Annotated in this window: 33 protein-coding genes and 1 pseudogene (2 of these 34 cut by a window edge); 10 read left to right on the forward strand and 24 right to left on the reverse strand. The window is 66.0% G+C overall.

Annotated elements, in window-relative coordinates; translation table 11 throughout:
* The 4 genes and pseudogenes from ACZ60G_RS14775 to ACZ60G_RS14790 all read right to left on the reverse strand — a co-directional run.
* Nucleotides 1-1,928 (reverse strand): annotated as a pseudogene (locus ACZ60G_RS14775) (type I polyketide synthase); its annotated part reaches 2,089 nt to the left of the window's first position; the annotation flags it as partial.
* A 50-nt stretch (nucleotides 1,929-1,978) separates the two neighbouring features.
* Entirely contained in the window at nucleotides 1,979-10,471 is an 8,493-nt protein-coding gene (locus tag ACZ60G_RS14780; RefSeq protein ID WP_465810651.1) for a type I polyketide synthase, read from the reverse strand.
* A gap of 52 nt (nucleotides 10,472-10,523) precedes the next feature.
* Nucleotides 10,524-15,410, reverse strand: a complete 4,887-nt coding sequence (locus tag ACZ60G_RS14785) for a type I polyketide synthase (protein WP_465810652.1) — start codon at nucleotides 15,408-15,410, stop codon at nucleotides 10,524-10,526.
* Complete coding sequence (locus tag ACZ60G_RS14790; RefSeq protein ID WP_465810653.1) at nucleotides 15,407-23,653, reverse strand: type I polyketide synthase; 8,247 nt, start codon at nucleotides 23,651-23,653, stop codon at nucleotides 15,407-15,409. The genes ACZ60G_RS14785 and ACZ60G_RS14790 overlap by 4 nt, the downstream gene beginning before the upstream one ends.
* A gap of 220 nt (nucleotides 23,654-23,873) precedes the next feature.
* On the opposite strand from ACZ60G_RS14790, the gene ccrA reads away from it, so the two are divergent.
* Nucleotides 23,874-25,253, forward strand: coding sequence for a crotonyl-CoA carboxylase/reductase (ccrA, locus tag ACZ60G_RS14795; protein WP_465810654.1), 1,380 nt, complete (start codon nucleotides 23,874-23,876; stop codon nucleotides 25,251-25,253).
* Between the two features lie 193 nt (nucleotides 25,254-25,446).
* Complete coding sequence (locus tag ACZ60G_RS14800) at nucleotides 25,447-26,148, forward strand: DUF8020 domain-containing protein (protein ID WP_465810655.1); 702 nt, start codon at nucleotides 25,447-25,449, stop codon at nucleotides 26,146-26,148.
* A gap of 74 nt (nucleotides 26,149-26,222) precedes the next feature.
* Here the strand turns inward: ACZ60G_RS14800 and ACZ60G_RS14805 are convergent, their stop codons facing one another.
* The 9 genes from ACZ60G_RS14805 to ACZ60G_RS14845 form a co-directional block, all read right to left on the reverse strand.
* Nucleotides 26,223-26,480 carry a hypothetical protein gene (locus ACZ60G_RS14805; RefSeq protein ID WP_465810656.1) on the reverse strand — a complete coding sequence of 86 codons (258 nt, stop codon included), beginning with the start codon at nucleotides 26,478-26,480 and terminating at the stop codon, nucleotides 26,223-26,225.
* A 176-nt stretch (nucleotides 26,481-26,656) separates the two neighbouring features.
* Nucleotides 26,657-26,902, reverse strand: coding sequence for a hypothetical protein (locus ACZ60G_RS14810; protein WP_465810657.1), 246 nt, complete (start codon nucleotides 26,900-26,902; stop codon nucleotides 26,657-26,659).
* A gap of 134 nt (nucleotides 26,903-27,036) precedes the next feature.
* The gene (locus ACZ60G_RS14815) at nucleotides 27,037-28,041 is read right to left on the reverse strand and encodes a ketopantoate reductase family protein (protein ID WP_465810658.1); all 1,005 of its coding nucleotides are present in this window, start codon (nucleotides 28,039-28,041) and stop codon (nucleotides 27,037-27,039) included.
* Nucleotides 28,038-29,693 carry a dipeptide ABC transporter ATP-binding protein gene (locus ACZ60G_RS14820; RefSeq protein ID WP_465810659.1) on the reverse strand — a complete coding sequence of 552 codons (1,656 nt, stop codon included), beginning with the start codon at nucleotides 29,691-29,693 and terminating at the stop codon, nucleotides 28,038-28,040. Before ACZ60G_RS14820 ends, ACZ60G_RS14815 begins: the two co-directional genes overlap by 4 nt.
* Nucleotides 29,690-30,586 carry an ABC transporter permease gene (locus ACZ60G_RS14825; protein WP_465810660.1) on the reverse strand — a complete coding sequence of 299 codons (897 nt, stop codon included), beginning with the start codon at nucleotides 30,584-30,586 and terminating at the stop codon, nucleotides 29,690-29,692. The genes ACZ60G_RS14820 and ACZ60G_RS14825 overlap by 4 nt, the downstream gene beginning before the upstream one ends.
* 1 nt (nucleotide 30,587) lies before the next feature.
* Nucleotides 30,588-31,544 (reverse strand): ABC transporter permease, encoded by a 957-nt coding sequence (locus tag ACZ60G_RS14830; RefSeq protein WP_465810661.1) that lies wholly within the window; start codon nucleotides 31,542-31,544, stop codon nucleotides 30,588-30,590.
* A 37-nt stretch (nucleotides 31,545-31,581) separates the two neighbouring features.
* Nucleotides 31,582-33,267 carry an ABC transporter substrate-binding protein gene (locus ACZ60G_RS14835; protein ID WP_465810662.1) on the reverse strand — a complete coding sequence of 562 codons (1,686 nt, stop codon included), beginning with the start codon at nucleotides 33,265-33,267 and terminating at the stop codon, nucleotides 31,582-31,584.
* Between the two features lie 70 nt (nucleotides 33,268-33,337).
* Nucleotides 33,338-34,516 carry an acyl-CoA dehydrogenase family protein gene (locus tag ACZ60G_RS14840; protein ID WP_465810663.1) on the reverse strand — a complete coding sequence of 393 codons (1,179 nt, stop codon included), beginning with the start codon at nucleotides 34,514-34,516 and terminating at the stop codon, nucleotides 33,338-33,340.
* Nucleotides 34,513-35,703 carry an LLM class flavin-dependent oxidoreductase gene (locus ACZ60G_RS14845; RefSeq protein ID WP_465810664.1) on the reverse strand — a complete coding sequence of 397 codons (1,191 nt, stop codon included), beginning with the start codon at nucleotides 35,701-35,703 and terminating at the stop codon, nucleotides 34,513-34,515. Before ACZ60G_RS14845 ends, ACZ60G_RS14840 begins: the two co-directional genes overlap by 4 nt.
* Nucleotides 35,704-35,973: 270 nt before the next feature.
* Here ACZ60G_RS14845 and ACZ60G_RS14850 point away from each other — a divergent pair, with 270 nt between their 5' ends.
* Nucleotides 35,974-36,852, forward strand: a complete 879-nt coding sequence (locus ACZ60G_RS14850) for a LysR family transcriptional regulator (protein ID WP_465810665.1) — start codon at nucleotides 35,974-35,976, stop codon at nucleotides 36,850-36,852.
* Complete coding sequence (locus ACZ60G_RS14855; RefSeq protein WP_465810666.1) at nucleotides 36,852-37,724, forward strand: sulfurtransferase; 873 nt, start codon at nucleotides 36,852-36,854, stop codon at nucleotides 37,722-37,724. The genes ACZ60G_RS14850 and ACZ60G_RS14855 overlap by 1 nt, the downstream gene beginning before the upstream one ends.
* Nucleotides 37,725-37,728: 4 nt before the next feature.
* Here ACZ60G_RS14855 and ACZ60G_RS14860 read toward each other — a convergent pair whose 3' ends face one another.
* Complete coding sequence (locus ACZ60G_RS14860) at nucleotides 37,729-39,081, reverse strand: FAD-binding oxidoreductase (RefSeq protein ID WP_465810667.1); 1,353 nt, start codon at nucleotides 39,079-39,081, stop codon at nucleotides 37,729-37,731.
* A 305-nt stretch (nucleotides 39,082-39,386) separates the two neighbouring features.
* Between ACZ60G_RS14860 and ACZ60G_RS14865 the strand changes: the two genes are divergently transcribed.
* Together ACZ60G_RS14865 and ACZ60G_RS14870 are read left to right on the forward strand one after the other, a co-directional pair.
* Nucleotides 39,387-39,764, forward strand: a complete 378-nt coding sequence (locus ACZ60G_RS14865; protein ID WP_465810668.1) for a cupin domain-containing protein — start codon at nucleotides 39,387-39,389, stop codon at nucleotides 39,762-39,764.
* Nucleotides 39,765-41,223: 1,459 nt separating this feature from the next.
* Complete coding sequence (locus ACZ60G_RS14870; protein WP_465810669.1) at nucleotides 41,224-42,144, forward strand: aminoglycoside phosphotransferase family protein; 921 nt, start codon at nucleotides 41,224-41,226, stop codon at nucleotides 42,142-42,144.
* Nucleotides 42,145-42,256: 112 nt separating this feature from the next.
* Here the strand turns inward: ACZ60G_RS14870 and ACZ60G_RS14875 are convergent, their stop codons facing one another.
* The 7 genes from ACZ60G_RS14875 to ACZ60G_RS14905 all read right to left on the reverse strand — a co-directional run bounded on the left by ACZ60G_RS14875 (nucleotide 42,257) and on the right by ACZ60G_RS14905 (nucleotide 49,552).
* Entirely contained in the window at nucleotides 42,257-42,757 is a 501-nt protein-coding gene (locus ACZ60G_RS14875; protein WP_465810670.1) for a hypothetical protein, read from the reverse strand.
* Between the two features lie 139 nt (nucleotides 42,758-42,896).
* The gene (locus ACZ60G_RS14880) at nucleotides 42,897-43,199 is read right to left on the reverse strand and encodes a hypothetical protein (RefSeq protein ID WP_465810671.1); all 303 of its coding nucleotides are present in this window, start codon (nucleotides 43,197-43,199) and stop codon (nucleotides 42,897-42,899) included.
* Nucleotides 43,200-43,300: 101 nt separating this feature from the next.
* The gene (locus tag ACZ60G_RS14885) at nucleotides 43,301-44,698 is read right to left on the reverse strand and encodes a serine hydrolase (protein ID WP_465810672.1); all 1,398 of its coding nucleotides are present in this window, start codon (nucleotides 44,696-44,698) and stop codon (nucleotides 43,301-43,303) included.
* A gap of 13 nt (nucleotides 44,699-44,711) precedes the next feature.
* Nucleotides 44,712-46,718, reverse strand: a complete 2,007-nt coding sequence (locus tag ACZ60G_RS14890) for a B12-binding domain-containing radical SAM protein (protein WP_465810673.1) — start codon at nucleotides 46,716-46,718, stop codon at nucleotides 44,712-44,714.
* 226 nt (nucleotides 46,719-46,944) lie between these two features.
* Complete coding sequence (locus ACZ60G_RS14895) at nucleotides 46,945-47,346, reverse strand: VOC family protein (protein WP_465810674.1); 402 nt, start codon at nucleotides 47,344-47,346, stop codon at nucleotides 46,945-46,947.
* On the reverse strand, nucleotides 47,343-48,167 hold the full coding sequence (locus ACZ60G_RS14900) for a phosphosulfolactate synthase (protein WP_465810675.1): 825 nt from the start codon (nucleotides 48,165-48,167) through the stop codon (nucleotides 47,343-47,345). Before ACZ60G_RS14900 ends, ACZ60G_RS14895 begins: the two co-directional genes overlap by 4 nt.
* Complete coding sequence (locus tag ACZ60G_RS14905; protein WP_465810676.1) at nucleotides 48,161-49,552, reverse strand: AMP-binding protein; 1,392 nt, start codon at nucleotides 49,550-49,552, stop codon at nucleotides 48,161-48,163. Before ACZ60G_RS14905 ends, ACZ60G_RS14900 begins: the two co-directional genes overlap by 7 nt.
* Nucleotides 49,553-50,068: 516 nt before the next feature.
* On the opposite strand from ACZ60G_RS14905, the gene ACZ60G_RS14910 reads away from it, so the two are divergent.
* The 4 genes from ACZ60G_RS14910 to ACZ60G_RS14925 all read left to right on the forward strand — a co-directional run bounded on the left by ACZ60G_RS14910 (nucleotide 50,069) and on the right by ACZ60G_RS14925 (nucleotide 55,072).
* On the forward strand, nucleotides 50,069-50,824 hold the full coding sequence (locus ACZ60G_RS14910; protein ID WP_465810677.1) for a hypothetical protein: 756 nt from the start codon (nucleotides 50,069-50,071) through the stop codon (nucleotides 50,822-50,824).
* Entirely contained in the window at nucleotides 50,821-52,620 is a 1,800-nt protein-coding gene (locus ACZ60G_RS14915) for an AMP-binding protein (RefSeq protein WP_465810678.1), read from the forward strand. The genes ACZ60G_RS14910 and ACZ60G_RS14915 overlap by 4 nt, the downstream gene beginning before the upstream one ends.
* A complete protein-coding gene (locus tag ACZ60G_RS14920) occupies nucleotides 52,617-53,477 on the forward strand; it encodes a TauD/TfdA family dioxygenase (RefSeq protein ID WP_465810679.1) in 861 nt (286 codons plus the stop codon). Before ACZ60G_RS14915 ends, ACZ60G_RS14920 begins: the two co-directional genes overlap by 4 nt.
* Before the next feature lie 86 nt (nucleotides 53,478-53,563).
* Complete coding sequence (locus ACZ60G_RS14925) at nucleotides 53,564-55,072, forward strand: pyridoxal phosphate-dependent aminotransferase (RefSeq protein ID WP_465810680.1); 1,509 nt, start codon at nucleotides 53,564-53,566, stop codon at nucleotides 55,070-55,072.
* Here the strand turns inward: ACZ60G_RS14925 and ACZ60G_RS14930 are convergent.
* The 3 genes in view from ACZ60G_RS14930 to ACZ60G_RS14940 are tightly spaced (each overlapping or abutting the next) and all read right to left on the reverse strand, a layout consistent with a single transcriptional unit that may run on beyond the window.
* Nucleotides 55,036-56,100, reverse strand: a complete 1,065-nt coding sequence (locus tag ACZ60G_RS14930; protein WP_465810681.1) for an SIS domain-containing protein — start codon at nucleotides 56,098-56,100, stop codon at nucleotides 55,036-55,038. The two genes, ACZ60G_RS14925 and ACZ60G_RS14930, sit on opposite strands and share 37 nt — an antisense overlap.
* Nucleotides 56,097-56,900, reverse strand: coding sequence for a BtpA/SgcQ family protein (locus tag ACZ60G_RS14935; protein ID WP_465810682.1), 804 nt, complete (start codon nucleotides 56,898-56,900; stop codon nucleotides 56,097-56,099). The genes ACZ60G_RS14930 and ACZ60G_RS14935 overlap by 4 nt, the downstream gene beginning before the upstream one ends.
* A protein-coding gene (locus tag ACZ60G_RS14940) for an aldose epimerase family protein (protein WP_465810683.1) crosses the window boundary here: on the reverse strand, nucleotides 56,869-57,671 show its 3' portion. 232 nt of this gene lie beyond the right edge of the window; the window shows 803 of its 1,035 coding nt (coding positions 233-1,035); its start codon lies beyond the right edge, outside the window — the gene reads right to left on this strand; it ends in the stop codon at nucleotides 56,869-56,871. The genes ACZ60G_RS14935 and ACZ60G_RS14940 overlap by 32 nt, the downstream gene beginning before the upstream one ends.

A 57,671-nucleotide genomic window follows, 5' to 3' on the forward strand; every position in this document is an offset into this window, starting at 1 on the left:
AACAGTGCGACCTCGAAGGCGAACAGTGCGGGCTGGGCGATGATGGTCGGCTCCATCGCCGACGGCTCGCTCGACTCCAGGACCATGGTTGCGAGCGAGCCCTCGATCCGGTCGCGCAGCCGCTCGTCCAATAGCGCAAGTGTCTGCCGATAGACCTCGGCGAACACCGGGAAGCGTTGCGCCAGTTCTGCTCCCATCCCCGGACGCTGGCTGCCCTGGCCGGTGAACAGGTAACCCACGACACCGCGGCGCCGTGCACTTCCGGATACGGTGGTGATCGTCTCGAGCCCGTCGGCGAAGGCCGTCAGCCGATCTTCGAATTCCGTTGGACCGGAACCGATCACCACGGCACGGTGCGGCAGACGCGCCCGGCCGGTGATCAAGCCGCGGGCAATCTCCGCCGGCTCGACCCGAGGACGACTGCGGACGTACTCGGCGAGGTTGCGTGCCTGCCGGCGCACTGCCGCATCCGTGTGCGCGGACAACAACCACGCCGTCGTTTCGGGATGCCTCGCTGCGCTGGTACCTGTCGATTCTGGCCCCGGTACAGGATCGGTGACAGGTGCTTGTTCCAGGATGAGGTGTGCGTTGGTTCCGCTCACCCCGAACGCCGACACACCCACCCGACGCGGCCGACCCGTATCCGGCCACACCACCGACTCCGACAACACCCGCACCGAACCGGGCGACCAATCCACATGCTCACTCGGCACACCCGCATGCAACGACATCGGCAACACACCACGACCCAACGCCTGCACCATCTTGATCACCCCACCCACACCGGCCGCGGCGGCGGTGTGACCGATATTGGATTTGAGGGAGCCGATGTAGAGCGGGTGGCGGCGATCGGCCCGGCCGTAGGTCTGGATCAGCGCATTCGCCTCGATCGGATCACCGAGGGTGGTTCCGGTGCCGTGCGCTTCGACGGCGTCGACATCGGCCGCATCCAGTCCCGCGTTCTCGAGTGCCCGCCGGATCACGCGCTGTTGCGCGGCGCCGTTGGGTGCGGTCAGACCATTGGACGCACCGTCCTGATTGATCGCCGTCGAACGGATCACCGCCAGAATCGGCCGTCCCGACCGCTGCGCCTCCGACAGTCGTTGCAGTACAACCACTCCCACCCCCTCGGCCCAGCCGGTCCCGTTCGCCCCCGACCCGAACGAACGGCACCGGCCATCCGGCGACAATCCCCGCTGCCGGGAGAATTCGATGAATCCGGCCGGTGAGGTCAGTAGGGTGACACCACCGGCGAGGGCCAGATCGCATTCACCGGCACGCAAAGCCGAGACCGCCAGATGGATCGACACCAGCGACGACGAACACGCCGTATCCACCGACACCGCCGGCCCCTCCAGACCGAACGTGTACGCCACCCGGCCCGAGGCCACGCTCACTGAGGTTCCGACACCGACATACCCCTCCAGCTCCGGCGGCACCGCCGACCAGTAACCGTCCGCGTAATCGTCGGCGACGATGCCGGTGTAGACGCCGGTGTTACTGCCCCGCAACGACAACGGATCGATCCCCGCACCCTCCAACGCCTCCCACGACACCTCCAGCAACTGACGCTGCTGCGGATCGGTCGCCAACGCCTCCCGCGGCGACATACCGAACAACCCCGCATCGAAATCCGCGATATCGGAGACGAACCCACCCGCACGCACATACGACGTTCCGACCCTCCTCGGATCCTCGTCGAAGAGTCCGTCGGCATCCCAGCCGCGGTCGTCCGGCCACGGCCCGATGGCGTCCACACCGTCCGCGACCAGATCCCACAGCTGGGCGGGCGAGCGCACTCCGCCGGGATATCGGCAGCCCATGCCCACCACCGCGATCGGCTCGATCGCGGCGGTGCGCACCTGCTGGAGTTCGGCGCGCAGGTCCTGGGTGTCGGCAATCGCCTTCTTCAGGTACGTGCGCAGTTTCGCCTCCCGCGAGCCGGGCTGCTCGCCGGGCGGGGCGGTCTGTCCGGTGGTCACGAATTCCTCCCGACGTCGACGATGTCGAACAGTTCGTCGTCACTGGCTTGGTCGAGGTCGACTGGTGAGCCGAGGTCGTCCCCCGATTCGATACGCGCTCCGGTATCGGCGAGGACAGCCCGCAGCCGCAGCAGTGCCGATTCGTCGGCTGGTCCGTCGCGCAGCGCGGCCTCGAGCCGGTCGACCAGATCCGCGATATCGTGCCGCTCGACCGCACCGAGTTCGGCGGTGATGTGCGCGGCGATGGCCTCGGGACTGGGATGTTCGAAGGCCAGGGTCGTGGGCAGTCGCAGGCCGGTCGCCCGGCTCAGCTGTTTGGTCAGATCCACCGCCGACACCGATTCGAATCCCAGTTGCTCGAGCGGTGATTCGCCCGCCAGCTCGTCGGCCGGGTCCAGGCGCAGAACCGCCCGGATCTGCGCTTCGACGAGTTCGCGCACGGCCGTGAGCCGTTGCTCCTGCGGTAGCGCGGCCAGTGCCGCGCCGCGGGATTCGTCTTCGCCGCCGAGGTCGTCGCTGGCGGCCGCGGTGACCTCCGGCAGTCCCACGGCGCCGTCGAGCCAGTACCGGCGTCGTTCGAAGTCGTAGGACGGCATCGGAATCGGCGCCGATGCGGGCGCGAGGGCCGACCAGTCGACGGCGACCCCGCCGACCTCCAGCTCCGCCGCGGATTGCAGGAATCGAGTCAGATCGCCCTCGTCGCGCCGCAGCGTCGCGGTGGTCACCCCGTCCGGTGCGGCGGAGTTCTCGAGGGTGGCCGCCAACGGTCCGGCGAGCACCGGATGCGGACTCACCTCCACGAAAACATCGCAGCCGCCCTCGATGGCGATGCCCGCGGCGGTGTGGAACTGCACCGTCTCGCGCAGATTCCGGTACCAGTAGGCGACGTCGAGGTCGTCGGCCGACACCGGTGCACCGGTCACCGTCGATATCATCCGGACCATCGCCGATTCCCGGTGCACCGCACCGAGTTCGGTGAGCAGATCCTGCCGCACGGCGTCGATGACCGGTGAATGTCCGGCCAGTTCGGCATCCAGACGCCGGGCCCGGATATCGTCGGCGGCGCAGGCGGCGATCAGCCGGTCGATGCCGTCCGAGTCGCCCGAGACCACCACGGCTTCGGTACCGTTCACCGTCGCGATATCGACGCCGTTCACCTCGCGCAGCAGCTCCCGGGCCCGTTCCTCCGGCAGTGCCAGCGAGGCCATCGCACCGCGCCCGACCAGCCGGGCCAGCAGCCGACTGCGCACCGCGACGATGCGCGCGCCCTCCGCCAGGCTCAGGATGCCGGCCGCACAGGCCGCGGCGACCTCGCCCTGACTGTGGCCGATCACCACATCAGGGGTGATCCCGGCCGATTTCCACAGTGCGGTGAGCCCCATCATCACCGTCCACAGCGCGGGCTGATCGACCTCCACATTCGACCGGCCGGGCACGGTGCCCGCACCCGAGCGCAGTAGTTCGGCCACATCCCACTCGAGGTGCGGGGCAAGCACTTCGGCGCAGCGGGCAACAGCGTCCGCGAACACGGGCGAGGTGTGTAGCAGACTGGTGGCCATCCCGGCCCATTGCGATCCGTGGCCCGGATAGACGAAGGCGATGCGCCGGCATGGCGCGGCGAGGCCGTGGACGGTGGTCTCGTCGGGCCGGTCATCGGCGTATGCCTCCAGGTGATCGGCGAGTTCGCTCGCGGTGTGTCCGATGACGACGGCGCGATGGCCGAGCCGGGCGCGCCCGGTCGCCAATGCGGTGGCCGCCGCGGCGATATCGAGATCGGGACGGGCGCGGACATGAGCGGCCAGGCGGCGGGCCTGACGGCGCAGTGCCGCATCGGAATTCGCACTCACCAACCAGGCGGACGCCGGAGCGGATGTGCCGATGTCCGAACCGTCGGAACTCGAGGGTGCCGCCGTGCCGGAATCGCTAGCTGGCGCTTGTTCGAGGATGAGGTGTGCGTTGGTTCCGCTCACCCCGAACGCCGACACACCCACCCGACGCGGCCGACCCGTATCCGGCCACACCACCGACTCCGACAACACCCGCACCGAACCGGGCGACCAATCCACATGCTCACTCGGCACACCCGCATGCAACGACATCGGCAACACACCACGACCCAACGCCTGCACCATCTTGATCACCCCACCCACACCGGCGGCCGCCTGACTGTGGCCGATATTGGATTTCAGCGATCCGACATACAGCGGATGTTCGCGCGCGACACGACCGTACGTCTCGAGCAGCGCGGTGGCCTCGATCGGATCGCCCAGCGCCGTACCGGTGCCGTGCGCCTCGACGACGTCGACATCGCCTGGTTCCAATCGCGCCGCGGCCAGGGCACGGCGGATCACGCGCTGTTGCGCGGCGCCGTTGGGCGCGGTCAGACCATTGGACGCACCGTCCTGATTGATCGCCGTCGAACGGATCACCGCCAGAATCGGCCGTCCCGACCGCTGCGCCTCCGACAGTCGTTGCAGTACAACCACTCCCACCCCCTCGGCCCAGCCGGTCCCGTTCGCCCCCGACCCGAACGAACGGCACCGGCCATCCGGCGACAGCGCACCCAGCCGTTCGGCCGACACGATGCTGGCGGGCGATGACAGCAGGGTGACACCACCGGCGAGGGCCAGATCGCATTCACCGGCATGCAACGCCGAGACCGCCAGATGGATCGACACCAGCGACGACGAACACGCCGTATCCACCGACACCGCCGGCCCCTCCAGACCGAACGTGTACGCCACCCGGCCCGAGGCCACGCTAGCGGCGCTGCCGTTGGTCAGATACGCCTCCAGATCCTCGGGGATCGAATCGAGTCTTGTCGCGTAGTCGTTGTACATGATGCCGGTGTAGACGCCGGTGTTACTGCCCCGCAACGACAACGGATCGATCCCCGCACCCTCCAACGCCTCCCACGACACCTCCAGCAACTGACGCTGCTGCGGATCGGTCGCCAACGCCTCCCGCGGCGACATACCGAACAACCCCGCATCGAAATCCGCGATATCGGAGACGAACCCACCAGCGCGGACGGTCGCCCCTGCCCGGGTGTCGTCGACCTCCCAGCCGCGATCCTTCGGCCACGGGCCGATGGCATCCACCCCGTCGGCGACCAGATCCCACAACTCCTCCGGCGAACGCACCCCGCCGGGATATCGGCAACCCATCCCCACCACCGCGATCGGCTCACTCACCGCTGCCACCGGCGCGTCCGGCCGCGACCGCGCCGGTTCGGTGCCGGCGAGTTTCGCGCTGATCTCGGCGGCCAGTGCCGCGGGGGTCGGGTGGTCGAAGACCACGGTGGCGGCCAGGCGCACCCCGAGCGTTCCGGCGAGCCGATTGCGCAACTCCACCGCGGTGAGCGAATCCATACCCAGCTCTTTAAAAGTCACGCTCGCCGCGATCGCGTCGACGCGATCGTAGCCGAGTACCGCCGCGGCCTGTTCGCGCACGATGGCGCGTACCGCGTCGAGGCGATCGCGTTCGGGCAGTGCGGCCAGGCCACTGCCGCGCACCTCGGTACCGGTCGCGGCCCGCCGCAGCCGCGGCCGGTAGCGCAGCGCACCGCGCAGGATCGGTGACATTCCGTCCTGCCACGGGCCGGTCACCAGATCGACCGGCACCAGATCACCCGCGCCCGTGCGCAGTCCGTGTTCCAGCAGGGTGGCGCCGGCGTCGGGGGTTATCGGCCGCACGCCCTGCCGGGCCAGGCGTTGCCGGTCGGCTCCGCCGAGGTGACCGGTCATACCGCTCGCGGTCTCCCACAGCCCCCATGCCAGCGAGGTCGCGGGCAGTCCGTGCCCTCGGCGATGCTGGGCGAGGGCGTCGAGGAAGGTGTTGGCCGCGGCGTAGTTGGACTGGCCAGCGATACCGAAAGTGCCTGCCGCCGAGGAGAACAGGATGAACGCGCGCAGATTCAGCCCGGCGGTCAGCTCGTGCAGATGCCAGGCGATATCGGCCTTGCCGCGCAGCACCTCGTGTAATGCCCCCGGGGTGAGGTTGTGTACCGGCCGATCGGCCAGGATGCCCGCCGCGTGAACAACGGTGGTCACCGGCCGCCGCGCCGGCACGGCATCGAAGACGGCCGCGAGTTGCGCGCGATCGGTGGCATCGCAGGCGACGATCTCGACATCCAGTCCGGCCGCCTCGAGTTCGCGGCGCGCCGCGGCGGCCTGTTCGTCGGCCGGTCCGCGCCGCGACACCAGCACGACCGTGGACACCGCGGATTGCTTGGCCAGCGTGCGTGCCGACAGCCGGCCGAGCAATCCGAGTCCGCCGATCACGACGGCCGTTTCCGAGGGCGGAAACGACGCCCCGTCCGGTTGGGCACTGTTTCCCGAGACGTCGGCAGCGACAGGCTCTTCCATCGTGGGAGGCTTCGGCTCGAGACGCGGCACCACCGCCGGTTGCCCAGCACGGGCCGCCACTTCCGATTCGTCGGCGGCGATCACCGCCGACGCCACGGCGGCGAGTTCCGCGTAACCGGCGGATCCGTCGTGATCCACCAGCACGATGCGGCCCGGGTTCTCGGTGCGGGCGGAGCGGATGAGACCGGGCACCGCACCGGCGCGCAGATCGGGAACCTCCCCGTCGGCCACCGCGTATGCGCGCCGGGTGAGGACGACCAGCCGCGCCTGCGGACTGCCGTCGGCGAGCCACTCCCGCACCCGCTCCAGGGTGCGCTCGGTGACCGTGTGCAGATCGGCGAGCACATTCCCGCTCCCGGCATCGAACCCCGCGGTGTCCAGCAGTACGAGATCGGCACCGGACAGCTCGGACAAATCTGCCGCGCAAGCGATTTCGGCCGATTCGCCGCCATCCGCGGACCACAACGCGGCGGAGACCTCTGCTCCCTCCGCGCGGGGCAGTTCCTTCCAGCCGACCCGGTAGGTGGTGGCCGAGGTCGCGGCCACCGGTTCGTTCCCGGTGGGCCGCAGGGCTACCGAGTCGATACTCAGCACAGGCTCGCCGGCCGCGTCGACACCGACCACACCGAACTCGTGTTCACCGAGCCGCGTCGCGCGCACCGACAGTTCCCCGGCGTCGCGAGCCCACAGCCGCACACCGGACCAGCTGAACGGCAGCGCCAATTCCCCACCGGTGTAGGGCAATACGTGCAGCGCGGCATCCAGCAGCGCCGGATGAATACTGAATTCCGCTGCGGTACCGGCGCTTTCGGGCAGTTCGGCGGTGGCCCGGATCGGATCGCCCACGCTGGTTATCGTTCGGAGTCCGCGGAAGGCCGGGCCGTAGTTCAGTCCGAGTTCGCTCAGCTCCCGGTAGACGGCCTCCCGATCGACCGGATCTCGCGACGGGCCGGAATCGGCGTGCGGCGTGGGCGCGGCATCGGCGGCGGTCAGCAGGCCGGTCGCGCACTGCTGCCAGTCCGCACCGGACGCGTCGTCGCCGTCGGCGCGGTAGAACGTGATCGCCCGCCCGCCATCGCGTTCAGGGCCGAGATAGACCTGTATGCGGACGCGGCCGGACGCACCGATCACGATCGGCCGCTCGTTGATCAGCTCCGCCAGTAGCGGCCAGCCCAGTTCGGCACCGATCCACAGGGCGATGTCGACACAGGCCGCGCCTGGTACGACCACCGTCTCCCCCACCGCGTGATCGGCCAGCCACGGATGATCGGCGAGGGTGAGCTGCCCGACGAACAGGGTGGCATCGGAGGCGGAGATCTCCACCGCCCCGGCCAGCAGCGGATGACCGGCGGGCCGCACACCGAGCCGCTGCGCGTCCGCGACACCGGTGGTGCAGTCGTCGGCGCCCCAGAACCGCTGCCGGTCGAAGGCGTAGGTGGGCAGGTCGATCCAGCGCGAGGTCGCCTGCGGCAGCAGGGTCTGCCAATCCACCTCGATACCGTGCACGTGCAGGCGAGCCGCGGCGAGGAGCAGTTCGTGGCTGCCGGAGCGATCGCGGCGCAGGGTTCCGGTGGAGATCACGTCGGCGGCCTCGGCGGATTCGGCGATGGCGTCGATGGTGTGGCGCAGCACCGAATGTGCGCTGACCTCGACGACGGTGTCGTACCCGTCGGCCAGTGCGCGGCGTAGCGACCGCTCGAACTGCACCGGTGAACGCAGATTGACGAACCAGTACCCCGCGTCCATCACGCTGGTGTCGATGGGCTCCCCACTGACGGTGGAGATGAGGGGGACCGACGCCGGGCGCGGAGTGATCGGTGCGAGCCCGTCCAGGACCGCCGTCTCGATGGCATCGACGTGGTGCGAATGCGAGGCGTAGTCGACATTCACCCGCCGGTTCCAGATATCGTCGGCGTCCAGTTCCGCGGCGAACTCGTCGACGGCGGCACTGTCCCCCGAAATCAGCACGGCGGCCGGTCCGTTGATCGCGGCGAGGGCGAGAGTGCCCTCCCAGCGGGCCAGTCGCGCGCGGGCTCGATCCTCCGGCAGTGCCACTGTGAGCATCGCGCCGCGACCGGACAGTGCGGTAATGGCCTTGCTGCGCAACGCGACTGCCCGCGCCGCATCGCTCAGACTCAATGCCCCGGCGATATGCGCGGCGGCGATCTCCCCCTGGGAGTGGCCGATGACGGCTTCGGGCCGCACACCCAGATCGATCCACAGTTTGGCCAGCGACACCATCATCGCCCACAGCACGGGCTGCACCACATCGACGCGTTCGAGGCTCGGCGCGTCCGGGGCTCCGGCAAGCACATCGGTCAGTGACCAGTCCACGAAAGGCGCCAGGGCATCAGCACATTCGGCGAGATATCCGGCGAACTCCGGGCGCGTGCGCGACAGTGACTCGGCCATACCGGCCCACTGCGACCCCTGTCCGGGAAAGACGAACACCACCCGGCGTCCCGTGGTGGCGGCACCGCGCACCAGATTGTCATCGGCCGTACCGTCCGCCAGCGCGGCAAGTGCGTGCCGCAGTTCTGCCCGGGCCGAACCCACCACCACCGCACGCTGATCCAGCAGTGCACGCTTGCGCAATGCCGCGCTGATGTCCGCGACAGTGGGTTCGGCGACAGCGTCGGCCAGTCGCGCGGCCTGCCCGGACAGTGCGGCCGCCGAGTTCGCCGACAGCAGCCACGCCGTCGGTTCCGGTACCGGATCGGCCGCGAGAACGGCAGGGATGTCCTGCGCCGGTGCCTCCGCCACGATCAGATGCGCGTTGGTGCCGCTGACGCCGAAGGCGGAAATACCTGCGCGCCTCGCCTTCTCGCCGCGCGGCCAGGGCCGGGCGGTGTCGAGGATCCGCACCTGCCCGGCATCCCAATCGATCTTCGAAGACGGATTCTCGGCGTGCAGTGTGCGCGGCAGGGTCTCGTGCCGCAGCGCGAGCACCATCTTGATCAGTCCGGCGATACCGGCCGCGGCCTGGGTGTGCCCGATATTGGATTTCACCGAGCCCAGCCACAGCGGATCACCCGCCCGCCGCCGGCCGTAGGTGGCCATCAGCGCATGGGCCTCGATCGGATCACCGAGTACCGTTCCGGTGCCGTGTGCCTCCACCGCGTCCACATCGGCGGCCAGCAATCCCGCCGCCGCCAGCGCGTCCTCGATCACCCGCTGCTGCGCGGGCCCGTTCGGCGCGGTGAGGCCGTTGGACGCGCCGTCCTGATTCACTGCGGACCCGCAGATCACGGCCAGTATGCGGCGCCCGTTCGCGAGTGCGTCCGACAGCCGCTCGGCGATGAGGACACCGGCGCCCTCGGCCCAGCCGGTACCGTTCGCACCGTCGCCGAACGCTTTACAGCGCCCGTCCGGTGCCAGGCCGCGCTGGCGGGAGAACTCCACGAACAGGGTCGGTGAGCTCATCAGGGTCACTCCGCCGATCACGGCGCTGTCGCATTCCCGGTCGCGCAGTGAGCGCACCGCGAGATGCGCGGCCACCAGCGAGGACGAGCAGGCCGTGTCCACGGTCAGTGCCGGGCCCTCCACACCGAAGGTGTAGGAGATGCGGCCCGAGGCCACGCTGGCGGCGTTGCCGACGCTAAGATAGCCCTCCAGCTCCGGCGGATAGCCGTGCAGTGTCGTCGGATAGTCGTTGCCGTTGGTGCCGATGAACACTCCGGTCCGGCTGCCGCGGATTCCGGTGGGATCGATACCGGCGTGCTCGAATGCCTGCCAGGTCGTCTCCAGCAGCAGCCGGTGCTGCGGATCCGAGGCCAGCGCCTCGCGCGGGGACAGCCCGAACAGCCCGGCGTCGAAATCGGCTGTGCCGTCGAGGAATCCGCCCTGCTGGGTGGTCGAGGTCCCGGGTCCCTGTCCGGGGTCGAACAGCGCGCCCGGATCCCAACCCCGGTCGGCCGGGAACTCTCCGATGGCGTCGCGCTCCCCGGCCAGCAGGTCCCAGAAGCGCTCGGGTGAGTCGGCGCCGCCCGGAAAGCGGCAGCCGATGCCGACGATCGCGATCGGCTCGCGGCGCCGCTGCTCCACCGTGGCCAGATCCTGCCGCGATTGCTGCAACTCGAGCGAGACCTTCTTGAGCAGGTCGCGAATCCGGTCGTCTTGCATTCATCTACCTCACTGGTCACATCGGGCGGAGTGGTCGGCGAACCCGGGTCGGTCAGGTGATTCCGAGGTTCTTCTCGATGAACTCGGCGAGTTCGGCATCGGTGGCGCCGTCGAGCCGGTCGGGCGCGCCCGTCTCTGCGGGCCGGTCGCCGAGAGTGGCGAGTACGGCGGCCAATTCGGTCCGTGCCCGCCCGGCCAACTCGCCGTCCAGTCCGGCCAGCGCCTCACCCAGACGAGTGATCTGGCCGAAGATGTCGGGTTCGGCCGTGTCGGCGTAACGCAGCGCCAGCAGGTGATCGGCGAGTTCGGCGGCAGTCGGGTAGTCGAACAGCACCGCGGGCGACAGGGCCAGGCCGGTGCGTGCCCGCAGCCGGTTGCGCAGTTCGACGGCGGTGATCGAATCGAAGCCCTGATCGCTGAAGCTGCGCCCGGGATCGATCCGGGTGGGCGAGTCGACAGCCTGTACGGCGGCGATGTGTTCCTGGACGAGTGCGATCACCCGGGCCCGCCGCTCCTCGGCGGACAGCTCGGTCAGCTCCTGCCACCACGCCTCGTGTGCGGCCTCGGTGGCCGCCGGGGCCGAGTCAGTCGTGGTGGCGGTCAAACCACCGGTGATCGCGTTGTACTGCTGGGCCGCGAGCCGATCCCAGTCCATATCGGCGACCGCGAGATGGGCGGCCGGATCGGCGATCGCGTACGGCAGCACGTCCAGGGCGCGGTCGGGATCCATCGGCAGGAAGCCGTTGGATTCGGCACGGCGCGCACCGGCGTCGTCGATGATGCCGTCGCCGGCCCACAGTCCCCAGGACACGGCGGTGGCGGGCAACCCGGCCGCGTGCCGATGCCGCGCGAGCGCGTCCAGATAGGCGTTGGCCGGCGCGTAGTTGGCCTGTCCGGCGACCCCGCACAGTCCGGCGATCGAGGAGAACAGGACGAAGGCCGACAACTCCAGCGCCCGGGTCACCTCGTGCAGGTTGTGCGCGCCGATCGCCTTGGCCGCCAGCGCGTTACGGAGCTGATCCGGGGCGAGCGCGGCTATCGAGGCGTCGTCGAGTACCGCCGCGGCGTGGAACACCGCCGACAGCGGGGTGGTCACCGCCACCGAATTCACCACCACGCGTAGTTGTTCCGGATCCGCGACATCGCAGCGGGCGACGCGCACCCGCGCACCCTGTTCGGCGAGTTCGGCGATGAACTCCTTGGCGCTGGGCGCGTCGATGCCGGCGCGGCTGGTGAGCAGCAGCTGCCGGGCACCGTCGGCGACCAGTCTGCGGGCCAGTGCCTGTCCGAGCGCACCCAGGCCACCGGTGATGAGAACGGTGGTGGCGGGGTCCGGTGCCCACGGCTGCGCGTCAGGCGTCCGGTGCCGGATCAGCCTGCGGGACAATGCCCGTCCCGATCGGACGGCGATCTCGGTTTCGGCCGAACGCCGATCGGTGACGGCAGCCAGCGCGATATCGAGCGCGGCCCGGTCGCCGGGATCATCGACATCGATCAGACCGCCGCGCAGATGTGGCAGTTCGACGGCGGCGACCGCACCGAATCCCCACACCGTCGCCGCGGCCGGATCCGGCACGGTATCGCCGTCGACCGCGGCGACCGCACCGGATGTCAGCGTCCACAGCCGGGTCTGCCATCTGAGTTCGTCGCAGGTCCGGGCGAGTGCAACGGTCGGTGCGAGCCCTCGTTCGACTCCCCGGGCGGGGTCGGTTTCGGCCGCCCCCGCCGGCAGTACCGAGACGATCCCCGCGGGCGCGTCCGGTGCGGCGGCCCGCAACGCCGCCGGAAATGCTTGTGGCTGTGCGAGTTCGGCGGAGTCGAGTTCCACCACGGCGACGGCGGCACCGAAATCACGCAGCGCCTGCGCCACCCGCGCGCCGAGATCGTCGTCGCGGCGACCGACGACCACCCAGTCGCCGGGATCGGCGGGGGCCGAAGGTGCGCCGATATCACCGAATTCGGTCACGTAGGTCCAGCGGTCGCGCTGCTGGGCGTGCGTGGTGCGCCGGTGATAGTCGGCCAGGGGCGCTACCAGGGCCTCGACATGTTCGTCCGCACCCGTGTAGCCGATCAGCCGGCGCAGTGCCGCGCCGTCCTGCCCCGCCACCGCGGTCCAGAACTCGCCGTCGGCGCCGGTGCCGTTTTCGGCCGGTGCCGCGGGCCAGTGCCGTTCGCGGTCGAAGGCGTAGGTGGGCAGTGCGAGCATCGGCGATTCCGGTTGCAGCCGTTCCCAATTCGGTGTCAGGCCCGCGACGTGCAGTCGCGCGACGGCCACGGCGATCGATTCGTCGGCGCCGACGTCCGGGCGCAGGGTCGGGATCACGACCGGCTCGGGCCGGGTGGTGGCGGGCTCGGCCGCGGCGACCGTCTCCGCGGCGAGGGCGGTGAGCACCCCGCCCGGACCGATCTCCAGGAAGGCGTTCTCCCCTGCCGCGTAGGCGAATTCGACGGCCGGTGCGAACAGGACCGGTTCGCGGATCTGCCGGGTCCAGTAGCTGGCGTCGAGTATCGTTCCCGCGTCCACGGTGCCGCTGGTGGTGACGATCGGCACCGCCGCGGGCCGGTAGGTCAGCTGGGCCACGACGGCCTCGAATTCCGCGAGCAGCCCGTCCATCTGGGCGGAGTGGAATGCGTGGGAGGTGTTGAGCCACTTGGTGCGGCGCCGGCGCTGCCGGAACTGGTCGGCCAGCTCATCGGTGGTCTCGGGGCTGCCGGAGACCACCACCGAGCGCGGTGCGTTCACCGCGGCTATATCGACCGGTATCGCGGTCCGCGCGATCTCCGCCCGCACCTCGTCGGCGGTGGCCTCGATCGCGATCATCGCTCCGGCGGTGTCGATCTCCTGCATCAGGCGGGCGCGCTCGGCTACGAGCCGGCAGGCATCGTCGAGCGACAGTACGCCGGCGATCTGCGCGGCCGCGAGTTCCCCGACGGAATGGCCGATGACCCGCGCCGGGACGATATCCCACGACCGCAACAGGGTGGCCAGCGCGACCTCGACGGCGAACAGGCAGGTCTGGGTGTAGAGCGTGCTGTCCAGCAGGGGCCGGTCACTGTCGTCGGCCGCACCCTCGATCGCCTCGCGCAGTGAATGACTCGCGGTACCGGCGAGCAGTTCATCGACGGTGTCGCAGATCCGGTCGAACACCTCCCGGAACACCGGAAACCGTTCGCGCAGTTCATGTCCCATGCGCGGGAATTGACTGCCCTGTCCGCTGAACAGGAAGGTCACCGTGCGGTGACGCGCGTGTCCGATGTGGATACCGGGTCCGGGGGTGCCGGACCCCAGAGTGCCGAGGCCCGACAGCAGATCGGCGACCGTGTCGCCCACGATCGCGGCCCGGTACTCGAATGCGGTGCGGCCCAGCGCGAGTGTCCGGGCGAGCGTACCGGGTTCCGGCGCCGGTTCCGCGCGTAGCCGTTGCGACAGCTGGTCGGCCTGGGCGACGAGTGCGCGATCACTGCACGCCGACAGCACCCACACGTACGGTGCGGCCCCGGTCTCGGAAGCCACCGCAATCTCGTCCGCCTCCGCGGGCTGCTCCAGGATCAGATGTGCGTTGGTACCGCTGATCCCGAACGAGGAGATACCCGCCCGGCGCGGCCGGTCACGGTGCGGCCAGGGCCGTTCCTCGGCGAGCAGCCGCAGCGGAATCTCGTCCCAGTCGATGTGCGAGGTGGGATTGTCGCCGTACAGCGATTTGGGCATGCGTTCGTGTGCCATCGCCATCGCCATCTTGATGACCGCACCCACTCCGGCCGCGGCCTGGCTGTGCCCGATATTGGATTTCAGCGATCCCACGTGGATCGGATCGTCGGGACGCCGTCCGGACCCGTATGCCCGTGCGAGCGCACCGATTTCGATCGGATCGCCCAGCACCGTTCCGGTTCCGTGTGCCTCGATCACGTCGATGTCGGCGGGCCGCAGTCCCGCCTGAGCCAGCGCCGCGCCGATGACGCGCTCCTGTGCGGGACCGTTCGGCGCGGTGAGCTGACTGCTGGCACCGTCCTGATTGATCGCACACGAGCGGATGAGCGCGTGGATGCGGTGACCGTTGCGGCGGGCGTCGGATTCGCGTTCCAGCAGCAGCAGTCCGGCGCCCTCGGCCCACCCGGTTCCGTCGGCCGCGGCGGAGAACGATCGGCAGCGGCCGTCCGGCGACAGTGCCCGTTGGCGGCTGAAATCGATGAAGGTGGTCGGCGTGGACATCACCGTCACCCCACCGGCCAGCGCCAGTTCGGCCTCACTGCGCCGCAGCGCCGCACAGGCCTGCGCGATGGCCACCAGTGACGACGAGCAGGCGGTATCGACGGTGACGGCAGGCCCGGTCAGCCCGAGGTGATAGGCGATCCGCCCGGAGACGACACTCGCGGCACTGCCGATCACCCGGTAGCCGTCCTGCGGCGATCCGGTGGGCAGCTGGGTGCCGTAGTCGTAGTACATGACGCCGGTGAACACACCGGTGGTGCTGCCGCGCAGGCTCTCCGGCACGATATTGGCCCGCTCGAGCAGCTCCCAGCTCAGTTCGAGCATCAGGCGCTGCTGTGGATCGGTCGCGACCGCTTCCCGGTTGCCGATATTGAAGAATCCGGCGTCGAAACGGTCGGCGTCGTAGAGGAATCCGCCCTGATCGGTCAGCGACCGGCCGGCCGCGTCCGGATCGGAGTCGTGGAGTCCGGCGGGCCAGCCGCGGTTGCCGGGGAAGGCGCCGACCGCGTCGGTTCCGGCGGCCACCAGATCCCAGAGTTGTTCGGGTTCGCGCACACCGCCGGGATAGCGGCAGGCCATGCTCACGATCGCGATCGGCTCATCGGTGCGGGCGGTGACCTGTGTCAGTTGCCGCCGCGTCTGCTGGAGTTCCGCGGTGACCCGTTTCAGGTAGGCCCGCAGTTTGTCCTCGCCCGATACCGCCGGGGCATCGCCGGATACCGTCGTCACAGCGCCTCATCTCTGCTCAACCCGAGCTCGTTGTCGATCAGATCGAATAGTTCGTCGTCGGTCGCCGCCCGCGGATCGCGGTCCTCGGCGACCGCTTCGCCCACGGGCGCGGTCAACCGGCGCAGCTGGGTCAGCAGCAGTTCCCGGTGTCCGCCGTCAAGTTCGGCAGAATCCTGGTGCACGCGTTCGAGTTCCGCGATCAGTGCGGCGATGTCGACGGCGGCGGGTGTCGCGGTGCCGCCGAGTTGTTCGGTGAGCAGCGCGGTCACATGGTCACCGAGCTGCTCCACGGTCGGATAGTCGAGCAGTGCGGTCGCCGACAGGCGGACCCCGCAGGCCCGCGACAGCTGATTGCGCAACTCCACAGCGGCCAGCGAGTCCACTCCCATTTCGAGGAATCCGCGCCGGGCATCGATCTCGGTACCGGCGGGATAGCCCAGCGACTGCGCCACCGCGTCCCGGACCAGTGCGGTCACGGCCTGTTCGCGTTCCTCGGGAGACAGTGCCGCCCAGCGGTTCTCGGCCCGCACAGGTGCGGTGGCCCGCTGTCCGGAGCCGGGCCGCGGGGCGGGTGCACGCACCGACCGGACCCGGATCGCCGCAGGCCAGGCCGGTGTGGCCAGCACATGGGGTTCCCCCGAGGTCAGTGCGGCATCCAGATAGCGCACCGCCCGATCGACGCTCAGCGAACCGACGCCGGAACGCCGCAGCCGCGCCAGTTCGGCGCCGCCGAGCGCGGCGCCCATACCGTCGACGTCCTCCCAGAATCCCCACCCGATGGCGGTGGCGGGCAGACCTGCGTGGTGACGTGCGCGGGCCAGCCCGTCCAGGAACCCGTTAGCGGCGGCGTATGTGCTCTGTCCCGGATTGCCGGTGGTCGCGACCATCGACGAGAACAGCACGAACGCACCGACTTCCGGTAGCCGCTCGGTGTAGCGATGCAGATTCCACGCACCGTCGACCTTCGGCCGCAGGACGGTGGCGATCTGTTCGGGGGCCACGGTGGTCAGTGCGGCGTCGTCGAGTACTCCGGCGAGGTGGAAGACAGCCGACAGCGGTGCCGCCGGATCGATTCCGGCGATCAGATCCCGAACCTGTTCGGCCACAGAGATATCGCAGATCTCGGTGCGCACGTGCGCGCCCAGCTCCCGCAGCTGCGCGACCGTCTCCGCCGCGACCCCGCCGCGGCTCACCAGCAGCAGCCGCCGCACCCCGCGCGCGGCGACCAGATGCCGGCACACGACTCCGGCCAGCGCACCCGAGGCGCCGGTGACCAGTACCGTGCCGGACAGGGCGGCGGCGGTCCGATCGTCCGCCGGCGTCGCGACCGCTTCGACCGCAGGCTGCTGAATATGGTTGTCCCGCAGCACGATCTCGGGTCCCGAGGCGGCTTCGACGGCGGCCGCGATCCGCCGGGGTTCGGCGAGGCTGTCGGTCTCCACGAGCTGGAATCGTCCGGGCCATTCGTGCTGCGCACTGCGCGCCAGTCCGGCCACCGCCTGCCCAGGTACCGAGGCGATCGAGTCCGCGCCCGAATTCTCGACCACGACCGCCAAGCGAGTCTCGGCGAGTGCGTCGTCGGTGGCCCAGTCCCGCAGCACCGTGATCGTCTCGGCCACAACGGAATGCGTCGCCGCCGCGATATCACCGGCGTCAGCGGAATTGGGTAGTGCGAGCACCAGATCCGGGGCCGCGCGACCGTCGCGCACGGCCGCCCGCAGCGCCTCCGGTGTCGCGAAATCGGCATTCGCACCGCCGACGACCACCACATCGCCGTCCGGCTCGGCAGCGGCCGGTGCGCCCGGATGCCACACCAGCCGGCCCGGCAGCTCCGGGCCGGTCGCGGCGGGCAGGGTGGCCGAGAGGAAGGTGACGGCATCGATCTCGACCAGAGTCCGGCCGTCCGGGGCATCCACCCGCAGTGCCGCCCGGTACTGTCCGGTGCGCGCGGCCTCGGCCAGGACCGGTCCGGAAGGCACTGCGGTGACACGGACGCCGCGGAACTGAGCGGGCAGCACCGGCCCGGAGTCGTCCGGCGAGAGCGCGATTACCAGTGGATGCAGGGCGGCGTCGAGCAGTGCCGGGTGGACGCGGTGACCCGCGGCCGCCGGGGTGGATCGATCCAGTTCCAGGCGCACCCGCACGGAATCGGTTGTCACATCCTCGAATCCGCGCAGGTTGCGGAAGGCGGGTCCGTAGCGGTAGCCGTCGGCGGCGAGCCTCCGGTACAGCTCCTCCGGTTCGGAATCCGGTACCGGCAGCTCCCCGGTGACCGCGTCCGGTCCGGCGATCTCGCGGGCCAGCCGCCCGGTCGCGTGGGTCACCCACTGCTCGCCCGGTGCGCGGGACCGGATGGCCACCTCCCGGTCCTCGCCCTCGGCGCTGACCGAAACCTCCACGAGGCGATCGGATTCACCCAGGACCATCGGCGCGACCAGATCGAGTTCGGCGACCTGCTCCCGATCCGCCTGCGCGGCGGCGTACAGGGCCAGATCGAGGAATCCGGTACCGGGGAATATCGCCGCGTCGCCGATGACGTGATCGGCCAGCCACGGAGTCGAGTTCAGCGAGATCGTGCCGGTGAGCAGTATCGCGCCGTCCGCGGAACGCGCCACCGCACCCAGGAAGGGATGGCGGCGATCCGCCCCGCCGGGTGCGCTCCAGAAGCGGGTCCGGGTGAAGGCGTATCCGGGTAGCGGGGCGGTGTCGACCGGCCGGGTGCCCAGCAGCGCGGGCCAGCGTACGTCGGCCCCCTCCAGGTACAGGGTCTCCAATGCCTTTGTGACCGAGTCGGTTTCATCGGTTCGGCGGGACAGGGTGGGGGCGATGACGATCGGTTCCGGGATCGAGTTGGTGATCATCGGCAGCAGTACCGCGTCCGGCCCCACCTCGAGGAAGGTCCGCACTCCCGCGTCGTAGAGCGTGCGTGTCAGATCGGCGAAGCGGACGGCGTGCCGTGCGTGCCGCACCCAGTGGTCTGCGCCGAGATCGGCCGCCGCTTCGATCGCTGCGCCGGTCAGCCCCGATATCAGCGGTATGCGCGGCGCTCCCGCACGCACGGTCTCGGCCACCTGCCGAAACTCGTCCACCATCGCGTCCATGTGGCCCGAGTGGAATGCGTGCGAGACGTCGAGCAGCCGCACCTTCCGCCGGCCGGACCGGAACTGCTCGGCCAGGGTCTCGACCGCTGCCCGGTCACCGGAGATCACGGTGGCGTGCGGGCCGTTGACGGCGGCGATATCCACCCCGGTATACGCCCGCAGCGCCTGCGCCACCTCGGCCTCGGGGGCGGCCAGCGCGGCCATCGCCCCGTCCGCTTCGATCTCGTCCATCAGCCTGCCGCGGGCGGTCACCAGCCGGCAGGCGTCGTCGAGGTCAAGCACACCGGCCACATGTGCGGCGGCCAGTTCACCCACCGAATGCCCGGCCACGAAATCCGGTGCGGGGGCGATGGTTTCGAGCCAGCGGAACAGTGCGACCTCGACGGCGAAGAGCGCGGGCTGGGTGTAGCGGGTGCGATGGACGAGCCCGGACTCGTCGGCCAGGACCGTCGCGAGCGGCACCGGCAGATACGGGTCCAGCCGCGCGATTACCGCGTTCAGCTCCGTAGCGAATCCCGGTACGGCCGCGGCGAGCCGCGCCCCCATCCCGACTCGCTGACTGCCCTGACCGGAGAAGACGTACGCGCGCGGCCCCACCCGGTCCGGCGGGCCGGCCACCAAGGCATCGGGATGTGGCGCACCGGCCGCGACCGCCGCCAGCGCGGCACCAATATCCGCCGACGGCCGGACCACCGCGCGATGGGCGAAACCCTCGTCCACCCGGTGCGATTCGCCTGCGGCCGCCACCACACCGCCGGAATCGATCGCCGCGGCCAGTGCCATGGCATGGGCGCGCAGACCGGCGGCGGAGCGGGCCGAGAACACCATCGGCGCCGCGAATTCCGGAATTGCCCGCGGCGCGGTTGGTTCCGGCTCCTGCAGGATGACATGCGCATTGGAGCCGCTGATCCCGAACGAGGAGATCGCCGCGGTGCGGGGCCGGTCGGTCTCGGGCCACGGCACCGGTCCGGAAGCCGGTACCCACAGATTGGCCGCGGACCAGTCGATCAGGCTGCTGGGTGTCGCGACATTGACCGTCGCCGGTACCGTCGCCGAGCCGAGTGCACCGATCAGCTTGATCACACCGGTGACACCGGCCGCGGCCTGGGTGTGTCCGATATTGGATTTCGCCGATCCGATCAGCACCGGCCGGTCCGCGCCGTGCGCACTGCCGTACACCGCGCCCAGCGCCCGCGCCTCGATCGGATCGCCGAGTGCGGTACCGGTCCCGTGCGCCTCGACCACATCGATATCGGCGGGCGACAGCCGCGCGTCCGCGAGGGCGGCGGTGATGACGCGCTGCTGCGCGAGGCCGTTCGGCGCGGTGAGGCCGTTAGTCGCACCGTCGGAATTGATCGCGGTGCCGCGCACGACGGCGAGAATCCGGTGCCCGGCCCGGATCGCATCCGAGCGCCGCTCGACCAGCAGGGTCGCGACCGCCTCTGCCCAGACGGTACCGTCGGCGGCGTCGGAGAAAGGTTTGCAGTGACCGTCCGCGGCGAGACCACCCTGTTTGGCGAATTCGGTGAACATGCCGGGCGTGGCCATCACGCACACCCCGCCCACCACCGCGAGATCGCATTCGCCCGAACGCAGTCCGCGCACCGCCAGATGCAAGGCGACCAGCGACGAGGAGCAGGCGGTGTCGACGGTGACGGCCGGGCCGGCGAAGCCGAAATGGTAGGCTAGCCTGCCGGAAATCACACTGTTGGTGGTCCCGGTCAGCAGATACCCGGCGGCCCCGGACACAGCTTCGTGCATGCGGGGTCCGTATTCCTGTTGTACCGCACCGACATACACACCCGTGCTGCTTCCGCGCAGCGAACTCGGTGCGATTCCGGCGCGTTGCAGGCAGGTCCAGGTCGATTCCAGCAGCAACCGCTGCTGCGGGTCCATCGCCTCCGCCTCACGCGGGCCGATACCGAAGAACGCCGCGTCGAATTCCGCTGCGTCGTACAGGAACCCGCCGCGGCGGGCCGGGTCGGATGCCCGGGGATCGATGTCCCATCCGCGATCGGCCGGGAAGGCGCCGGTGACCTCGCGCCCGGCCAGCAGCGCGTCCCAGAATTCCTCCGGTGTGTCCAGCCCACCCGGCCAGCGCCCGGCCGCGGCGACGATGACCACCTCGTCGTCATCGGTTCGAATCCGCTGCACACCAATGGTATTCGCCGACACCGCCCGGGTGCCGAGCAGTTCACCGAGGTGGTCGATCACCGCGCGCGGGGTGGGGTGGTCGTAGACCAGGGATGCGGGCAGGGCCAGGCCGGTCAGTTCGGCGACGACATCGCGGAACTGCACCGAACCCAGTGAGTCCATGCCCAACGCGGTGAACGCACTACGCAATTCGTCGTCGCCGATGGTGGCCGAGTCCAAAGCGCGAGTCAACGCGGTCACCACCGCGTGAACGGGATCGGGAGCCGTATCCGAGTCGCGGCGGATTTCGGGTGTGCTCGCGGGGATCTCGGCGGGCGGCCGGGCATCGACGGTCCGGTTCGAGTCCGTGATCCAGTGCGGAGTGCGCTGAAAAGGATAGGAGGGCAGATCGATTCGCCGACGGGCGGATACCAGGCGCTCCCAGTCGACGGGGACACCTGCGCATTCGAGTTCGGCGAGGACCCGCAGCAGACCGTCGGCATCGACGGTGCCGTCGCGCAGTGCCGCGACGGCCGCGATCGTGCGGCCGCCAGCGTCGATTCCGGGTGCCGAACGGATCATGCTCGACAGTCCCGCCCCCGGCCCGAGTTCGAGGAAGGTGGTGACTCCGTGCTCGAGCAAGGTCTCGATTCCGGCACCGAAACGCACCGTGCCGCGCAGTTGAGAGGTGAGGTAGCCGGGGTCGGCGAGCTGTGCGTCGGTCAGCAGCTGCCCGGTGGTATTCGACACCACCGGTGTGCCGAGGCGGTGCACCTCGGTGCCCGCCACTACATCCCGGAATTCCCCGAGGACCGGGTCCATGTGGGCGGAGTGGAAGGCATGGCTCACGGTCAGCCGGGTGGTTCGATATCCGCGCCCGGCGAAGTCGGCACCGGCCGCCGCCACCGCGGCAGCCGCACCCGAAATGACGGTGGCCTGCCGATGGTTCACCGCGGCGATGTCGAAGTCGGCGCCGGCGTGGTCTCGATAGTCGCGAATCTCGCTCTCGGACACCGCGATCGCGAGCATGGCACCGCCCGTGGGCGCGGCCTGCATCAACCGTCCGCGCTCGGCCACCAGCCGCGCCGCGTCCCGGACTGTGAAGGCGCCGGAGGCGGTGGTCGCGACCAGCTCGCCGATGGAATGACCGATCAGATAGTCGGCCCGGATCCCCAGCTCCCGCACCACCCGGTACAGCGCGTACTCCACCGCGAAGAGGGCGGGCTGGGTATAGCGCGTGCGGCCCAGTAGCTCGGCGCTCGCCTCGTCCTCCTCGATCAGCAGTTGCCGCAGGTCCAGATCCAGATACGGGGTGAAGTGCGCGACCACCTCGTCCAGGTGTTCGGCGAAACCCGGCAGCGTCCGGTACAGCGCGCGGGCCATGGCCGGTCGCTGCGCACCCTGGCCGGGAAATACGAACGCAAGCCGCCCGCCCGCACCACGATCTGTCCGGGTGCGCCGGCCCGACACCACCTGTGGCACAACCGAACCCGAGGCGACCGCGGCCAGGCCGTCGGTGAGATCGGCGCGATCACGCGCCAGGACCACGGCCCGGTGGTCGTGCCGTGCCCGGGTCGCGTGTAGTGAGTAGGCCAGCGCGCCGAGATCGGTATCGGCCGTGAGGAATTCGCTCAGTTGCCGCGCGCGGTCCCGCAGTGCACCCGCACTCGCGCCGGTGAGTACGAACGGTGTAAGCCTGTCGCCGGGTGCGGGCATATCCTCTGGGGGCACCGGTGCGGCCGCGGCCAGGACAATATGGCAGTTGGCGCCGCCCATCCCGAACGAGCTCACACCGGCGACGACCGGATCCGCTCCGGGCCAGGGCGTGTGCCCCGTCACGATCTGTAAGCCGAGGTCCGCCAACGGGATTCGCGGATTGGGGCGGTCATGGTTGCGAGTCGCCGGGATTTCGGCCCAGTACACCGTCAACGCCGCCTTCACCAGTCCGGCGATCCCGGCCGCACCCTCGAGATGGCCGATATTCGATTTGACTGATCCGACCCGCAGTGCAGCGGCGCCACCCCGCGCGGTCCCGTACACACGTCCGAGTGCCGTGGCCTCGACCGGATCACCGACCGGCGTTCCGGTGCCGTGCATTTCGACATAGCCGACCTGCTGCGGCTCGACTCCCGCATCGGCGAGTGCCGCGCGCAGCACCTCGGCCTGTGCGGCGGCACTCGGCGCGGTGAGGGTGGCGGAGGTCGCGCCGTCGTTGTTGACCGCCGAACCATGGATCACCGCGTAGATCCGGTCGCCCGCGGCCAGTGCGGCGGTGAGCGGTTTCAATGCGATCAGCGCCCCGCCCTCACCCCGGACGTAGCCGTTGGCGCGCTCGTCGAAGGGGCGGCAGGCGTGATCTGGGGACAGTGCGCCGAACCGCTCGGCGATCACCGTCTCGTGCTCGCCCAGTACGAGATTGACCCCGCCCGCCAGCGCCGCCGTGCATTCGCCGCGCCGGATGCTCTGCACGGCCAGATGCACTGCCACCAGTGACGACGCCTGGCCGGAATCGACGGTCAGGCTAGGCCCGCGCAAACCGAGGACATGGGAGATCCGGTTGGCGAGCATACCGCGGCTCAGTCCGGTCAGGGTGTGCCGGGTGGCATCCGCAGCCTGCGAGAGGATCTCGTAGTCGCCGTGCATGGCGCCGACGTACACCCCGGCGGACGTTCCGCGCAGGTCGTACGGGGAGGTTCTGCTGTCCTCCACTGCTTCCCACGCCAGTTCCAGCAGCAGCCGCTGCTGCGGATCCATCGCGGCGGCCTCCCCGGCGGACACGGCGAACAAGCCGGTGTCCATCCCGGTCACATCGCGCAGGTAACCGCCGGGCCGGTGGTGCCGGTCGCTCACGGTGACGGCGTCGCCGCCGCGGGCGAGCAGCTGCCAGAACTGCGCGAGATCGTCCGCACCGGGAAGCCGGACCGCCATGCCGACGATCGCGACCGCCTGGTCCTCGCGTCTCCCGGTGCCCGCCGATGACGGCTCGTGCGTGCGCTGTTCGGCTGTCATACCGATCAGCGTCGCGGGAAACGACTGCCCCTGACACCCCTACCCGTACCGTCGCGCGCCGACCGGGTTTAGGGGGCCATTAGGGGCTGCCAGTTACCCCGGCCCGACCTTAGCGTTCCGGTGAGGATCGATTCTCCACCCCGGCCGGGAGGACGAACAGCGTTGCAGCTCAGTAGATTACCCGCGCGATGAGACCGCGTGGTGGGAAAGGACCACGATCATGACGGATCGGCTCGCCGCGGCGGTACTCGACGGCGCACCCGCCGAAGTGCTGCTCGCACAGGAGGTTCCCGCGCACTATCCGGCGGCACATCTGCGGCGCGAGGATGTCGGCATATTCGACGGCGTGACCGACAAGGATCCACGCCGGTCAATCCATCTCGGCGAGGTGCCCATGCCCGAACTCGCGCCCGATGAGGCGCTGGTGGCGGTCATGGCCAGTTCGATCAACTTCAACACCGTGTGGTCGTCGATCTTCGAACCGGTATCCACCTTCGACATGCTCGACCGTTACGCCCGCTCGGGCGGTTTCGCGTCCCGCCACCGGCGCGACTATCAGGTTATCGGCTCGGATGCGGCCGGGGTCGTGGTCCGCACGGGCGCCGGGGTGCGTAATTGGAAGGTCGGCGACCATGTCACGGTGTCACCCGTCGTCGTCGACGATCAGCACGCCGCCGCACATGACGACGCCATGCTCGATCCGGCCATGACGGCATGGGGTTATGAGACCAATTTCGGTGGGCTGGCGCACTATTGCGTCGTGCGGGCCAGTCAGCTGCTGCCCAAACCGGCGCATCTGACCTGGGAGGAGGCGGCCTGTATCAATCTGTGCGGCGGTACCGCCTACCGGATGCTGGTGGGTGAGCACGGCGCGCGGATCAAACAGGGCGACATCGTGCTGATCTGGGGTGCGGCCGGTGGGCTCGGCGCCTTCGCGACGCAGCTGGTGCGCAATGCCGGCGGAATCCCGGTCGGCGTGGTGTCGTCGGAGGAGAAGGCACAGTTGGTGCGGACGCTGGGATGTGAGGTCGTGGTCAATCGCACCGAATTGGAGCTCGATACCGGTGATCGCGGTGCGGAGGCGACGATCGCGGCCGCCAAACGACTCGGCCGGGCCATCCGTTCCGCGGTCGGTGAGGATCCGCACGTCGCCTTCGACTACACCGGTCGCGACACCTTCGGCATGTCGGTGATCGTCGTGCGCCGCGGCGGGACGGTCATCACCTGCGGATCGTCGAGCGGATATCGCCACGAATACGACAATCGCTATCTCTGGATGAATTTGAAACGCGTCATCGGCAGTCATGCGATGAATTTGAAAGAGGCGGCAGAGATGATACGCCTGTTCGATCTCGGAAAGCTCGCACCACCATTGTCGGCGGTGCACCCCCTGGCCGATGTGACCGAGGCGGTACGTTCCGTGCAGAAAAATATCCACGTCGGCAAGGTAGGGGTGCTGGGACTCGCTACACATACCGGCCTGGGCGTCACCGACCCGGAGAAAAGAGAACGGCTGGGCGAGGCATTCCTGACTCCACTACGCCCGCTGCCCGCACTTACTCCTGAACCAGACACCGATCGTGTGGTGGTGCACCAGTAACGGCAGCCCCGGATATCGAACAGGCAATTCCCGTCGCATACGGCGGGAATTTGTCGTGCCCGGATCCGGGTAATTCTTTGTCCGAACAAATTCCGGTCATCGGTGATTTTAAATCCGAACGATTTTTGGTATCGCATTCTCAACCACGGTGCCCGATGGTGGTAAATGCACATTGCACGATGAGGAGATATAAATGGATACCAAAGCAATGATAGCCGGTGCGGCGATTTCGATTGCCGCACTGACCATCGGCTCCGGTAGTGCGTACGCCGATTCTGGCGACGAGGACCACGACGTCGGCTACCGGGCCACCACCACGGCGTCGTGGGTAAGCATCGAAACCGACTCCGGATCGCTGGCCGACCACGATGGCGTCCTGGAGGTGCGATCCGATCGGGGCAAGGTGCTGGCGGGCACCGAATTGTCCTTCCGGGTGGACGATTTCGTCTTCCCGATCCGGGCGGACATCACCGGCCGCAACGCGACACTGACCCCGGAATTCGATCTGGCGCACGCGCTGTATCGCCCGGTCGCGCTGCCGTATGAGGATCAGGCGCCCTGGAAGACACCCTACGACCGCGAGCAGGCCGCCTGGACGCGGCTCACCAGCACCATCGGCGCGGGCGCCACCATCGGCACCCTGGTCGGCGGCCTCAGCGGCGGAGCGGTGGGCTGCCTGCTCGGCGGTGTCGCCGGCGCCACCGTCGCCGCGGCGACCATCGTCGGCCTGTTCGGGCCGTTCGTCCCGGCCGCCGTCGTCGGCTGTCTCGGCGGCATCGTCGCGGTGGGCGCGCTCGGCACCCTGGCGGGGCAACTGCTGGTCACCGCCCCGGTCGCGATCCTGGCCGCGGCGCAGTACTTCACGACCATCAATTCCCCATTTCAGGGAAAGTGAGACGTAGCCCATCGCCATGCCCTCTGGTGGCGCAGGCCGGCGCAACCAGAGGGCCCGCTCACTGCCGGTGAGCGCTACACCCCCACATCGTCTCGCCGGAGCACTCGGGCTTCGGAATGGCTCGAGGGCGAGGGGCCTCCGACGACGAACAGTGCGAGTGCGGCGGTGATGAGCAGGCCGGCGGCGAGCAGGCCGGTCCAGGCGGCGCGGGCGTTTTCGAGGGTGGTGCTCTGAGTGTCGAAGGCTCGATCGGTTCGAGCCTGGGCTATCGCGAAAATGCTGAGCCCAGAGAGATATTCACTGAAGATGCGTCGCACCACCGGTGGCGTCACGGGGTCCAACCGACGGAGCCAGCGGCACAGCCCGACCAGGCACATGCCTGGTCGATATGCTGATCGCCGAGATGCGTCATTCTTCCGGAGAGGTGCGGGATGGTCAAGGCTGGTGTGTCTGGTTAGCACTTGGGATGGCTTGCGGATCGGTGCAGTGCTGCCAGTGAGGGTCGGGTTCAGTAGTCGGCCAGCGGCGCTGCTGCACCGGCGCTGGTGGCTGCCGTTGCCAGACGCGGTGTCAGCCAGCGCAGCAGCGTCAAGGCCGACAGCGAAGCTGCCAGCAGAATCAGCCAGGGCAGCGTGGGATTCGATGCGAGCAGCCCGCCCAGCAGCGGCGCGCTGATCGGCGCCGCCGTGAACGAGTACTGGAGCAACGCCATCTGCCGACCGCGCTGGTCAAGGGGCACCGCGGCCTCGGCCATCGCGGTGATCCGGGCCGTCCATTCCGGATGCAGGCCACGTGGACGATACCGGCATGCCGAGTGAGCGCCCCATGACCTTCGGGCACTTCCGGATTGCTTTCGAATGGCCGAATTCGTATTGGGAAACGAGATTCCTACATGAGGCCCGCCAACGAATCCAGACCGGGCAATTCGATTCCGCCACCCGCGCGCGCCGCGCGCCCGAGCAGTCGCTGCAGCCGCGTATTGAGCGGGGCCGAAATGCCGTGCAGGCGCGCCAGCATGACGATTTCACCATTGAGGTAGTCGACCTCGTTCGAACCGGCCCCGCGCGCGAAACTCTGCCACGTGGACTGTTGGCCGCGCGATACGCCGACCTGTTCGATACCAGCCTGCTGCACGATGCGGACAAGCGCGGATGGCTCCTGGTGTGCGATCCCGGCCGCGGCGAGCACAGCCCGTGTCTCCGCGACCAACGCGGCACCTACGGCATCCTTGACCGTACGGTCACCGGCTAGCACCTCGAGGCCGTTCTTGACGCTGAGCAGAATCTTCGCCGCCTTATAGGCCCCGATATCCGGAACCGATTCGACCACGAAATGCGCATCCCGCAAGTCCTCGGCGAAGGTTTTCAACGCGCGCTCGCCAGCTGTCGGCGCACCCGCTGCAACGCCTGCGATCACGCACCCCACATAGGGGCTCCCGCCGACCTGCACCTCGCCGAGCCGCACGTAGTGGGCCGAGATCAGGAACGTGGCGCCGATAACGGTCGTGAACCATCTGGCCGCGGTGCGCTCGGCATCGAGGCCGTTCTGCAGCGTGACGACAGGCAGATGCTCGGCGGCCACGCCGACTACTTCGCCCCGCGTATCGCGAACCTCGTGCCAGGCGAGCGCCCGCACGGCATCGCGCACATCCTGCGTCTTCGACGCGAGTACCAGGATATCGCCTCGAGCCAGTTCGAGATCGTCGGTGATCGCCGCGACCGGCAACCTCACCGACCGCGTGCCCGCTGCTGTCCGATACGCGACCGGGTTCAGCGCGAAGTGGCGCAACGTGTCGCCGCGAGCGATCAAGCAGACCTGATGCCCGAGCGCGCCCAGTTCCACCGCCAGGCTCACGCCGACCGCCCCGGCGCCGACGATTACATAGCGCGTCATCGGACCGCGAGGTCGATCGACGCGGCGGACCTACGGCCCGGAATCGCATCGAGCAGACGTTGCGTGTACGCGGTCTGCGGATTACGGAAAACCGCTGCGGCCGAACCTGATTCCACCACTCGCCCCTTGTCGAACACCGAGACCGTATGCGCGATCCGCCCGACAACGGCCAGGTCGTGCGAAACGAAAAGATAGGTCAGCCCGAGCCTGTCCTGAAGTTCGCCGAGCAGGTTCAGGATCTGTTCCTGCACCGATACGTCCAGCGCCGAAACCGGTTCATCGAGCAATACCAACTCGGGTTCGAGCGCGATCGCCCGCGCGATCGCCACCCGCTGGCGTTGGCCGCCGGACAGTTCCGCGGGCAGTCGATCGAGATAGGTGCGTGGCAGTGCGACCTGATCGAGCAATTCGATCGCCCGCGCCGAGCGGCTGGACCTCGTGCCGATCCGAAACGACACCAGCGGCTCGGTAACGCTCTCGCGGACTGTGAACCGCGGATCCAGTGATGCGAACGGATTCTGGTGTACCAGTTGGAATCTGCGCCGCAGCGGTCGCACGGCGCGCCACGAGAGCCGGGTGATCTCCGCGCCATCGAAACGCACTGTGCCGGAGGTAGGTTCGGTCAGTGCCATGGCGATCCGCAGCGTTGTGGTCTTCCCCGAACCGGATTCGCCGACGAGCGCGTGCATGCGCCCCTTCGCAACCCGGAGGGAGACGTTGTCGAGCGCGACGAAGCGTTCCCGCCGCCCCCCACTGCGGGACCGGAAAACCTTTGTCACCGAATCGAGTTCGAGAATCGGATCGTCCACCTCGACCGCATCGGGTGACAGCACGAATCGTGGCTCGATGACACCACCGTGGGTCAGTGCGGGCGCGGCGGCGATCAGCTGGCGCGTGTAGTCGTCTGCCGGCGCGACGAGAATATCAGTGGGAGAACCTTCTTCGACGATCCGGCCTTCGCGCATGACGATGACCCGGTCGGCACGATCAGCGGCCACGGCCAGATCGTGCGTGATGATCACAAGCGCGGTTCCGGTATCGCGCACCAATGATTCGAGATGGTCGAGAATGCGGGCCTGTACGGTCACATCGAGCGCGCTGGTCGGTTCGTCGGCGATGATCAGCTCGGGCCGACCGGCCAGCGCGATGGCGATCAGCACCCGCTGACGTTGCCCGCCGGACAATTCGTGCGGATACCGCCGGACGCGCTGTTCGGGATCGTCGAGCCCGGCGGTGCGCAGAATATCGAGCACCTCCGCATCGACCCGCGGGCCGTGAACTCCGCGCTGCCGTACCGCCTCGGCGACCTGGACGCCGATGCGCTGGGTGGGGTTGAGGCCGACCATCGGATCCTGCGGTATGAGGCCGACCGTCGATCCGCGCAACGAACGGACGACTTTCTCACTCGCGCCGCCGATCTCGACCCCCGCGACCCGGATGACGCCGCCGGTGATGCGTCCCGCCTCGGGCAGCAGCCCGATGATGGCGTTGGCGGTCGTGGTCTTTCCGGAGCCGGATTCCCCTACCAGAGCGACGATTTCGCCCGCCCGCACGCGCAGCGTCAGATCGCGGACAGCCGGAACCACCACACCGTCGCGGGAGTACCCCACAGTCAAGTGATCGATGTCGACAATGGCTTCGGATGCGGTCATCGTCGCAGCTCCTGCAAGGTTTTGGCGAGGTGGTTGAGCGACAGCACGGTCGTCGCGACGACCACCCCCGGCATCAATGACACCCATGGAGCGGTCACCAGGAAGTTGCGCCCGTTGGCGACGAGCGTGCCCCATTCGGCCTGTGGCGGGGCCGCGCCGAATCCGAGAAAGCTCAGTGCCGCGACGGCGATGACCGCGGTTCCGAAATCGAGTACCGCCAACACCATTACCGGTCCCCACGAGTTGGGCAGGATGTGCCGCAGCAGAACTCGCGTCCAGGACGCGCCACCGGCCCGAGCGGCCTCCACATACGGCAGCGTCTTCACCCGCAGCACCTCCGAACGGGTCGTGCGCGCGAATCCGGGCAAGATCCCGATGCCGACCGCGATCGCTACCGGGACGGTCCCGAAACCGAGCGCGGTGACGATCGCCAGCGCGAGCAGCAGTGCGGGAATCGCCAGCAGTACATCGACCGCGCGCATGATCACCGAATCGGCCACGCCACCGAAGAATCCGGAGAGCACGCCGAGTGCCAAGCCTGCCACGAGGGCGATGACCACCGCGATGAGTGCCGCCTGAATGGTCAGTGTCGAGCCGTAGAGAGTCCGTGCCCACAGATCTCGGCCCACATCATCGGTCCCGAAAAGGTGTGTCCCACTAGGCGCTTGCAGTCGCTCGCGGGGCGAGGTCGCGTACGGGTCATAGGACGTGAAGATCGACGGCGCGAACGCGGCCGCGATCACGAACATCACCACGGCACCCGCGAGCACGAACAGCGGTCTGCGGATCAGCCTGACGGCCCGCGCGCGCCGCGGTGCCCACCGGTTCGATTCCACCGCGGGGCTCGGCGGAATCGATGCGGTGTCACTGGGTTCGATCAGCGTCTGCACCATGTCAGCTCACCTCGGCTCTCGTGGTGTGGGTGATCCGCGGATCGAGCAACGGATAGATCAGATCGATGAGCAGGTTGACGACGACGAATCCAGTCGCCGCGAGTACCACGATCGCGAGCACCACCGGAACGTCCTTGGCGAGCACTGCTTCCTGGGCGAGCTTGCCGATGCCATTGCGGTTGAACACAGTCTCGACGACGATCGCACTGGTCACCGTCACCCCGACCAACAGCCCGAAGATGGTCAGCGCCGGCAGCGCAGCGTTGCGGAAGGCATGGCGCAACTGCACCTCGCCGCGCGAGAGCCCCTTGGCTCGCGCGGTGACGATGTACTGTTCACGCAGCGTTTCGTGGAAACTCCGCGTCAGCACCTGCGCGAGTTGGGCGGCCGCCGGAATCGCCATCGTGATCACCGGCAGCACGAGGTGTCGCCAGCCACCGGTGCCCATCGACGGCAACCAGCCGAGGTCGAAGGCGAAATACTGGATCAGGACCAGTCCCACCAGGAATGACGGCACCGCGACACCAAGGGCGGGCAGCCGGTCCAGCAGCATACGCAGCGGCCGGTTCCGCACGAACGCGGCCACATAGGCCAGACCGGTGCCGAGCAGAACGGCCAATACACCCGCGAGCGCGCTGAGGGTCAAGGTGCCGCCGAGCCGGGCTCCGATCAGGTCCGTGACCGGCACCTGTTTGGCGATCGAGGTGCCGAAATCACCGTGCAGCGCACCGGACAGCAGGGAGAAATATTGCTCGAGCGCCGGGCGGTCGAGCCCGTACTTCGCCTTCGCCACCGCCAACTGCTGCGGTGTGAGCGAATCGGTTTCGATGCCCGCAGCGCCGAGTTGAATGGCGACCGGGTCACTCGGCAACAGGTACAGCACGATGAACGTGACAGTGAAGGCGGCCCAGAGCACCAGGATCGCCTGGGCGACCCGGCCCGCGATATATCGGGTCATCGTCGCGGTTCCTCCTTCCGAAAGTGCCCGGCCAGGGCTACGGCTGGATCCAGGTGTCGTTCAGGGCGAGAAAGCTCTCCGAGGTGAACCGGAATCCGTTGACCTTGTTACTGATCCCGGCGTACTGCAGCCGTTCGAACAGCGGGAACATCACGCCCGCGTCGATCAGGAGGTTCTGCAGTTCGCCGTATGCCTGCTGGCTCTCGGTCTTGTCGGTGGCCTCGACGGCCTGCTTGAACAGCTGCTGGACCCGGGCCGCGGTCGCCGGTGTCTGCGCGTTGCGGGCCATCGCCTTCGAGTTGGCCAGCTGTTCGACCAGAATGAACTGCAGCGCACCGGGATCAGCCCTGGTGAAGTAGGTCTCGGCGAGATCGTAGCGACCGCCGGTGATGGCACCGGGCCGCTCGGCGGCGGTTACGACATCGATCTTCAGCTCGATCCCGGCCTTGCGCAGCTGATCCTGGAACAGTTCCGTTCCGGCCCCGGATTGGGTGGTCAGCAGCGATAAGGTCAGTCGCTTGCCGTCCTTGGCGCGGTACTGCTCACCGGGCGCGAGCCGCCACCCCGCGGCATCGAGGATGCTCCCGGCTTCCTGCGGGTCGTAGCCCAGTTTGCCCGCCTGCGAAACGAAATACGGTGTGGTGCTGTCGAAGCCGCCGCCGACCACCGGGTAGTCGGCTCCGTATACCGTTGCCGCATAGGTCTTTACGTCGGTGGCACGGTAGAGCGCCTTGCGCACCTGATCGTCGGCGAGCGGATGCCCCTCCGACACATTGGGGAACAGCGCGAACGACACTCCCGGCAGTGGGCGCGAGCGGATGTATCCACCGGATCGCTCGATGAGCCGCTGATCTTCAACGGTGAACGGATTGCGCGGCCAGGCGATATCGATCTGACCGCTGACCAGATTGCCGGTGCGGACGCTGTCCTCGGCCACGTAGGTTACCTGGACTTTGTCCAGGTATGCCTCGCCGGTATTCTTGCTCAGCTTCGAACCCCACTGGTATCCGGTCCGTCTGCTCAGCGAAACGCCTTGTCCCGGGGTGTACTTGTCCAATACGAACAGCCCCGATCCGACAATGTCGCCTTGGCACCGCTGCTGCGGTGTTTTCTGGAAGGAGGCGGGCGAGAGTAGTGCGAGATTGGTCGTCGAAGTCGCCTGCAGGAACGACGAGTTCGGCTGGGTGAAATGGAATTTCGCGGTCTTGGCGCCGAGGACCTCGATCGACTCGAGCCCGACGATATAGCTGGCGCCGAAGGCACTGCCGCCGGTCCGGCGGACCAAGTCGAGGAATGCGTCGAAATTCGTCTTCACCGCCGCGGCATCGAGTAGCGCGCCGTCGGCGAAGGTGACACCGTCGCGCAGAGTGAAGGTGTAGTCACGTCCGTCCGGACTCACTTGCCAGCCGGTGGCCAGCCACGGCACGATCTCGCCGGTGTCGGGATCCTGATCGGTCAGCGAGTCGGCGAAATTGCGGATCAGGGAGCGATGTTCGATCCAATAGACCTGGAATGGGTCGATGCACGCGAAGGCCGCGTTATCGGGCCAGAAAGCGATATCGAGGGTACCGCCGCGCACCGGGTCCTGGCCCGCGCCGGATGGGCCGCTCTGCTGATTCCCCCCACCGCACGCCGTCGCTATCAGCAGCGTAAGCGCCGCGACGGCGGTTGCGGCCGTGCCTCGACCGGATCTGCCGCGCACGGCATGGAACATCTTCGACATCGTGGGGTGATTCCTCATCGTTGGTCCGAAAACCGGTGCCCGGCTCGGTATCTGGTAGGTGTGTGGCGATCTACTCGCCCGGCCGCAGCACGGTCCGGCCCGCGGTCAGCACTGCGGCGTCTTCCTGGGGTGGGTGCACTCGCACGCACAGCACGTCGCGTAGGTGCCGCTCCAGCGGATTGCGGCGGGTCAGGGCCGCATTGCCGAGTGCGGCGACGGCGGTCTGGACCGCCGCGATCGCCGATCTGGCGATCAGCACCTTCACCGGAGACAGTCGACTCGCGACCTCCGGTTCATCGGCCGCCAGCCGCAACAGCGTGCCGTACAGCAGCGTTTCGGCCTGAATGATCTGTGTTTCGACCTCACCGGCCACGGCCTGGATGCGTTCGGTGTCGGCGATCGGGCGGCCAAGCGCGGTCGGCACCCTGGTTCGGGCATAGTCGACGAATGCGGTGCGGGCCGCCCGAGCCACACCCACATAGAGTGCGGCATGTCCGAACGACGAAGGACCGGCGGTTGCCGCCGGATCCCGGTAGACGCCGTTCTGCTGCGGTATCTCCAGAAAGTTTCCGTCTGGTAGCGCGACATCGGTGTAGCTGACGTCATGGGTGTTCGAGGCGCGCAGACCCAGATGGTCCCAGGTATCGCGCCAGGCGATACCGTCCACATCGGCGGGCACGATGAAATGCCCTACCCGCAAGGGAGTTTCATCGGTCACGGCCCACACGAGGTGATATGCGAGCGCCTGCCCGCCGGTGGCGAAGGTCTTGTGACCGTTGAGAATCCACCCGGACTCGGTGCGACTGGCAACGGTGGCGGGCAAGCCGCCTCGAGCCGGTGCGCCCAGTTCGGGCTCGGCCCGGATCGCGTTCACCAGCGCGGGTCCCTCGGCCGATCGGCGCAGCAACTCGGTATACACGTCTTCTGGCCAGCTACCGGCCACAGTCTGGATCCGATGTGCCGCAAGATTATTCGCGGCGATCAGCGCGACCGACGGGTCGCCCTCACCGAGTGCCACCAGGATCCGCACCACCTCGAGCGGTTCGAGCTCGGGTCCGCCATAGCGCGCGGCCACCGTCGCGGTGAGATAGCCGCCGCGGTGCGCGGCCGCCAAACCCGCGGCCGGGATCTCACCACTGCGGTCATAGGCGGCTGCGGTGGCGGCGAGTTCGGCTGTCAGCGCGGCCAGCGCGGTAGGCGAGGTATCGGGGACGGTCAGGGTGACCGGCCGGGCGTGTACGGAGGTCACGACCGACCTGCCGCGGCCAGCGCACCCGGATGCTCGGCCTGCAGGGTGCCGCGCCGCCCTGTCGCTGCGCGATGCACCAATTCCTGGCGGACCAGCGGCAATACATAGCGGCCGTAGTCGATGACGTCATTGAGAGTGTCATAGCCGCGAATGGATACGAGATCAGCGCCGAGGTCGATGTAGTCCACGATCGCGGCGGCCACCGTCTCCGGGCTGCCGACCAACGCCGTGGACGCGCCCGCAGCATTTGTCGCCACGGCCGTGCGGGTCCACAGCGCGCGATCGTAAACATCTTTGCGACTGGCGAATTCGAGCAGACGCTGCGATCCGACATTCTCCGGTTTCGCTCCCGCGTACTGCCTGCGCAGCGCACCGGTCCGGAAGGTGTGCTCGATCCGGGCGACGTAGTCGTTGGCCTTCGCCCAAGCCAGTTCGTCGGTCCGATCGATGATCGGACGGAACGTCACCCAGATCCGCGGGCGATCGGTGCGTCCGGCCGCGGCCGCGATGGCGTGCACCCGTTCGATCTGGCTCTTGATGTCGGCCAGCGGTTCGCCCCAGAAGCTGAAGATATCCGCCTTCCGGCCGCCGATGTCGAACGACGCGTCGGAGGAACCGCCGATCGAGATCGGAATTGATCCGGCGTAGGGGGCGAATCCGGGTCCGAACCCGTCGAACCGGTAATGCGCGCCGTCGTGCGAGAACGGTTCGGTCTTGGTCCACGCGTCGCGCAGGATGTCGATGTACTCGTCGGTGCGGGCGTAGCGCTGCTCCTTCGAGAGGTAGTCGCCTTGCCGTGCTTGCTCGGCGGTATAGCCGCCGGAAATCAGATGGACCAACGCGCGGCCCTCGGTGAGCTGGTCGAGCGTGGCCAACTGTTGTGCCGCGACGGTCGGGAATACCGTATTCGGACGCAGCGCGACAATGGGTTTGAGCCGCTCGCTGAGCTGCCCGACGGCAGAGGCGAGTACGAAAGAATCCGCACTGGCCGACGCGTAAGGCAGCAATGTCAGGTCGAAACCGCCGTCCTCGAGCGCCCGGACATAGCGGCGCAGGAAGGCCAGATCGATACCGCGACTGGGTATCGGGTTCAGTTCGGTAGCTGGGTTCAGGTGCGTCAGGCTGATGAACTCCACCTTCGACGCGGCAGTGGCTGGTACCGAATCCCCGGCTGGATCGAGGGTCATACTGGTCCTTCCCGGTCGGCGTTGCGCAGGTGCGCGGCCGAACCGAATTCGCTAGGGCTCGACGGTGAATGTCATGGTAGGAAGCCGGTGGTCGCCGAAACCAGAGTTTCGATCATGGTTTTCGATCGATATCGCCGATCGGAACCGATAGCCATAATGGCCCCGCTACCAGGACGTTCCGATCTCACAGATTCAAAGGGTGCGCAATTGCGACCGAATGTAGTTGCGTTGTGTCATCCGAATGTCGAGGCGGAGACAGGTGGGCGTGTAATGGCAGATCCCTTGGACTTGGTGCATCTACAGACCCTGGTGGCCATCGCCGACACAGGCGGATTCCGACGCGCGGCCGACGCCCTGCATTTGAGTCAGCCGACCGTCAGCCAGCATGTGCGGTTGCTGGAGCGGCGGCTGAAGCGGACACTCGTCGAAAAAGACGGCCGCGGTTCACGTTTCACCGTCGACGGCGAACGATTCGTGGTCGAGGCCCGCACGCTGCTCGCGTCACACGACCGGCTACTCGAACGCTTCGTCGTCGTGGATCCGAATCGGATCACCATCGGGTCCACCGAACACGCCGCCGATGGGCTGCTGCCGGAGTTGCTCAGTGTGCTGCGTAGCGCGTATCCGGATGTGTACCTGCACTTTCGAATCGACCGATCCACCAGCCTCGCCGAATCGGTGACCAAAGGCGCGCTCGATCTCGCGGTGGTGCTCGGCGGCAATGCCGAACCAGTCGGCGCGGAGGTCGGCGAACTCCAACTGCGCTGGGTCGCCGCCCCGGGCTGGCAATTGGCCGCCACCCGTGGCCCGATTTCCCTGGTGGCCTTCGATGAACCGTGCGGCTTGCGCAGACGTGCCCTGCACCGCCTCGCCGAGTTGGGCTACGACGTCTCGGTCGCCGCCGAATCCGCCGGCCTCGACGGTGTTCTGGCCGCCGCGCAGGCAGGCCTGGGCATCGCGCTGTTGCCGTTCCACGCGGCCATCCCGCGCGGTCTCGCGGAAGTGACCGATCTGCCGCCGATGGGATGCATCGACGTACGGCTGATAGCCCGACGTGGACTGGGACCCGATATCGAACTGACCGCCATCGAGGCGACCAGCACGCATTACCGGTCGCTGACCGGACGTCAACTGAGGGGAGTCGCGTAATGGGTACGCGCACAGACACACTGATCACCGTCGCGGAACTGGCCGAACGGATCGACGCAGGCGAACCAGTCACCATTCTGGATGTGCGCTGGCAACTGGACCAGCCCGACGGGCGCCTCGCCTACGGGGACGGCCACCTTCCCGGCGCGGTCGACGTCGATCTGGAAACCGAGTTGTCCGATCATTCGCGGCAGGGACGTGGCCGACATCCGCTCCCGAGCGGATCCGCCCTACAGGCCGCCGCGCGGCGCTGGGGCGCGCGCACCGGAGTGCCGATCGTGCTGTACGACAACTGGAATCGGGTGGGTTCGGCGCGGGCCTGGTGGATGCTGCGGGCCGCGGGCATTACCGACGTCCGGATTCTCGACGGTGGATTGGCCGCGTGGCGTGCGGCCGGCCGAGGACTCGAGACCGGTGGCGAACATCCACACGACGGTGATATCGAAGTACCACACGAAAACCTGTACGTCGGAGCGCTCCCGACATTGACCGCCGCGCAGTCCTCCGCCATCATCAACAGCGGCGTGCTGATAGACGCTCGCGCACCCGAACGATTCCGCGGGGAGTCCGAACCGGTAGACCTCGCCGCCGGACACATACCCGGCGCGCGCAACGTACCGAGCGGCGCACTCCTCGACGATCGCGGATTCTTCCGCCCCGTAGCAGAACTCGACGCATTGTTCACCGCCGCCGGAGTCCGCGACGCGGCCGCGGCGGGCGTCTACTGTGGGTCCGGCATCACCGCGGCGGTGAATATCGCCGCACTCCGGATCATCGGCATCGACGCCGCACTATTTCCTGGATCATGGTCGGAGTGGAGCACGGACCCCACTCGTCCGGTCGCGACCGGCGCGGCACAGGCACACGCCTGACCGGTCAGTCCACCTTCCCCGGATTGAACAGCCCCGAGGGGTCGAGCGCGGCGCGCACCGCACGCTGCACACGCAATGCGTCCGGCCCCAGTTCCTGCTCCAACCAGCGCCGCTTGAGCACGCCGACGCCGTGTTCGCCGGTGATTGTACCGCCCAATTCCAGTGCGGTTGCGAATATTTCGTCGGCGGCTGCGGCTGCGCGCCGCTCGGCCGCCGCATCCCCGGGCGGTACCACGATGATCGGATGCAGATTGCCGTCACCCGCATGGCCGAAGGTGTAGATCCGACTGCGGTGTCGCTCAGCGATGTCGGTGATACGGCGAACCGCATCCGCTATCCGAGTCCGCGGCACCGCGATATCCTCGATCAGCGCCCGGCCGTGCCGTTCCAGCGCGGGCAGCGCCGAACGACGCACCACGAGCAGTTCGTCGGCCACGTCAGGATCGTCACCGACCAGAACCCGGGAAGTGAATTGCCCGAAGGTGGATTCGATAATCCCGGCCTCCGCGTCGGCGCCGAATCCGTCGGTCTGCGCGACCACGAACGCACCGGCCGACTGCGCTCGAATACCCAGGAAGTCCTGTGCTTCGCACAGGGACCGCTCATCGAGCAACTCGAGCAGCGACGGCCGCACGCGCGCGGACAGCACCGCGGCCGTTGCAGCGGCAGCTTGCTCGACGTCCTCGAAATAGGCCGCGACAGTCACGGTGCGCACCGGAATCGGATGCAGCCGCACCGTCGCCTCGACGATAACGCCCAGCGTGCCCTCCGATCCGGTGAACAAACTGGTCAGATCCAGTCCCGCAACACCTTTCGCGGTACGCCGCCCTGTGTGGATCAGTCGGCCATCGGCGAGGACAACGCTCAACCCGAGCACCGAATCACCGGTGACGCCGTACTTGACGCAGCGCAGACCACCAGCATTGGTGGCGATATTGCCGCCGATAGTAGAGATGGCGACGCTGGCCGGATCGGGAACGTAGCGCAGGCCGCGCCGCCCGGCTTCGGCGTCGAGTTCCGCCGCGCTGACACCGGCCTGCACCACCGCGAGCTCATCGGCAGCTGCGATCTCGAGTATGCCGTCCAGACGGCTCACATCCAGAATCAACGATCCCGCACCGGCACTCGCGCCACCCGCCAACCCACTGCCACCACCCCGTACGACCACCGTCAGTCCGGCCTCGGCCGCGAGAACCACCGCCCGCCGCACATCGTCGACGTCTGCGGCGACGACCAGCACCTCCGGCACACTCGACGGCGCATAGCCGGACCGGTCGCTCCGGTAGGCGACCGGTATGTGCTCGCCGACATAGACGGCACCGGAGATGGACGCCGTCCAGGTGGTCGAAACAGACATCGAACGCGCTCCTATTCGGTGATGTGATCCCCACGGGAACCGGCCATTCATCATCTCCGAGCACGGCGTGCACCGATAACCCAGGAATGATCGAATTATCCGATAGGTGCCGCCTAATCCCGGAAATGACGAGCTCTATCCGATCGAGTCGACGATAGAATTCGAGCTCGATCCCGACCCAAAGGCAGCACGTGACAGCGAATGAACCACAACCGAATTCGTCGGCCGACGGCACCTGGCGCGATACCGGGGTGCGTGTCATCAAGTCGGATCAACTCGATACGAATACCTCGCAGACGCCGGGAATGAACCGCGCCGCGGCGATCAATGCCGCGCGAGTCGGTGCCCAGCAGATCTGGGCCGGCACGGTTACGATCCACCCGAACGCCAAGACCGGCGCGCACCATCACGGTGCGCTGGAGAGCGTCATCTATGTCATCCGAGGACGCGCTCGAATGCGCTGGGGCGAGCGGCTCGAGTTCGTTGCCGAGGCAGAGCCCGGCGATTTTATCTTCGTACCGCCCTACGTCCCGCACCAAGAAATCAACGCCAGCACCGACGAGCCCCTCGAATGCGTTCTGGTACGCAGCGATAGCGAAGCAATCGTCGTCAACCTCGACATCGAACCCGTGGAGAAACCCGACACCGTCCACTGGATCGACCCGCTCCACCGACAGCCGTGAATTCAGCCAGGCCGAGCTCGGCGACTCGACGCAGAAAGTATCGCGCCAACCGCACGCACGCAGGCATTCACCGTCTCCGCAGGTCGAGAGGTGCGGTTAGCCCGCGTGTCCCCTTCGGACATGAACCCCAACAGAAGTCCGGATTCGGTCTTGCCCGGCGCCGCCACCGCGACCTTCGTGGGGTGCACTGGCAGACATGGCGACAGGGCTTCGGGACGGCCGCCCAGCGATCTCGCACGGCGACCTCGCCGTTCCCATCCGAGCCGCGAACTCTTCCGACAGACCATGGGCGCAGTCCGGGTGCTGGTGGCCGGAACCGGTTAGCACGATGCGTCTTCCGCGGTCCGGACACCCGTCAACGCTTGGGATAGATCGGGTTCGAGCCCGCCTCCACGATCGGGCGCCTCACCTTCCGGGAGCCTTCGAGGTCTGCGACATGCCGGCGCCGTGCGGGTGCGCTGGGATCGCAAACAGCTCAGCAGCAAGGCCATCAAGCCGCGTTGACTTCATCGTAGGGCGCTGCACGTTCTCGCTTGGGTCTTGGACCTGTTGAGACACGGGGATCCGACGGGGCTGGAATGACGCCGAGGCGGTCACACTGGCCAACATCGCGCGGGGTCGAACGCACCTCTGTTACGCCACCGCCCGCGCCTACGCAGGCCACCACACGCACTCTAACCACCACGGTGCCGGTCGCCACAAAAGACGACCGGCACCAACCGCGGCAGCTTCCACCAACAATTTTGCCCACGCCACAACACATTTGAAGCAGAAAACCCCCGCAGCCGAACCAACCGTCAGAACCCTACGCCAGCCTCCGCCACTCAGCTAATTACAACGAAGTATTGAAAGCTATTGCAGCTCAATAGTATTGAGACAGAGCAACATGATCATAGAGTCGGTGCTACGCTCTAGCGACGCACAATAGACGTACTCGTGCACACATTTGCACAAATATTGTTGCCGATCGGTGATCGATTCCCCTCTCGCGCATTACTCGAGCACGTATTTGCATCAAATTTGATGCAAATACGTGCTCGATCACCTCCTCGCGCACGTTCTCCTCTCACTCGAGCGGTCAGCCGTGGCACAGATGCGACAGCGAAGCCGCTCGCGGCACATATTTCCGTCATCGGTGACACATCTGCGTGCGCGAGTAGAAGTTCGTTCGCCCCTCTGACACACGGCAACGGCACAACTGAGACAGGCGCGTGCACGAGCGATCCCTCGCACACCCCCGCATGCGCAGTTGAGCCATACGCAATGTTTGCTGGACAGCGCCAACGACCCATGGTGTCACCCCAGGCCGATCCCTGACGCCGATACACCGACCGCTGGATCTGACCAAGGCAGCGTTCGATATCGACTATGTGGGAAGTCTCATCGACTCGAGGTATCGGTGCACTGCACGACCGGAAATCATTTGTCAGGAACAGTCGGTGACACCGAGGATGGCTCGATGGCTGACTCAGCGGACGGTCGCGCCGGAATCGACGCGGCCTTGGTCGAACGCCTGCTCGCGGCACAGTTTCCGCAATGGCGCCACCTACCGGTCACACCGGTCGACCACGACGGCTGGGACAACCGCACCTACCGCTTGGGCGACGACATGACCGTCAGGCTGCCGACCGCGGCCGGCTACGCGACCGCCATCGCCAAGGAAAGCCACTGGTTACCGCGGCTGGCTCCCGCACTACCGATATCAGTGCCTACCATCCTCGCTGACGGCGCCCCAGACCTCGGCTACCCGTTTCCATGGTCGGTGCGTCGCTGGATCCCCGGCGACACCGCCGACCGAGCCCACATCGACACCATGACCGAATTCGCGGTCTCCGTCGCGGAATTCATCCGCGCCCTGCAACAATGCGACACCACCGCAGCCCCGATCGCCGGCGCGCACAGCTTCTACCGAGGCAGATCACCTCGCCACTACGACCAACAGACCCGCCACTGCCTCACCACGATCAACGACAGCATCGACACCGCCACGGCCACCGCTGTCTGGGAAAACGCCCTGGCCACCGACTGGGACCGAAGCCCGGTATGGTTCCACGGCGACATCGCCCCCAGCAACCTGCTCGTCGACGCCGGAAACCTCACAGCGGTCATCGACTTCGGCACCTGCGGGGTCGGCGACCCCGCCTGCGACCTGACCCTGGCATGGACGATGCTGTCCGGAAACAACCGCGAAGCCTTTGCCCGAACAGTCGACCAGGACAAGGGCACGTGGGCTCGCGCTCGCGGCTGGGCACTCTGGAAGGCGCTGCTGGCCCTGACAGACCGCGAAGCCGCCGACCACGACCAAGACACCCGGACTCGGCACCTGATCAACGAAATCCTCACCGATCACAGCCAATTCGGCCAGACCTACATTGATTGAGACTCGACTCAGACGGGACAAGGCCTAACACCTAAGGCCTCCCAACCACGGCCACCACCGTCGAAATTCGTGAACAACTCCGCCCCGCGGACCACCCAAGTGCCGTCGAGGTTCACGAACAACCGCCGTCAGCAATGACGGACGAAGCCACAGCACCCGACATCGGCAATGGTCGGATGCGCTGCCGTTTAAGGGTTTCCAGCGCGGCCTGCACCATCGAAAGAGTCGACATCCACGCCTCGTCCCGCTGGATACCGATTCGAGTGAGGTGCATCATGGCGATCAACCATGCGCAGGGCAGGCCAGGAAGCTGAGCATCGCCAGGACAGCGCAGGCCAGTCTGCGCGAAGATCTGTTCGGGATCTGTCCCATAGATCGAGCGGTACTCCTTGGCGAAGGCGCGGCTGCCGAGCAGGCGCCAGGCGAGTCTGGCGGCGAACGGCATGTCGGCGAGGAACTTTCGGCGTTCGGCCCCTTGCAGGATGAAGCCGAGGAAGACCAACTGCCGGTCCTTGGGCACGGCGGCGCGTCCCCGTTCGCCGAGCGCCGCCCACACGCGGGCGGTCATGACGCGTCCGGCGAGCGAGAGGATCAGTCCCTCCTCCTCGGCCATATGCTCGTCGAGAGCGGCGACAGCAGCGTGGCCACGGGATGCCCGCGCCTCAGGATGCGGCGATGCGGCGAATAAGGACTTGGCTGTTAGAGGCATTCGACCGATCAGAGGTTGGAATGGTGCCTGATCGGCAGCCCGACTACCGCAAGCGCTCACCCAACCGATCGAACCGGTTCCCCAGCTCCGTGTAGATCTCCAACCACCCACCGCTGGCCGCGATCTCACACAACGGCCCGGTCGGTGCGAAGAGATATCGGAGATCGGACAACCTACTCATATCCTCCCGCCGCATCCGGGCAGCGTGATCCGTCAAATCGCCGACGACTTCCCCGTAATCCACATACCGCGACTGCCAGCTCAGATCCTGCTGCTCGGTCGCTACGATCGCCAGAACACGATCGAGTATGTCGGCTATCGCCGCCGCGCCCGACTGCACAGCCAAAAATCTACGTCCTCACCGAGCAGCCCGCCGTACAGTGTGATCGGTTCGGATCGCAAGAATATCCGACCGCGCTCGCCATTTCATGATCTCTGAATGCCAAATCATGCGCCCAGGCCAAGTTCGGTGTAGACGGCATCGCTGATCTGGTGCCAAATCACCTTGCCGACGACCCGTCCCGGCAGACCAATACCATTGAACGCGACGACTAGCTCGTGATCGGGATCAGAGTAGGCCATGGGGGAGGAGCCGTGCCCCTGATGCCCGAATGTCCGACCGCCCGTATGCGACCCGAAGTACGCGAATTCACTTCCATGTCTTCGACTCTCCAGCGTTACTCCCAACCCGAAGTCCACCAGTGGCGCCTCCTGGAAGTAACTGGGCCGCTGCGGCCGGGTCATCTCGCGGGCGGCACGACTATCCAACGGCCCTGCCGAGCCCGCCCAATCGCCGTTTGTTAGCTGCGCGCACACATACTCGTAGAACTTCGCCATACCGCGCGCGCTTGCCCACAGTCCTTGGCTAGGGTCAAGCCCTCTGTGGAATTCCGGGCGGGTGAACCGCGTGCGATCAACAACATTGTCCACTACTCGGCCCGATTCGTCGTAGCGGGCGCTTCGCGGGGAATGATAGGTCGCTACCCGCTCGCCGAAACGCACCAGTTGCTCGTCCGAAAAGCCGTAGTAGGCCTCGATTCCTAGCGGTTCGATAACCTCGTCGGCGACATATCGATCAAAACGCCGGCCATCGATTCGTCGAATTACTTCCGCCAGAAGCAGCCAGGATAGGCCAGACACTGAATAGGACGGCTGTAGGCCTGGTCGATCGGCCCCGTGCAGCCGCGCTGTGAGTGCCAGACGTGTCGCATGATCGTAGCCGTCCACAATTGGGTCGATGGACAGGCGACCATCCACCAGCAGTCGGCCGGACGTGTGCGTGAGCAGGTGACGGCATGAGAACACCGAGCCTGCCGCAAATTCGGGCAGGTAATGCGAGATAGGGGCGTCGAGATCCACCGAACCCGCACCCCATAGCTTGAGGATGGCGGCGGCCAGCAACGGTTTTCCACCACTGAACCACGGCAGCAGGTCATCGCCAGTCATGTCCGTACCACCGTCGCGGCTCCCTTTAGCTAGATCACACACGACCTCACCAGCCACCGAGACATAGAGCTGTACCCCGAGATGGCGCGCTTCGCCGATGGCCTGGTCGACGGCGTCGGACACGGCACTCACCGCTGCTGCGGTGTTGCTAGGCCGCGACTGGGCAGCGTGCAATGCTGTCAAGTAGCTAGCGAAGCTGCGGGCGGTCGGCGCGGTGATAAAGACGTCCAACGGGACCTGGACGCCATACTGGCCGCGAGTTCGTGCGAGCATCTGCAATGCGAACAAAGACCTGCCACCCGCAGCGAAGAAGTCTGTGTCGGGCCCTAGGTCGGGCGCGTCCAGCAGGTCCCGCCACAGCTTGACCACTGCATCCAACAGCGCCGCACGGTCAGGCATTTTGGCCACCGCGTCACGAGTCGATCTTGGTTCGCGCCGTGACACTGTCCACCTCCACCTGACCATGGGGGAGGCCGTCACCGTAGGCGAGATGGCGACGCCGATTCGAGTTGGTGCTGGCGAAGCTACGCAGGTACGTCCGTCGTATGTCTTCCTGCGGCTCGTCCCACAGTCGCTGGTAGTAATCGTATCCCTGGATGTACAGCATAAATTGGCCCGGATTGTCTAGCTCGAACTCCGTAAGTGGCTGTTTGAAATTGGACTCCTTCCACCGCACCACATCGAAACGCGACCGAAGCACAATCTTCTCCGGCACCCGCTCGTGCAGCGGGATGAACGCCAGTTCCGTGATCTGCACGACCACATCGAGCTGCTCGGCGAACGAATCCGCGGAGAATCCGGTGGCTTTCTCCTTGAACGCCCGCAGACCAGTCTCGGCGAACTCTCTTACGACGTCCTCGAATCGACCCTCAGTGAACAAATCACTGAAGACCGCATATTGGAAACGCATAGCCCCGAACTGATTGTCCGTCACTTGCTCGGGCCTGCGAGCCACCGCCTCCCGAATGAGCTCCGCAACCTCATCGCGGCTGTTACCCATCATCGCTCGATGTCCATCGACGAACCGAGTAGCAAAGGCGGCCAGCACAGGACTCCGGTCGGGATCGGCGAGCATGACTCGGATTATCGATGTTGCCCGGATGCCGTGGCTCTCGAAGAAGAATACCAACTCACGCAACCATCCATAGAATAGAGCGAAGTTGAAGAAGAATATGAACTTGAAAAAGTTAAGGTACTCCTTTTCCGGGATCGTCGAGGTCTCGATAACGATCTCGTCCACCTCAAAATTCTGCCTCCCGCCATATTCCGAATAACCGTTCTCGGAGAGCGCAAAACGTGTCTTGATTCCGAACCGGTCGCGGTATTCGTCGAATGCCATCTCCGCCTGATCGAGGATATTCAACGCGTATATCACAACGTTGTCGAATCGGAAATCTAGAATTTTATCGAGCGAGTTTATGAACGACTCGATCGACTCGCCAGGCAATCCGAAGATCAGTTCGGTAGATAAGACGAGACCGTGCTCGCGTGCAAACGCCGCTGCTTCCTCGATCATCGTGTCCTTGATGTTGACCCGCTTGATGTTCTTCAACACCTGTTTGTCCAGCGACTGGAAACTGATATTGAGCGGAATCAGATCCTTCATCAGAAGGGTTACCTCACGGACGTTGCGGGTGAGGTGCTTGTCTGTATATACCTGAACGACCGAAGGGTAGGAGTATTCATCTTTGACTGCACGTATGTGCCGCGCGATCGCTACATCCCTGGGCAAGATTCCGAAGTTCTCGTCGGCGATCCGCAGCATCGGATTGGTGGTCCGCGCTCGAATGTAATCGATTTCCGCCTTCACCCGCTCTATGTCGAAAGCACGCAGCTTCGACCACCAATCATGGCCGGCGACACAGAAGGTGCATCCGTACGGGCAGCCGCGCGAGGTCTGCAATAGCGGTATATACTCCGGGTCGCTCAAGTACTCATCGCAGAGTCCGGTCAGGTAGGGCGACGGAATATCGTCCAGATTGCCGACTCGCCCCAAGGGGTCACCCTGCAATACTTGTCCGTCCCGAGTTAGCGAATAACACCCGTCCACCACGGTACCGACCACGTCGTACGGGTTTTTCAGCCTTAGGCAGGCCGCGACCAGGTTCGAGACCGGCTGCTCCCCTTCCCTGGAAATGAAGAAGTCCACCGCGGGCTTGCGGCGCATCGCCGCATCGGCTATGGACTTCTCGGTCGGAATATTTGGCCCGGCAACCGCGATCACCACCTGCGGATATCGATCCTTCAGGGCTGCAATGACAGAATCGGTCAGGCCTGTGTTCCATGAATAGTTACCGAAGGCGAAGATGTCTGGCACGCCCTCGGCCAATGCGGCGTCCACCTGTTCGACCGTGGTGAGCTGCCGGATGCGAATGGATTCACCGAATTTTGAGCGCAGGTACGCATGCACGTATGTCATACCGAGCGGAACAGTTACACGCAGATTCTTTCCGAACGTGCTATGCAAATGTGCTAGATAGACGACCAGAGGGCGGTCTCCCCGCCGCCCCGGAAAGGAGGGGTTCGACATGAACTGCAGATCAGCGGATCCCTGCCCAACCCCTGCCGCCGATGATATCGGGTTCAAAATATCGCTCCTAACAATCGCAGGCCAATCGGATCCCTCGGTAGGCCGCGTGAAGTTCTCAGTACATCATTCGAGGATCGACATAATGCTTGAATTCGAGCAGATTCTCGGTGGGGTCGATCAACACTAGTGTGCTGTGCTCTTCTACAGTGTCCGGGAAGCGCAACTGCTGCTCACGAAAAACTGGCACCTTCCGCAGATCGACAAGTCGCAGCAGAGCATCGAAATCCGCGCGGTCGCGAAACGTGATTCCGAAGTGACGGGGATAGAGGGCCGGGGCAGCATGCGGCTCGTCCGGCGAGAGATGGCAGACCAGCTGATCACCGAAGAAATCAAACGTAAGTCTATCGTCGTATCGGCGGGCCAGCTGGCATCCCAGCAGCTGCCTGTAGAAGTGTTCCGCAGTTTCCAAGCTACGAGTCGGAACCGCGATATGAAAAGCGTCGTTGGGTGATCTCATCGAACCTCCCGATCGCCGCTCCGCGACAGCGCATGTCGGGGAGCTTCAATATTCTCATGGTGATCCATCAGAGTGTCGGAACGCAGACCCAGTCGGAGCGTCTCCAATGGAATGACGTCCAGAAGTCCGATATTGCCGAGGTTTACTTCCGGTCCTACTCGTTTGACAAAATAGGTCTGCAGCTTGGTTGTCGGCGTCTCGAAGATCAGGTTCTCGCTATTTATGCTCGATCCCAAGATGTCCTCGATTAGACCGAACCTGAGCTCGCCGTCATTGCGGCAGATTCCACTAGTGGCGGACTCACGGGATTCCAGTAGCACTCGTTTTGCGCCGGCGGCAAGGTCCGACTCGATCGCCTCGACCCACTGGCTCGGCGAGAAGAGCTCCGAACGCGGATGGTCCTTGAATCCGACCTCCGCAAGAACTTCGAAGTCCCGCGCAAAATACTCGATGTATTTGCCCTTTGCCTCGATGTCGATATCTACTGTCCCGTTCGAGATCTCAACCAACCGGCATCCATAGTTTATGCATAAGCGACGGTACTGTTCGGAGCACTCCTGGCTCACATACTTCTCGAATAATGTCCCGCCGAACAGAAAATCAACGCCATGATGGCGCAGGACATCGATCTTGCGCTGAAGACTTTCCGTTACCAGGGCAGTCCCCCAGCCAAACTTCACGACGTCGATGTAGCATCCGCTGCTTTCGATAGCATCCTGGAATAGACCGATAGGGAGCCCGGAATCGATACAGACAGTCAGTCCCCTGTTCCTCGGCTTGTGCTGCCGTTCAGGCAGCCGCAGTACATCGACGGTCACCATCGCGGCCTCTGCTCATCGCTCACCAGTTGGGCCTTCTGGACCTTGCCGAGCTGGTTTCGCGGCAATGCGTCGACTAGATGAATCTCCAGCGGCCGCTTGTGTGGCGACAACAACTGTGCGGCATGCTCGTGGAGCGCGCGCTTCTCAACACGCACGGAGGTGACGACCCAAGCGGTTACCTTCTCCCCGAGGACGTCGTCGTGCACGCCGAGTACCGCGACCTCGCGCACCGCATGATGACTGGTCAAGGCGTCCTCGACCTCACCAGCGCCCACCCGATACCCGGCCGTCTTGATCAGGTCTGTAGCAAGCCGACCCACCAACCGCAACGAGTCTTCTTCCCAACGCCCGAGATCACCGGTGGCGAACCAACCATCAGTTTCGAATGGAGACGGTCGCCCCAGGTAGCCGAGAAATAGATTGGGACCGCGGACGACAACCTCACCCACATCGTCTCCGAGCCCAACGTCGCGCAGGTCGACTTCGACGCCTGGAAGTGGCCGCCCGAGGAGTCCAGGGCCCCGGCGATCGCCCACCCGGGGCGCGGTATTCACCAACGTTTCGGTCAACGCATAGCGGTCGAAGACCTGCAGTCCGGCCGTGTCTGCGATGCGGTTATACACAGTTGCTGACAACGGCGCCGCGCCGCTGGCGAACAGCCTGGCCCCCCGCATGTCCCGCAACTCGCTGTCAGTGAGCAGCGACCAGAGCGCAGGCACGCCGAAATACATGGTTGCCCGAGGCACTGGACGCAGCACGCCGTTGGTGTAAACGAGCGGTGAACCTACTCTCAATGGTCCAAAGGCACCAAAAACCAGCCCGTGCACATGCGACAGCGGCAAGCCGTGGCTCAGGGTGTCCGTTCGCCCCCACTCCCAGGCCGCCGCCAGTTGATCCAGGTCGAACGCGAGAGCATGTCGGGAATGCACGACCCCTTTCGGCGGCCCGGTCGAGCCGGAGGTATACAGCACGAGAGCAGGCTGGTCGTCTATGCGATCGTAAGTAGGCAACGAGGCTCGGCCGGTCAAGTCCACCTGATCGACTATCAGGTCGGGCGCGCAGTCATCCAGCACGTGATTCCGCTCTGGGGTGGACAGCGTCGAGACCAACGGGACAGCAGCTGCGCCAGCGGCCACTACGCCCGCAACCGCGACAATCATCGCCAACGGATCGTCTGTGGAGACCCCGACGCGGCGGGCGCCGGCGACTCGGGCAGCGACCGCGCCTGCCGCGCCTGCCAACTCCGCGCCACGCAGGCAGCGGTCGTCGAAATTCAATTCGGCCGTTCCCTCATGAAGCGCGGCCAGCAGCAGACTATCCGCATGCGTCACGGCAAAGGTCATTTGTCTCTCAATCCTAATAGCTTCGGCCCGCGCTAATGCCATACGGTTCGCTCTGGTTCAAGTCATTGGAGACTTGTTAGCAATTTTCAGACAGCCGTCACTCGCAGTTGCGCCTCAAATATCACAGCTGTCTCATCCACAGCGTGTAGCGCAGTAAGTATCCCCCAAATCGAAGCCCTCGAACCTTTCCGACACTCTACGACTTAAACAGAAGTACCACCAGCCGAAACTCGTGTCAACATATCGAATTCGACGCTACCCGAACTAGCGCCGTTATCATCAAGGTCGTCAATGGTCAATATTTTGGATCTCCGAAATTTGCCGACATGCGAACCCCGACCTCGGTGTGGGAAGCTGTCGCCGGATAGGATCGGCAACTTACGAAAGCCGTTGTCCGCCAACGATCTGTACGCTGGGCACCACTGGTGAATCATGAGCAGGATCTATCGCCCGAGCGGTGTCCTCCATGAAAGAAATCTGCGCAGCATGGAGATTGGGTACGTGGTTACTCATATCGGCGGATACCGTGACTGAAATGGGGGAGGGAGTGCCAACCGCATGGTCGGAAAGCTAAAGAAAACACCAGACGACGAGAACGAAATTCAGGATGTGCTGGAATTTCGAGATGCTGGCCGTTGCCGAGTAACTCCGGTCGCCGTATTCGCACCGGAAGTAGCATTAGCAGTAGTTGACACATTGACGATGATCGTCCGAACGGCTCATGCGAGCCCCGCTGCTACCATTTCGGACAGCGACGGCGTGGTCCGTGCGCAAACCTTCGAAGAAGGCGACGTCTACATGCTGGAGTCGCCATTCGATGGCTACTTCGCAGACCGTTATCTGATGGACTTCTACGACGTCAACAAACGCGACATCTGTTCGCGTATGCACCTGCATACCGGCCTTCGGTTCGTCCGAATGATGACGGGCCCCAGCACTCGCATACGGGTTTCGAGCCTGTCACCCTTCATGATCACCGACGTCGAAGGAGTCACTCCGTTTGCTCCGAGGACATTCGTCGACGACCTACCTGATGCCCCGGGCGATGCGCCCGTCACCCGCTACAACCTCCTAGTCGACGAGAACTCCTGGGTTGACATGCAAATCCCGCGCGGAGTCTCCCACCAGTTCAATGCGATAGGGCCGCATGCGGTGATCGATTCCGTGCACCCTGAGGAGTCGATCGAGACCTTCCGCGAGAAGATGTCGGGCTACAAGATGATGGCGCAGACGATCTTCCTCGCCCAGGAACTCCCCGTAGCGAGTACTTGTAGCAATCTGCCCGGCCCGGTGAACGGAAACCCGATCTCATGACCGACGGGATCGATGACCGTGTCAGTACGCTCATCGCCGGTATCACCACCCCGGCGATCGCGCCGCTTGTCACTGGCGAGCTGACGGAAACATTAGATTCCCTGGCCATCGTGACGCTGGTGGTACAACTGGAGAAAGAATTCAAGATTGCCATACCCGCCGAACACATCACCCCGGATCGGTTCGGGTCGGTGACGGCAATCGCCGACGTAGTCCGCACAAGTGCGGCGCATACACTGTCCGCGGGCGAGGAACTGTCGGCCGACAGCGACGGCCACCATGCCGAAACCATCATCGACGTGCTCCGTGACCGTGCCGCAATAACACCCGACGCAGTATTTCTCACCTGGTTGCCAACCTACGGCGAACCGGAAGCGCTCACTTATGGTGCGCTCGACGCACGGAGCCGCGCGATGGCAGCCCAGTTAGCGGGTCCGGACGGGTTCGAGGGAGCGCGGGTCGGCCTGCTTGCCGGAAACGATATCGAGACAGTTGTTGCACTGTTCGCAGTGATTCGTGCAGGTGGCACGTGTTTGTTCCTGAACCCGGCCGACCCGGCCGACCGGCTGCGCACAATCCTGGCCGCTCATCCAACATCGGCCGTGCTTTGCTCGCCTCATCTGCCCGGGATCCCAGACGACTTGGCCAAACCGATTCCATCCTCGGTCCGGACCGCTGCGGACCGTGATCTGGATCAACCGCTCGCGTCGAGCGCCGCCGCGTTCATGTTCGGCACGTCTGGATCCACCGCCGCCAGCAAATTCGTCATTCAGAGCCATCGAGCCGTCCTTGCCAATGCGCAGGGTCTGCGACGCCACCACAATCTCGGCCCCGGCGACATCATCGCTGGCGGGCTTCCGGTACATCACGTAAACGGCGTGCACTTCACCTTGCTCGGCGTGCTGAACGCCGGGGCGCATGTCTTGCTGCCGCAGACCTTCTCACCCTTGACCTACCGCACTGTGCTGGACGCATACCAACCGCGAATCGCGAGCGTGGTGCCCAGCGTGCTGGAGGCGCTACTGGCGACCGGTCGCGGTTGGAGACCGCCGGAGTCATTGCAGTACGTCGTGAGCGCCGCTGCGCCGCTCAGCGCCTCACTAGCACGCCGGGTGATGGATGCGTTCGGTCTACGGGTGGTGCAAGGCTACGGCCTGACCGAAACGACCAACTTCTCGACCACACTGCCAGTCGACCTCTCCGACGAGCACTATGCCGCGCTAATGCTGGACACCGAAATTCCCACTGTGGGTGTCGCCTTCCCAGGCAACGAGGTCGAGGTGCTGTCCCGAACCGGCGACTTGCTCGATGCCAATAAGGTGGGCGAGATCTGCATGCGTGGCCCCAGTGTCATGGATTGCTACGCCAACGCACCCGACCTGACTCGAGACACATTCGCCAGGGGGTGGTTCCACAGCGGCGACCTTGGGTACTGGCGCTTCGGCCCAGATGGTCGCAGATACTACGTTCTCACCGGCCGAACCAAGAACATCGCCAAGGTACGAGGGGAAGCTGTCTCGCTGGAGGAACTCGAGCACACGCTGCTCGCACTGCCCACAGTTGCCGACGCTGGATGCGTCGCCGTGCCACACACATTGTTGGGTGAGGAGATCATCGCGATGATCAGCCTGCGTGCTGGCGGTGTGGAGGAGGTCCGCGCCCAACTCGCAACCGCAGTGTCCCCCAACGCACTCCCTCGCCGCTGGCACGAAGTACACGCACTGCCACGTACAGCAACCGGCAAACTGCAGCGTGGCGTCATCCTGACCTGGCTCAACGCGGAGACCACGCGATGAGAGGTACATTCCGCGAGCGCCCCGACCATCCCCACGTCGCGCTGCGCCAGCGATTACTCGGCCACAACCGCACCCTTACGACTCCGTTGCCCCCCATTTCGATAGCCGCCGCCGAGGTCGACACAATCGGCCGACGTGCACGTACACAGCTGGACTCGCACGGCGCGGCCCTTGTCGCTTTGGACCGCCCAATGACAAACGCCGAGCTCCTGGCATTCGGCGCAATGCTTGGCACCGCCCAGGCGGAGCAGTCGAATGCCGTTCAGCAGTTTGTCGAGCACCAGGTCATCCTCAATCTGACAGCAAGTCGACCGGCAACCTCCGATCCGGACCTGCAACCGTTCGCCACCAACTGGATAACGCTGCATTCCGAGCGCAGCGGCGCACCCGTGTCGGTTCAACCCCGTTTCATCACACTTTTGTGTGTAGCTGCGGGCGCGGGTACCCGAGCCACGACCATCCTCGTCCCGATGCAAGCGGTGTTCGATGCCCTTGCTGACAGCGATCGCATGATCCTCGCGGCCACCCGGTACGCCGACAATGGCGACGGCGCGCCACTGCTACGTGAGGACGCTGACCGCCCTGTCTTCTCCGTTCGTGACTTCCACGACCAGCCGCTGAACTGGGAGTATCACGGTGCAGTCGCTTCAGAAATCGATGAAGTCGACACAACGCTGAGTCGGCTATATACGGCGATGTATAACAGCGTCTGCTTTGGAATCACCTGGCGGCCAGGGCTGCTGGTGGTCATCGACAACACCGTGTTCTTCCACGGACGGACCGCGAGCGGCCCACCGAACGACGAAGAACCACGACACCTGAAACGACTTCGGGTCACCGCAATGGCGGCATCATGACCAGCCCTGGCCTGTTCGCCGTCCCAACGCCGTTCGCCCCCGTCGTGGACCCCGCCGAACAGCGGCCAACTCCATCCCGTAGGGCGGTGCCCGACGTTCGGATGGATTTTGGACCGACCCCGTCGCTGATCGATATCTTCGAGCGCGCAGTCGACCCCGATGACCCGTACGAGCTGCGAAATCTCTACCTCGGCAGGGTCGAGGACGCAGTGGGCAAACGCAGCACTCGGCCCGAGCTTGCTGCAGCATGGCGCGCCACAAGACCAAGGCGGATAATCAGCTCGGAGCAAATTCTGCAATCCCGCTCAACCATTCGGTTTGTCAAGGAGACCTTCAACCATTACTTCCGCGATGACCTGTACGGCGCGCTACATAGCGATGACCACCTCCTACTGTCGACCGGCTCCGTCGATGAGGAGCAATGGGGCCTGCCTGCAGCCGTCAAGGACTGCATAGCGTTCGCACTCAGCCGTGACTGGTACGGGTACTCGGATTCACGGGGTCGCCAGCCGACCCGGGAAGCGGTCGCCGCGTATGAGTCGGCCCGGATCCGTGGTGTCGAGTACACGCTAGACAACGTGGCGCTCACTCTTGGCGGCACTTTCGCGGTCAACAGCCTTGCCGATTTCGTGCTGACCGGTCGGCAAACCTCCGCCCCAGTACTGTGTGGGATTCCGAATTACCCCCCGTTGCTCGAGTCGGTTGCTCGGCGCGCCTCGGTTAGCCTGATCCCAACCCCCCTGGTCGATGGCACCACCTCGATACGTCAGATCATCGAGCAACTCCGGCCCGATACCCCACTCGTGCTTCTTCAGACAGTAACCAACCCGACAGGTGCACCCGTGGCCGAGGATGAGTTGGCAACGCTGATCCGCTCAGCCGATTCGCGGACCATCATCGTGCTCGACGAGTGCCACGAATGGCTCGGTCCGCCGCCGACGTTGTCACCGGAGCGTGCAGCCGACAACGTGGTGCGGATCAGTAGTTTGTCTAAGAACTGGTCGGCACCCGGTATGAAAGTCGGTTGGATCCTGGCGGGCGCGGCATTCATCGACGAGTACTACGAATACGCCTCGACTACCTTCGGTGGTCCGCCGTCGTTCTTTTACACGGCGGTAGAGGTGCTGGCCCGGATGGAACGCTGGCGTCATGAGGGTGTGTGCGATATTACTGAGACACATTTGGCCGAATTCGAGTCTGGTTACGGACTCACACTCGGCGCCTTGCAGGGCGCTTACACCAGTTACGTAGGTGACCGAGATCGGCGGGAGTCGGCGCTGCACCACATGCGTGAGGTTGCCACTCGGCGTTTGGAGCTGCCGAACACCCAGGTCGCCGCAGCTCGGTACTCCATCAACACTGCTGTGAAGCTGCACGACTATGACGATTCCTACGTTGCATTCCGCGATTTGCTCGACCACGAGGGTGTCTCAGTGTTCCCTGGCCTGCTGACATTCTGTCTGGCCGACGGGCTGGTCCGGATCACCACATCGCGACGCCGCAGCGAGCTCGACACCGCGCTGGATCGCGTGCGGTCGTTTCTCGAACGCCGCTGCGATCACGGGTTGGCGAAAGGCACCACATTGCGCGCGTGAGCCAATCCTGCTCCGAGCGCTCCAGCCAGCACATGGTCGGTGAGCGGGCGCGCGACCTCGGGTACACCGCCCGCCACCATCACTGCACCCGTCGCCTTTGCGCCTGACGTGGTCGTCCCAACGGACAGTGCTTCGCTGTCGTCCTCGGCTGCCACCACGATCACCGAGCGGCGAGTGCCTATGCGCTGCGCCATCGATACCGCGAAGTCCCTGCCGCGGCCGGGTGTGGCCAGCACCAGAACCGGCTGGCGTGGGTCGTGACCGAACCGGTGTACGTGCCACCATTCGTCCAACTCCACGCCAATGGCGGGTAACGCGGCACTTTCGGTGACCTTGGCTGCGATGTGCCGAGCAGTGCCGACTGCTGAACCGGATCCGGCTACCACGACGACAGGCGCGGTGGACAGGGATGGCACCAATGTCGGCACAGTTGTCTCGGTCAGTTCGACCGAACGAGCCACCACATCGCACAACCGGTCGACGTCGTCGAGACCCGCGAAGTACCCGTGGCCATGGACTAGGCGACGAGCCAGGCAAAGTAATGCCACCACGCTGGCCTGGTAGGTCCGGATCCCGGGGGCCGGCAACGTCGAACCAGTGGCGACGAGGACGACGTGTTGCGCTGCAGTCGCGAGTGGTGATGCGTGCCGGGCTGTCACCGCCACGGTCCGGCAGCCGGTTGCTTGAGCCGAAGCCACAGCCTCTACGAGAGACGGATTGCCGCCGGAGGCCGACACCCCGATGACCAGGATCTGTTCCGGCGGCAACTGGCGCAATGCTGGAAAGTGCAGGAACTCGTCGGCCGACATGGATACATACTCGATCGTCGCGGCTGTCGAGAATGCCGCGCGGCAAGCAATCGCCGCATTCAGCGAATCACCGCTGCCGAGCACAACAACCCGCGCGAGATTGCCCGCTGCTGTGATCGCCTTCTTGGCCCCTAGTGCAGCATCGCGCAATAGGTCGGGAAGGTCAGTGGGCAGGGCACGGGTCTGCCTGCGCACCTCATCGACCGAATACCGGCTCATCCGACACCCCGCACGAGTTCGACCAATCGTTTCACACGGCGATCGTTGACTCTGTCTGGAACATCCGGATCCATCAGACAGCCGCTGACGAACGCACCGTCGGCCTCGGCCAGCAAAACATTCGCGTTTTGATGGTTAACAAAACCGCCGAGGACGATTCTTGTGCCCGGAGCGCGCATCCGGACGTCGGCGATCTTGCGGCGGGTCTCCTCGGTGTCCGGGTGTGCGATGCAGACCGCGTCAGCACCTACCGTAATCGCACGCTTCGCCACACCGCCGGTGGTCTCATTCGGATCAGCCCACCGGTAGTGCATCGAGTCGATATCGGCAATCAGGGCGACGTCCATCGCCTCGATCGCCCTTCGGTAGGTCATTATTTCCAGCGGGTCGGGCTCAACCCATCCATGTGTGGACAACGTCGCGCCGACGATTGCGTCAGCACGCACGAAGGCCGCACCAGTGAGTTTCGCAACCGCCAGGGAGGCGCTCACAGCGTGCCGCATGATCTGCACCCCGACCGCGAACCCATAAGGTGCCTGCTCACGTACCTCGTGTGCGAGCAGGCTCATAGCTGCGACACGAGCCGGATCTGCGGTGTCGCGAACGCCGTACACCCGGTCGACTGTCTGTAACAGCACACCGTCCATACCCCCCTCAATCATTGCCGCCGTCTGCTCACGCACACCCCGCACGATGCCGGGGAACGAACCGCTGACATGGAACGGCGTACCTGGCAGGGGTGGAATGTGAACGACTCCGTACAGGGACTTATTCGGCACTGTCATCCGCACGTCCTCCATCGTTCGGCAACCCGTCGAACAGCAGATCGAAGGTTGTTCTGCTCCGATATGTCTCGCCCGGCCGCAGCAACGCGGAAGGGAATCCGGCCTGATTGGGTGCATCCGGCCAGGCACCCGGTTGGAGGCAGATGCCGACGCGTGGCCGGTCCGGCACGAAGTCGCCGGTGTACACCGCAAGCCCGGTCTGATCGGTGCCGACGATGACGGACCGGCCACTATCCGGGTCATGCAGCCTCGCTACCGGGTGACCGCGCCCTAACACCAGAAACGCGTCGACGGCGGTGCCGCCGAGCCGACGCTGCCGGGTGAAATCGACGGCTGTCCCGGTCACGGGCATCAGGCCGCCGGTCGGGACGAAGTCGGCATCGGCAGCCACCACATCAGTTGCCCGAAGCCATAGTTGGTGATCATCGATCGTGGGTGCGACACCGAGGTTCCAAAACGTGTGTGTGCTCAGGCCACACAGTGTCGCTGTGTCCGTGTTCGCGGTGAACTCAATTGTGAGGCGGTTGGATTCGTCGAGTTCGTACGTCGTAGTGGCGGTCAGCGTGCCGGGATAGCCCTGGTCGCCGTTGGGACTCACCAGCGTCAGCACCACCTTGCCGGAAGTAGCGCCAAGTTCGGTACGACCATCCCATACCCGGGCGTCGAATCCATTGGGCCCGCCGTGGATGTGATGCGCACCGGCGTTACAGGCCAACTGGTAACCGTGTCCGTCAATGACCAACCGGCCCTGGCCGACCACTCGGGAGAAACGCCCAAGTGTTGAAC

Source organism: Nocardia sp. NPDC102475 (assembly GCF_055584605.1).

Excerpts from the sequence above, each read along its gene's own strand:
- ACZ60G_RS14780 (WP_465810651.1), bottom strand. The coding sequence starts at position 10,471 with ATGCAAGACGACCGGATTCGCGACCTGCTCAAGAAGGTCTCGCTCGAG.
- ACZ60G_RS14790 (WP_465810653.1), bottom strand. The coding sequence starts at position 23,653 with ATGACAGCCGAACAGCGCACGCACGAGCCGTCATCGGCGGGCACCGGG.
- ccrA (WP_465810654.1), top strand. The coding sequence starts at position 23,874 with ATGACGGATCGGCTCGCCGCGGCGGTACTCGACGGCGCACCCGCCGAA.
- ACZ60G_RS14800 (WP_465810655.1), top strand. The coding sequence starts at position 25,447 with ATGGATACCAAAGCAATGATAGCCGGTGCGGCGATTTCGATTGCCGCA.
- ACZ60G_RS14810 (WP_465810657.1), bottom strand. The coding sequence starts at position 26,902 with ATGGCCGAGGCCGCGGTGCCCCTTGACCAGCGCGGTCGGCAGATGGCG.
- ACZ60G_RS14815 (WP_465810658.1), bottom strand. The coding sequence starts at position 28,041 with ATGACGCGCTATGTAATCGTCGGCGCCGGGGCGGTCGGCGTGAGCCTG.
- ACZ60G_RS14820 (WP_465810659.1), bottom strand. The coding sequence starts at position 29,693 with ATGACCGCATCCGAAGCCATTGTCGACATCGATCACTTGACTGTGGGG.
- ACZ60G_RS14825 (WP_465810660.1), bottom strand. The coding sequence starts at position 30,586 with ATGGTGCAGACGCTGATCGAACCCAGTGACACCGCATCGATTCCGCCG.
- ACZ60G_RS14830 (WP_465810661.1), bottom strand. The coding sequence starts at position 31,544 with ATGACCCGATATATCGCGGGCCGGGTCGCCCAGGCGATCCTGGTGCTC.
- ACZ60G_RS14835 (WP_465810662.1), bottom strand. The coding sequence starts at position 33,267 with ATGTCGAAGATGTTCCATGCCGTGCGCGGCAGATCCGGTCGAGGCACG.
- ACZ60G_RS14845 (WP_465810664.1), bottom strand. The coding sequence starts at position 35,703 with ATGACCCTCGATCCAGCCGGGGATTCGGTACCAGCCACTGCCGCGTCG.
- ACZ60G_RS14850 (WP_465810665.1), top strand. The coding sequence starts at position 35,974 with ATGGCAGATCCCTTGGACTTGGTGCATCTACAGACCCTGGTGGCCATC.
- ACZ60G_RS14855 (WP_465810666.1), top strand. The coding sequence starts at position 36,852 with ATGGGTACGCGCACAGACACACTGATCACCGTCGCGGAACTGGCCGAA.
- ACZ60G_RS14860 (WP_465810667.1), bottom strand. The coding sequence starts at position 39,081 with ATGTCTGTTTCGACCACCTGGACGGCGTCCATCTCCGGTGCCGTCTAT.
- ACZ60G_RS14865 (WP_465810668.1), top strand. The coding sequence starts at position 39,387 with ATGAACCGCGCCGCGGCGATCAATGCCGCGCGAGTCGGTGCCCAGCAG.
- ACZ60G_RS14870 (WP_465810669.1), top strand. The coding sequence starts at position 41,224 with ATGGCTGACTCAGCGGACGGTCGCGCCGGAATCGACGCGGCCTTGGTC.
- ACZ60G_RS14875 (WP_465810670.1), bottom strand. The coding sequence starts at position 42,757 with ATGGCCGAGGAGGAGGGACTGATCCTCTCGCTCGCCGGACGCGTCATG.
- ACZ60G_RS14885 (WP_465810672.1), bottom strand. The coding sequence starts at position 44,698 with ATGCCTGACCGTGCGGCGCTGTTGGATGCAGTGGTCAAGCTGTGGCGG.
- ACZ60G_RS14890 (WP_465810673.1), bottom strand. The coding sequence starts at position 46,718 with ATGACATACGTGCATGCGTACCTGCGCTCAAAATTCGGTGAATCCATT.
- ACZ60G_RS14895 (WP_465810674.1), bottom strand. The coding sequence starts at position 47,346 with ATGAGATCACCCAACGACGCTTTTCATATCGCGGTTCCGACTCGTAGC.
- ACZ60G_RS14900 (WP_465810675.1), bottom strand. The coding sequence starts at position 48,167 with ATGGTGACCGTCGATGTACTGCGGCTGCCTGAACGGCAGCACAAGCCG.
- ACZ60G_RS14905 (WP_465810676.1), bottom strand. The coding sequence starts at position 49,552 with ATGGCATTAGCGCGGGCCGAAGCTATTAGGATTGAGAGACAAATGACC.
- ACZ60G_RS14910 (WP_465810677.1), top strand. The coding sequence starts at position 50,069 with ATGGTCGGAAAGCTAAAGAAAACACCAGACGACGAGAACGAAATTCAG.
- ACZ60G_RS14915 (WP_465810678.1), top strand. The coding sequence starts at position 50,821 with ATGACCGACGGGATCGATGACCGTGTCAGTACGCTCATCGCCGGTATC.
- ACZ60G_RS14920 (WP_465810679.1), top strand. The coding sequence starts at position 52,617 with ATGAGAGGTACATTCCGCGAGCGCCCCGACCATCCCCACGTCGCGCTG.
- ACZ60G_RS14930 (WP_465810681.1), bottom strand. The coding sequence starts at position 56,100 with ATGAGCCGGTATTCGGTCGATGAGGTGCGCAGGCAGACCCGTGCCCTG.
- ACZ60G_RS14935 (WP_465810682.1), bottom strand. The coding sequence starts at position 56,900 with ATGGAGGACGTGCGGATGACAGTGCCGAATAAGTCCCTGTACGGAGTC.